The sequence below is a fragment of the Nitrospira sp. genome (assembly GCA_030692565.1).
Classification (GTDB): domain Bacteria; phylum Nitrospirota; class Nitrospiria; order Nitrospirales; family Nitrospiraceae; genus Nitrospira_D.
Map to the genome: position 1 here is coordinate 1 of JAUYAO010000029.1, position 57,671 is coordinate 57,671.

The 57,671-nt window shown below is 57.5% G+C and carries 52 protein-coding genes, 1 tRNA gene and 1 pseudogene (1 of these 54 running past the window's edge); 20 read left to right on the top strand and 34 right to left on the bottom strand.

Features of this window, described 5'->3' with window-relative positions; all coding sequences use genetic code 11:
- Together Q8N04_06845 and Q8N04_06850 are read left to right on the top strand one after the other, a co-directional pair.
- Window positions 1–141, top strand: a pseudogene (locus tag Q8N04_06845) (IS630 family transposase).
- A gap of 627 nt (window positions 142–768) precedes the next feature.
- Entirely contained in the window at window positions 769–1,146 is a 378-nt protein-coding gene (locus tag Q8N04_06850; protein MDP3090378.1) for a hypothetical protein, read from the top strand.
- A gap of 824 nt (window positions 1,147–1,970) precedes the next feature.
- On the opposite strand, the gene Q8N04_06855 is transcribed toward Q8N04_06850, so the two are convergent.
- Together Q8N04_06855 and Q8N04_06860 are read right to left on the bottom strand one after the other, a co-directional pair.
- Window positions 1,971–2,057, bottom strand: a tRNA-Leu gene (locus tag Q8N04_06855).
- A 168-nt stretch (window positions 2,058–2,225) separates the two neighbouring features.
- On the bottom strand, window positions 2,226–2,486 hold the full coding sequence (locus tag Q8N04_06860) for a YtxH domain-containing protein (GenBank protein MDP3090379.1): 261 nt from the start codon (window positions 2,484–2,486) through the stop codon (window positions 2,226–2,228).
- A gap of 337 nt (window positions 2,487–2,823) precedes the next feature.
- Between Q8N04_06860 and lgt the strand changes: the two genes are divergently transcribed.
- Window positions 2,824–3,651 carry a prolipoprotein diacylglyceryl transferase gene (gene lgt / locus Q8N04_06865; GenBank protein ID MDP3090380.1) on the top strand — a complete coding sequence of 276 codons (828 nt, stop codon included), beginning with the start codon at window positions 2,824–2,826 and terminating at the stop codon, window positions 3,649–3,651.
- On the opposite strand, the gene Q8N04_06870 is transcribed toward lgt, so the two are convergent.
- The 6 genes from Q8N04_06870 to Q8N04_06895 all read right to left on the bottom strand — a co-directional run bounded on the left by Q8N04_06870 (window position 3,645) and on the right by Q8N04_06895 (window position 11,534).
- Window positions 3,645–4,016 carry a metallopeptidase family protein gene (locus Q8N04_06870; protein ID MDP3090381.1) on the bottom strand — a complete coding sequence of 124 codons (372 nt, stop codon included), beginning with the start codon at window positions 4,014–4,016 and terminating at the stop codon, window positions 3,645–3,647. The two genes, lgt and Q8N04_06870, sit on opposite strands and share 7 nt — an antisense overlap.
- Window positions 4,017–4,027: 11 nt before the next feature.
- Entirely contained in the window at window positions 4,028–4,441 is a 414-nt protein-coding gene (locus Q8N04_06875) for a tetratricopeptide repeat protein (protein ID MDP3090382.1), read from the bottom strand.
- A gap of 13 nt (window positions 4,442–4,454) precedes the next feature.
- A complete protein-coding gene (locus Q8N04_06880) occupies window positions 4,455–7,796 on the bottom strand; it encodes a UvrD-helicase domain-containing protein (protein MDP3090383.1) in 3,342 nt (1,113 codons plus the stop codon).
- Window positions 7,780–10,986, bottom strand: a complete 3,207-nt coding sequence (locus Q8N04_06885) for an exodeoxyribonuclease V subunit gamma (GenBank protein MDP3090384.1) — start codon at window positions 10,984–10,986, stop codon at window positions 7,780–7,782. Before Q8N04_06885 ends, Q8N04_06880 begins: the two co-directional genes overlap by 17 nt.
- 107 nt (window positions 10,987–11,093) lie before the next feature.
- Window positions 11,094–11,258: a hypothetical protein gene (locus Q8N04_06890; protein MDP3090385.1), complete on the bottom strand. Its 165-nt coding sequence runs from the start codon at window positions 11,256–11,258 to the stop codon at window positions 11,094–11,096.
- A gap of 24 nt (window positions 11,259–11,282) precedes the next feature.
- Window positions 11,283–11,534 carry a thioredoxin family protein gene (locus tag Q8N04_06895; protein ID MDP3090386.1) on the bottom strand — a complete coding sequence of 84 codons (252 nt, stop codon included), beginning with the start codon at window positions 11,532–11,534 and terminating at the stop codon, window positions 11,283–11,285.
- A 368-nt stretch (window positions 11,535–11,902) separates the two neighbouring features.
- Here Q8N04_06895 and Q8N04_06900 point away from each other — a divergent pair, with 368 nt between their 5' ends.
- Window positions 11,903–12,127: a hypothetical protein gene (locus tag Q8N04_06900; protein MDP3090387.1), complete on the top strand. Its 225-nt coding sequence runs from the start codon at window positions 11,903–11,905 to the stop codon at window positions 12,125–12,127.
- 72 nt (window positions 12,128–12,199) lie between these two features.
- Here the strand turns inward: Q8N04_06900 and Q8N04_06905 are convergent, their stop codons facing one another.
- The 4 genes from Q8N04_06905 to Q8N04_06920 all read right to left on the bottom strand — a co-directional run bounded on the left by Q8N04_06905 (window position 12,200) and on the right by Q8N04_06920 (window position 18,248).
- Complete coding sequence (locus Q8N04_06905; GenBank protein MDP3090388.1) at window positions 12,200–13,762, bottom strand: DEAD/DEAH box helicase family protein; 1,563 nt, start codon at window positions 13,760–13,762, stop codon at window positions 12,200–12,202.
- A 106-nt stretch (window positions 13,763–13,868) separates the two neighbouring features.
- Window positions 13,869–14,972 carry a DNA topoisomerase IV subunit A gene (locus Q8N04_06910; GenBank protein ID MDP3090389.1) on the bottom strand — a complete coding sequence of 368 codons (1,104 nt, stop codon included), beginning with the start codon at window positions 14,970–14,972 and terminating at the stop codon, window positions 13,869–13,871.
- A 4-nt stretch (window positions 14,973–14,976) separates the two neighbouring features.
- A complete protein-coding gene (locus tag Q8N04_06915) occupies window positions 14,977–17,007 on the bottom strand; it encodes a DNA topoisomerase VI subunit B (protein MDP3090390.1) in 2,031 nt (676 codons plus the stop codon).
- 1,064 nt (window positions 17,008–18,071) lie between these two features.
- Window positions 18,072–18,248 (bottom strand): hypothetical protein, encoded by a 177-nt coding sequence (locus Q8N04_06920; protein MDP3090391.1) that lies wholly within the window; start codon window positions 18,246–18,248, stop codon window positions 18,072–18,074.
- Between the two features lie 163 nt (window positions 18,249–18,411).
- On the opposite strand from Q8N04_06920, the gene Q8N04_06925 reads away from it, so the two are divergent.
- Window positions 18,412–18,918, top strand: a complete 507-nt coding sequence (locus Q8N04_06925; GenBank protein ID MDP3090392.1) for a pyridoxamine 5'-phosphate oxidase family protein — start codon at window positions 18,412–18,414, stop codon at window positions 18,916–18,918.
- A gap of 146 nt (window positions 18,919–19,064) precedes the next feature.
- Here the strand turns inward: Q8N04_06925 and Q8N04_06930 are convergent, their stop codons facing one another.
- Together Q8N04_06930 and Q8N04_06935 are read right to left on the bottom strand one after the other, a co-directional pair.
- Window positions 19,065–19,313 (bottom strand): hypothetical protein, encoded by a 249-nt coding sequence (locus Q8N04_06930; protein MDP3090393.1) that lies wholly within the window; start codon window positions 19,311–19,313, stop codon window positions 19,065–19,067.
- A 26-nt stretch (window positions 19,314–19,339) separates the two neighbouring features.
- On the bottom strand, window positions 19,340–19,828 hold the full coding sequence (locus Q8N04_06935; GenBank protein ID MDP3090394.1) for an exosortase system-associated protein, TIGR04073 family: 489 nt from the start codon (window positions 19,826–19,828) through the stop codon (window positions 19,340–19,342).
- Between Q8N04_06935 and lnt the strand changes: the two genes are divergently transcribed.
- The 7 genes from lnt (at window position 19,797) to Q8N04_06970 (ending at window position 27,897) form a co-directional block, all read left to right on the top strand.
- A complete protein-coding gene (gene lnt, locus Q8N04_06940; GenBank protein ID MDP3090395.1) occupies window positions 19,797–21,416 on the top strand; it encodes an apolipoprotein N-acyltransferase in 1,620 nt (539 codons plus the stop codon). The genes Q8N04_06935 and lnt overlap by 32 nt on opposite strands.
- Window positions 21,417–21,433: 17 nt before the next feature.
- A protein-coding gene (prfB, locus tag Q8N04_06945; GenBank protein MDP3090396.1) for a peptide chain release factor 2 occupies window positions 21,434–22,574 on the top strand; the annotation gives its coding sequence in 2 pieces (ribosomal slippage) (window positions 21,434–21,502 and window positions 21,504–22,574; 1,140 coding nt in all).
- A gap of 17 nt (window positions 22,575–22,591) precedes the next feature.
- Entirely contained in the window at window positions 22,592–24,073 is a 1,482-nt protein-coding gene (gene lysS, locus Q8N04_06950) for a lysine--tRNA ligase (GenBank protein MDP3090397.1), read from the top strand.
- A gap of 6 nt (window positions 24,074–24,079) precedes the next feature.
- Window positions 24,080–25,357 carry a lipoprotein-releasing ABC transporter permease subunit gene (locus Q8N04_06955; protein ID MDP3090398.1) on the top strand — a complete coding sequence of 426 codons (1,278 nt, stop codon included), beginning with the start codon at window positions 24,080–24,082 and terminating at the stop codon, window positions 25,355–25,357.
- A gap of 38 nt (window positions 25,358–25,395) precedes the next feature.
- The gene (locus Q8N04_06960; protein ID MDP3090399.1) at window positions 25,396–26,058 is read left to right on the top strand and encodes an ABC transporter ATP-binding protein; all 663 of its coding nucleotides are present in this window, start codon (window positions 25,396–25,398) and stop codon (window positions 26,056–26,058) included.
- Window positions 26,059–26,135: 77 nt separating this feature from the next.
- Window positions 26,136–27,260: a conjugal transfer protein TraF gene (gene traF, locus Q8N04_06965; protein MDP3090400.1), complete on the top strand. Its 1,125-nt coding sequence runs from the start codon at window positions 26,136–26,138 to the stop codon at window positions 27,258–27,260.
- A 16-nt stretch (window positions 27,261–27,276) separates the two neighbouring features.
- Window positions 27,277–27,897, top strand: coding sequence for a hypothetical protein (locus tag Q8N04_06970; GenBank protein MDP3090401.1), 621 nt, complete (start codon window positions 27,277–27,279; stop codon window positions 27,895–27,897).
- 44 nt (window positions 27,898–27,941) lie between these two features.
- Here Q8N04_06970 and trpA read toward each other — a convergent pair whose 3' ends face one another.
- From trpA to Q8N04_07010, 8 genes are all read right to left on the bottom strand, one after another.
- On the bottom strand, window positions 27,942–28,748 hold the full coding sequence (trpA, locus tag Q8N04_06975) for a tryptophan synthase subunit alpha (protein MDP3090402.1): 807 nt from the start codon (window positions 28,746–28,748) through the stop codon (window positions 27,942–27,944).
- Window positions 28,745–29,938, bottom strand: coding sequence for a tryptophan synthase subunit beta (gene trpB, locus Q8N04_06980; GenBank protein MDP3090403.1), 1,194 nt, complete (start codon window positions 29,936–29,938; stop codon window positions 28,745–28,747). Before trpB ends, trpA begins: the two co-directional genes overlap by 4 nt.
- Window positions 29,939–29,985: 47 nt before the next feature.
- Window positions 29,986–30,612: a phosphoribosylanthranilate isomerase gene (locus Q8N04_06985; protein ID MDP3090404.1), complete on the bottom strand. Its 627-nt coding sequence runs from the start codon at window positions 30,610–30,612 to the stop codon at window positions 29,986–29,988.
- A 16-nt stretch (window positions 30,613–30,628) separates the two neighbouring features.
- On the bottom strand, window positions 30,629–31,453 hold the full coding sequence (gene trpC, locus Q8N04_06990) for an indole-3-glycerol phosphate synthase TrpC (protein ID MDP3090405.1): 825 nt from the start codon (window positions 31,451–31,453) through the stop codon (window positions 30,629–30,631).
- Between the two features lie 3 nt (window positions 31,454–31,456).
- A complete protein-coding gene (gene trpD, locus Q8N04_06995) occupies window positions 31,457–32,473 on the bottom strand; it encodes an anthranilate phosphoribosyltransferase (protein MDP3090406.1) in 1,017 nt (338 codons plus the stop codon).
- 23 nt (window positions 32,474–32,496) lie between these two features.
- Window positions 32,497–33,060, bottom strand: coding sequence for an aminodeoxychorismate/anthranilate synthase component II (locus Q8N04_07000; GenBank protein MDP3090407.1), 564 nt, complete (start codon window positions 33,058–33,060; stop codon window positions 32,497–32,499).
- 94 nt (window positions 33,061–33,154) lie between these two features.
- Entirely contained in the window at window positions 33,155–34,651 is a 1,497-nt protein-coding gene (gene trpE / locus Q8N04_07005; GenBank protein ID MDP3090408.1) for an anthranilate synthase component I, read from the bottom strand.
- A gap of 10 nt (window positions 34,652–34,661) precedes the next feature.
- Window positions 34,662–35,297 (bottom strand): LysM peptidoglycan-binding domain-containing protein, encoded by a 636-nt coding sequence (locus Q8N04_07010; GenBank protein ID MDP3090409.1) that lies wholly within the window; start codon window positions 35,295–35,297, stop codon window positions 34,662–34,664.
- A 236-nt stretch (window positions 35,298–35,533) separates the two neighbouring features.
- On the opposite strand from Q8N04_07010, the gene Q8N04_07015 reads away from it, so the two are divergent.
- The 3 genes from Q8N04_07015 to ligA are packed head-to-tail and all read left to right on the top strand — an operon-like array spanning window position 35,534 to window position 40,448.
- A complete protein-coding gene (locus Q8N04_07015; GenBank protein MDP3090410.1) occupies window positions 35,534–36,487 on the top strand; it encodes an AAA family ATPase in 954 nt (317 codons plus the stop codon).
- Window positions 36,488–38,404, top strand: coding sequence for a hypothetical protein (locus tag Q8N04_07020; protein MDP3090411.1), 1,917 nt, complete (start codon window positions 36,488–36,490; stop codon window positions 38,402–38,404). It begins immediately after the preceding gene.
- Window positions 38,382–40,448, top strand: coding sequence for an NAD-dependent DNA ligase LigA (gene ligA, locus Q8N04_07025; GenBank protein ID MDP3090412.1), 2,067 nt, complete (start codon window positions 38,382–38,384; stop codon window positions 40,446–40,448). The genes Q8N04_07020 and ligA overlap by 23 nt, the downstream gene beginning before the upstream one ends.
- Here ligA and Q8N04_07030 read toward each other — a convergent pair.
- From Q8N04_07030 to Q8N04_07055, 6 genes are all read right to left on the bottom strand, one after another.
- Window positions 40,441–41,721, bottom strand: a complete 1,281-nt coding sequence (locus tag Q8N04_07030) for a hemolysin family protein (GenBank protein ID MDP3090413.1) — start codon at window positions 41,719–41,721, stop codon at window positions 40,441–40,443. The two genes, ligA and Q8N04_07030, sit on opposite strands and share 8 nt — an antisense overlap.
- Before the next feature lie 279 nt (window positions 41,722–42,000).
- Window positions 42,001–42,681 (bottom strand): septal ring lytic transglycosylase RlpA family protein, encoded by a 681-nt coding sequence (locus Q8N04_07035; GenBank protein ID MDP3090414.1) that lies wholly within the window; start codon window positions 42,679–42,681, stop codon window positions 42,001–42,003.
- A gap of 3 nt (window positions 42,682–42,684) precedes the next feature.
- Complete coding sequence (locus Q8N04_07040) at window positions 42,685–43,095, bottom strand: hypothetical protein (GenBank protein ID MDP3090415.1); 411 nt, start codon at window positions 43,093–43,095, stop codon at window positions 42,685–42,687.
- A 434-nt stretch (window positions 43,096–43,529) separates the two neighbouring features.
- The gene (locus Q8N04_07045; GenBank protein MDP3090416.1) at window positions 43,530–43,937 is read right to left on the bottom strand and encodes a hypothetical protein; all 408 of its coding nucleotides are present in this window, start codon (window positions 43,935–43,937) and stop codon (window positions 43,530–43,532) included.
- 22 nt (window positions 43,938–43,959) lie between these two features.
- On the bottom strand, window positions 43,960–47,487 hold the full coding sequence (locus tag Q8N04_07050; GenBank protein MDP3090417.1) for a vitamin B12-dependent ribonucleotide reductase: 3,528 nt from the start codon (window positions 47,485–47,487) through the stop codon (window positions 43,960–43,962).
- A gap of 289 nt (window positions 47,488–47,776) precedes the next feature.
- On the bottom strand, window positions 47,777–48,148 hold the full coding sequence (locus Q8N04_07055) for a DUF4359 domain-containing protein (protein MDP3090418.1): 372 nt from the start codon (window positions 48,146–48,148) through the stop codon (window positions 47,777–47,779).
- A gap of 138 nt (window positions 48,149–48,286) precedes the next feature.
- On the opposite strand from Q8N04_07055, the gene Q8N04_07060 reads away from it, so the two are divergent.
- Window positions 48,287–48,580 carry a hypothetical protein gene (locus Q8N04_07060; GenBank protein MDP3090419.1) on the top strand — a complete coding sequence of 98 codons (294 nt, stop codon included), beginning with the start codon at window positions 48,287–48,289 and terminating at the stop codon, window positions 48,578–48,580.
- Here Q8N04_07060 and Q8N04_07065 read toward each other — a convergent pair.
- Window positions 48,577–49,869, bottom strand: coding sequence for an MFS transporter (locus Q8N04_07065; GenBank protein ID MDP3090420.1), 1,293 nt, complete (start codon window positions 49,867–49,869; stop codon window positions 48,577–48,579). The two genes, Q8N04_07060 and Q8N04_07065, sit on opposite strands and share 4 nt — an antisense overlap.
- Before the next feature lie 172 nt (window positions 49,870–50,041).
- Window positions 50,042–50,449, bottom strand: coding sequence for a hypothetical protein (locus Q8N04_07070; protein MDP3090421.1), 408 nt, complete (start codon window positions 50,447–50,449; stop codon window positions 50,042–50,044).
- Window positions 50,450–50,566: 117 nt separating this feature from the next.
- On the opposite strand from Q8N04_07070, the gene mtaB reads away from it, so the two are divergent.
- The 3 genes from mtaB to Q8N04_07085 all read left to right on the top strand — a co-directional run bounded on the left by mtaB (window position 50,567) and on the right by Q8N04_07085 (window position 54,875).
- On the top strand, window positions 50,567–51,916 hold the full coding sequence (gene mtaB / locus Q8N04_07075) for a tRNA (N(6)-L-threonylcarbamoyladenosine(37)-C(2))-methylthiotransferase MtaB (protein MDP3090422.1): 1,350 nt from the start codon (window positions 50,567–50,569) through the stop codon (window positions 51,914–51,916).
- Window positions 51,913–53,247 carry a tRNA (N6-isopentenyl adenosine(37)-C2)-methylthiotransferase MiaB gene (gene miaB / locus Q8N04_07080; GenBank protein MDP3090423.1) on the top strand — a complete coding sequence of 445 codons (1,335 nt, stop codon included), beginning with the start codon at window positions 51,913–51,915 and terminating at the stop codon, window positions 53,245–53,247. Before mtaB ends, miaB begins: the two co-directional genes overlap by 4 nt.
- Window positions 53,248–53,891: 644 nt before the next feature.
- Complete coding sequence (locus tag Q8N04_07085; protein MDP3090424.1) at window positions 53,892–54,875, top strand: hypothetical protein; 984 nt, start codon at window positions 53,892–53,894, stop codon at window positions 54,873–54,875.
- A gap of 13 nt (window positions 54,876–54,888) precedes the next feature.
- On the opposite strand, the gene Q8N04_07090 is transcribed toward Q8N04_07085, so the two are convergent.
- The 3 genes from Q8N04_07090 to Q8N04_07100 are packed head-to-tail and all read right to left on the bottom strand — an operon-like array spanning window position 54,889 to window position 56,738.
- Complete coding sequence (locus Q8N04_07090; protein ID MDP3090425.1) at window positions 54,889–55,605, bottom strand: ribonuclease H-like domain-containing protein; 717 nt, start codon at window positions 55,603–55,605, stop codon at window positions 54,889–54,891.
- Complete coding sequence (locus Q8N04_07095; protein ID MDP3090426.1) at window positions 55,602–56,006, bottom strand: (deoxy)nucleoside triphosphate pyrophosphohydrolase; 405 nt, start codon at window positions 56,004–56,006, stop codon at window positions 55,602–55,604. Before Q8N04_07095 ends, Q8N04_07090 begins: the two co-directional genes overlap by 4 nt.
- A gap of 6 nt (window positions 56,007–56,012) precedes the next feature.
- Window positions 56,013–56,738: an A/G-specific adenine glycosylase gene (locus tag Q8N04_07100; GenBank protein MDP3090427.1), complete on the bottom strand. Its 726-nt coding sequence runs from the start codon at window positions 56,736–56,738 to the stop codon at window positions 56,013–56,015.
- A 204-nt stretch (window positions 56,739–56,942) separates the two neighbouring features.
- Here Q8N04_07100 and Q8N04_07105 point away from each other — a divergent pair, with 204 nt between their 5' ends.
- Entirely contained in the window at window positions 56,943–57,437 is a 495-nt protein-coding gene (locus Q8N04_07105) for a hypothetical protein (GenBank protein ID MDP3090428.1), read from the top strand.
- Window positions 57,438–57,459: 22 nt separating this feature from the next.
- On the opposite strand, the gene Q8N04_07110 is transcribed toward Q8N04_07105, so the two are convergent.
- A protein-coding gene (locus tag Q8N04_07110; GenBank protein MDP3090429.1) for a hypothetical protein crosses the window boundary here: on the bottom strand, window positions 57,460–57,671 show its 3' portion. Its footprint extends 4 nt past the window's final position; 212 of the gene's 216 nt are visible here — the last part of the coding sequence; its start codon lies off the right edge, out of view; its stop codon occupies window positions 57,460–57,462.

Consider the following 57,671-nt stretch of genomic DNA (forward strand, 5'->3'; position numbering starts at 1 on the left):
AGCCCTCAAGGCCGCCATCCGGCACTACATCACGGTCACCAATACACCCCCCCCAAACCCTTCACATGGACGAAGACCGCCGACGAAATCCTGGCCAGCGTGGCCCGATTTTGTCAGCGAACTTCGGAGACAGGACACTAGCTCTTCTTGCAGACTCAACATCACGCAGGTTTTTCCTGAACCCGGAAGCCCTGTAAGCAAGACGGCACGTTTCCTAGCATCGATGGCAGCCAGAAGATCATTCACAACCGGGCTCGAAATGCGCTGTCCAGCAATGTCCCGATGCCACGACCTGCCGATAGCTGAGGTACTGGCAAATGATGTACGTACCTGTGCAATGGACATCGCTGGAACCAGCATCGCTCCCGCGTGATGGAGAATGTCTTTGAGGTCGTCTTTGGTTAGGCGATGCTGGGTGGAAGCGGACAGGTTACCGCTTTCCATGCGTCCACCAAGCTTATCGATGTGTGTCCAAAGGGCGTTGTATGCAGCATTTGAGTTGCTCACCATTTGGCGCAAACGTTCACGCAGTAAAATCTCCATGCGATCAAAATCTGGGCTGATCTCGAAGGAGGTGCGACGCAGGAATTCGTAGGTCGAGAGGTCACAAGTCTTAGCAGCAATGCGAGCAGTCAAATTGCTATCAGTTTCTATATGCTCTTTGGTCAAATTCGCATTATAGTCGGCCTCATTGTCATAGAGGGTGCTGTATTCACGTAGTTTAGCGAGTGCGCAAAAATTGCTGCGCGAATAGAAGCGAACTCGGGCTTGTTGATTTCTAGCCAGTACCAGAGAAGCCTTGTCCAGCTCGCCCGAAAGATCGGCTATCGACCATGCGCTGAAATCGACCTGGTTCTTTTTGCACTGGCAACAAAGCAGGGAGCCGTCAGATTTGCCAATTACGACATCATCTACCAGATAGGTTGTCGAATCTATTTCAAGCCATTGAAATTCGGGATCGGACAGGACTGTCAATGCCCAGTCGAAGGCGATCAGCGTCTGATAGATATCGCCACGGTTGGAGCGTATTCCCGCGATGCTCATTTAGTCGCCCACCTGCGTTTCGCACTCAAAGAGAAAAGGCTATTTTCCCCTGCCTCCAGCCGCTCTTCGATCATGCACTCACCGCCCAGCGCACCTGCATGAATCAGCAACAACCTTTCGGGACAGCCAACTGGCAAGCCACCATCGCGGCCACGTTGGGCTTGGACTCCACGCTGCGCCCGCGCGGGCGACCCGGTAAATCTCCAGAAAAGTAGCCTGAGCTGGCCCGAAATGCGCTAGTGGGGTCAGTTCTTGAGTTTGCACCCTCTCCCTCTCCATCGATTGGCGGGAGAGCAAGGTCCTAAACTGCCCGTCATATTTTCTCAACTTCATCCAAGGGCTGGTGTATCTCGCGATCGGCATCCCGGCCTACCTCGCCGGATCGCGGCACTGGTTAGGAAAGTGGTATCGACTCTGCACCGGATTCCCGTCTTGCGCCTATCCCCGTCTATTAAAACTTATAACAACAGTCTAGTCACAGACACCATCAATCATAGGGTCGCATACGAGTGCCCCGATGACAGACGGACGCATGTAGGCCGACGAAGGATCTTGTGAACCGAGCGCCCCTTTGATGGGTGGGCCTCCCGGCATTCCGGGTAATCCCCTCCCCGCAGAGCCCAATGAACCGGGTTTCGTGGAACTAGGTATGGTTCCAATCCCTTGCACCACGGATGGCGAGGACAGAGGCGCCGCGGGAGATCCGCCTGATCCACCGGATGGGTCGAGTCCATTTTGCAAGCTGAGGGAGGACGGATTCTGCGGATTCGCTGAGGAGGCACTGCTTTGCGCGCTCACTGAAGGAGCGTTATGACAAAGGCAGAGCAAGAAGAGAAGTGCATACCGGATGACTCGCGTCATGGAACCAACGCTTGCTTGGGGATGGGGCCTTAAGAGGTGGCGCATACGCAACCAACAGAAACTCGTGGTGCGCGAGGCGGGAATTGAACCCGCACGCCATTGCTGACCCAGGATTTTAAGTCCTGTGCGTCTGCCGATTCCGCCACTCGCGCATGCCGCGCAGTGTAGCGGGAAAGTCGCCTGAGCCGCAACACCTTGCTCAGGCCCGCACTGGAATGCGTGTGACCTATTGAAACGCGAAGAAGCTGAAGCCTAGGTTGAGCGGGAGTCCGGACCTCTCGCTCAACCGTAGCTTCGACTGTGTGCTTCACCTAACAGGTTTACGCTGCCTCAATCACAGGCCGCGCCTCGCGACGCTGCACCAACTGCTTGCTCCGATTCATCACGTCCTGCACGCCCGATTGAACGGTGCGGCCCCAGCGGGTGGCCTGTACTTGGGCCTTCTTCGCATAGCGTCCGATGTCCCGGCGTGTTTCCGCTCCGGCTTTAGGCGCAAACAGGATTCCTAATCCGGCTCCGATCACAGCTCCACCGGCGATCATCGCGGCGACCTTGGCTGCCTGCTTTCCCTGTTCTGACATCGCATGCCTCCTGGTGATTGATGAAGGTTTGTGGAGGGTCTTGTTCTCGCCCTCTTGTCTAGTCAGTACAGCAGATACCGTGCCAGGTCATATGCTGCGCAATTTCACCGGGATTTCCTCGATCACCCCTGCCAGGGTTAGGACCGTCTCATGAAGGGTGCCGTTTTCTCTACAGTCGGCAACACACCCGTTACAGAAATCTTACACTCCTGAGCCTATCACGACAAACCGGCCACAGCATCCACCTTCCGGCTATCGTCGCCCTGCGTGTGAAGCGCGCCTTGCTTTGAAACGTGGTCTTCCCTATGATCCCGACCAGTCATTCGTTGGAGGTCTCATGGGTTCGTTCGCCGCACTCCCCTATCCGCATATCAATCCGGTCTTCCTCGATCTCGGTCCGCTCCAGTTCCGCTGGTATGGGTTGATGTATCTAATCGGGCTGACCGCCGCCTATTTCTTGATTCGCCACCGAGTCCGCGCGCAGCACATTCCTCTCACGCCGGATCAGATCTACGACATGGTCGTGTTCGCCGCCTTCGGGGTTTTTATCGGCGGGCGCATCGGGTACACGTTGTTTTATAATTTTTCTTACTACGCCCAGAATCCGTTGAAAGTCTTCGCCGTGTGGGAAGGCGGGATGTCCTTCCATGGCGGCCTCATCGGGACGATTGTCGCCTTGATCTGGTTCAGTAAGCGACAGGGCTTGCCCGTCTACACCATTGCGGACCTGGCTGCCGCTGTGACCCCGATTGGACTGGGATTTGGCCGACTCGGAAACTTTATCAATGGAGAACTCTTTGGACGGGCGACCGATGTGGAGTGGTGCATGGTCTTCCCATCGGGAGGACCGGTGTGTCGCCACCCTTCACAACTCTATGAAGCAGGACTGGAAGGTATTCTCTTGTTCACGATCCTCTGGTTGCTTGCGCGCACGTCACCGCCACCAGGGTCGTTGTGCTGGACGTTCATCGCCGGCTACGGCGTCAGTCGGATGATCGTCGAGCTCGTCCGCGAGCCCGACCAGCATATCGGCTTTGTCCTTGGACCGATCACCATGGGCCAGTTGCTGTCGGCTCCCATGGTCATGTTGGGTCTGTTCATGCTGATATGGGGATATCACAAACGGTCACTGGAACGATCACGTTCAATGCCGCCCCCTCAATAGGGCATCTCGTCGTCATCCAGACCGACATGGTGCCCCAGTTCGTGCACGAGCGTATCGCCGATTTCCTGAATCATCTCCCTCTCTGTGTCGCATTGCCGGAGAATCGGTCCGCGATAGAGTGAGATCTGTGCAGGCGCCTGGCCTCCAGCGCGAAAAAATGAGTCGTCGTGCAGTGAGAGACCATGGTACAGACCGAGTAGCTCCTCTCCGTCCTCCATCTCCAGATCTCTCAGCACACTCGGAGGGGGCTCGTCTTCCACGACAACCGCCACGGCATCGAGCAACCGGGCATATTCGTCAGGCAAGTCCGCGATGGCCGCTTCAACGAGATGGGCAAAGGACTCGGCCGAGATTCGCTGAGACACTTCCGACCTCGCTAGAATCGTTGCCCAGGGGTAGGATCCAGATAGGATTTTTTCCGCAAGTTGTGATTCAGTCCCGTCTCGCGAAGCGGCGGTGAATCCCAAATCACTTTGTTTCCCGGTGCCAGGTTGGCGGCCTCGAGATAGTGCTTCTTCGCGTCCGCCTTGCTCCCCATACGATCCAACGACACCGCCAAATTGTAGTGCGCCTCAGCCAATGTCGGTTGCAGGGTGGCTGCGGTTTGATAGGCCTGAGCGGCACCGGCCCAATCGCCCGACCGGAACAGGCGATCCCCTTCAGTCATTGCGGCCGCCGCCTTCACCGAGGTGTCGGCCGGACTCGCCAGAATGGTAGTCGGCACTTTCGCCGGGCCAGCACAACCGCCGGCCAACCCGCAGAACAACACCAGCATGAGATAGGATCGCATGGTCCGTCTCCTGTTACAGTTCGTAGCCAACACCGCAGCGAAGAAACAAAAGCTGCGCGGATATCGCTGAAACCCCTAAACTTTTCTGAGCCGCGGCCTTATAGAGCGTCATCTGAGATCGATACCGCTCCGCCCGCTCGGGCATATTTTGCGCCGTCACCTGATCGGTCTTATAGTCCCCAATCCAGATTCGGTCGTCAAGACGGTAGATGACATCCATCATGCCATGGACGATCTGGCCCTCTTCCCAGGACATGGCGAACGGCACCTCACGACCCAGAATGGTGGCCAGGGCCAGCCGCTGATACAGGTCAGACCGCGCAAAGTTACCGAGGACATCTCTCAATGAATCAGCCACTGCCGGCATCAGCTCGGCTTGTTCAGCAGTGAGGATCTGCTGTGTGACTGGCTCGATTCGATCAAGGAGCCTGTGAGAAGGCGAGTGAAAATCCCACTGTTCAAGGATGTGGTGGGCCAATATCCCGACCAGCCTCCCTACTTCTTGGTCCGCTCCATCTTTTGAGGGTCGGAAACGGCCGGGCAGCACTTCTTTTCCAATCGTGCTCGGAGTGAGATGACGAGGCGTCCGGCAGGCCTTCTTCCAGCGATCCTCCCGATCTCCCCATAATTTTGCGATGGCCGCAGAATCGAGAGCTCCGGTGACCGGCCCCACCGCACCAGGTCGGCTTGAACGTTTGCGGGACGGCGCCGGCGTAGTCCGGTGCGGTATGACAGACGCACCGATCGTCAGCGTCTCTGTTTCCGAGGCACCCACCACACCCTCCCCGATCTCTTGCAACATCCCCAAGACGGTTTCCCCGGCTGCACGACCGGTCATCCCGCCGGACAGGATTAACATATCCTTGGCTCTTGTCATGCCGACATAGAGCACCCGCCGCCGCTCGGCGTCCTCCCTGATTTTCTGCTTCTCATGCACCAATACCGCACCGAAATTGTGCACCCCACCAAGCGAGAGGCCATACGATCCGCTGGACCAATCAAACGTCACGACTGGCAATCCTCGCTCCCTCCCGCTCCCCTGATGCAGGCCGGGCAACACGACAATGGGAAACTCCAGGCCCTTGGCTTTGTGAATCGTCAAGACCTGGATGGCGTTGGACGATTCCTCAGACAATGGACTCTCGGCCTCATCCGGCTGCTCCTCGAGCCTGGCCACCATCAGATCCACAAAACCGCTCAACGTCAGATGCGGCCGATCAGACAAGGCGGCGGCGGTGTGTTTCACCTTGAGAAGATTGGCCACAGCCTGCTCCCCATGCACAGACGCCGCGGCAATTTCGAGAAGCGGAAGACGGTCGAAGATCAGTTCCAGCACCTCGGCCAGCGGCAATGCTCCGACCTGTCGATGCAACCAGGCCAAGTGGCCATACAGAAGACGGACAGAGGATGCCTCCGGATGCGTCCACGCCGAGAGTGACTCGATTCGAAGATAGTCAAAGCCCTTAACCTGGCGAAGGTCATAGAGGGCGCGGTCTGACAAGCCGCCTAAAGGGCTGCGCAGCACACCGGCCAGCGCCACATTGTCATGGGGATGGTCGAGCACCCGCAGGACATTCATCAGGTCGATGACTTCCTGACGTCGATAAAAATGTTTTTCGCCTTCGATGACATAGGGAAGGCCGTACCGTCGCAAAGCATCCACATAGGTGTCGGCCTGCGTCAGCTTCCGGAATAGCAGCGCGATATGCCCGGGCTTGACCTGCGGACGGCTCAGCACCTCTTCGGCGAGCCAACGCGCCAGCGTCTCCCCTTCCGCCCTTGTCGCACCGGCGGCGTCGAACGCCCGCTCGTCCGGAACCGGAAGCGTCACGTGCACACGCACACCGGCCTCAAAGGCTGAGGGGCGTCGTTGCGGTTGCACTTCCAGCCTGACATTGGCCGGTTGGACGAGGGCGCGCCGTTCGAACAGTCGATCGAACACATCGTTGACCGGGCCGAGAACCGCCGCATCGCTTCGAAAATTTGTGGTGAGCGTTTGAATCACTCCCCCGTCCTCTTCAATCTTCTGAACGACGCGATCGAAGGCTTCGATATCCGCCCGCCGAAAGGCATAGATCGATTGCTTGGGATCTCCCACGATAAAGAGCTTGCCCGGCTCTAAGGCCATCTCCTGCCATGTCGAGGCCTGAGCCCCTACACATTCTGAAATCGCGAGCATGAGTTCATACTGAACAGGATCGGTGTCTTGAAATTCATCCACCAGCACCGCACGATAGTCCTGTTTAATACGCTCGCGGATGGCCAGATGATCCCGTAACAACGTGCGAGCCCTGGCGAGCAGCCCATCGAATGAGACCCACCCTTTCAGCCTGAACGAGAGGCGAATTTCAGAGACCAGCGGCCCAAGAAGAATCAACGTATACTTAAATAACTTGCTGTTAACTAACTGATATTGCTGAGCAGTGTTAATGATTGATTCGGCTTCTCCAAATTCATCTTTTTCCCATCCTGCTACGGGATTGCCCAGATCCTTCCCCAGCGATTCGAGATCGGCAGCGGATAGGGCCTGAATACCGGCTGCCCCCTGATCCAGGATTGCCTTCATTACGTTCACCGCGGCCGCCAACATCTGCTCGATCTTCCGCCGCTTTGGTCGATCATGCGCATCGAGGAGCACTTGCCCGCGTTGATGCATTTGGCGCACCCACTCGACGAGCACAGGACTCAGCTTCTCGTCATTGATCTGAGCATGCAACACGTCCAAATCAACCAACTCGCTGCAGAGCGCGCGAGCCAGTGCGCGCACATCGTCCAGGGTGGCGAGACCCAATACCCTGCGCCACAATTGATGATGAGAACCCTGCCGGCTCAACTCCCGATCGACCCATATCTCCCATGCCGCCGAAAAATGCTCTTCGAAGCGGAGCCCGTCATCTTCCTGAAAGGTCGGATCCACGCCGCCTTCAAGCGGGTAGAGCCGCAACAGATGGGCCGCAAAACTATGGAGCGTGCCGATCTGCCCCTTCTCAAGATCATGGAGGGCCGCCGCAGCTCTGCCGGCGACTTCGTCGGTGGAGAGACCGTAACGTGCACGTAAGTCAGCAACCGACACCGCCCCGCCATCCACAACCCGAGCGGCTTCAGTTTCCGGATTGGCCAAGACCAGCAGCCGTTCACGCAGCCGGACCTTCATCTCCGTGGCCGCCTTGTTCGTAAAGGTCAATGCCACGATCTGGGTGATGGTCACCGGGCGGGGCTCCTTGATCAGGAGGTGCACCAATCGATTGACGAGCAACGTCGTCTTGCCGGTGCCGGCACCGGCTACGACCACGACATTCCGGTCAAATGTCGTCTCCGCCAGATTGCGGGCCTGGCGATCAGGAATCAGTTCCACGCGGCTCCTCCGACAGACGTTGCAGACGAAGGCTCTTGAGGGCTTTCACCTCGTCCGATCGATACGACCGCCACCACGACGGCTGGTGTTCACGGCGGCAGATGACACGAAATTCACATTGTTCACAGTATGTGTCGGGCAGAATAAAAAACCGTCCGGCCTGAAGTCCGGTGATAAGCATACGCAGCGTCTGCTGGATCTGCCGCCCGGACTCACCTGAAAGCGCGCCGACATCGAACGTCGAACGTGCAATAGGCGGATCCCACAGCGGCGCCAGAAACATGAACTGCACCTGGCTTGGCGCAGGCTTGCCGGGCATGAGCAGGCGAGCATAGAGCGGAGGCTGGAGGCGATACCCCCGCATGGCGGATTGCAGCAGGTTGCGATCCTCCGCCTTCATCGACCCCCCGGTCTTGAATTTGTAGTCGATGATGCGAATGGCTCCGGTATCCCGATGCCGGTCGATCCGATCGACGCGTCCTCGAATCTTCAGCGTCACAGACGGATCGGGCAGCACCTCGGCAATCGTGCCCTCGGCATCCAGCTCGAATGCGACGGGCATAAACGGCGTCTCAATATACGCGGCCGTATCCGCATCGACCGCGGCTGTGATCAGCGTGACGACATGCTCCTTCGCCAACTCCCACAACAGATAATGACCGGTCCGATGGCGCGCCTCGCAATCCTGCGCCGCTAGATCCACGGCCGAGCGAATACACCACTCCATCGTGTCATCGGTCACCGGCTCGGCCGGCCATCCGGTCGGCAGAAGCTGCTCGTAACAGCGTTTCAAGGCCGCATGACAGAGGGTGCCCAACAATGCGGCATCCGGCTCCTGCGCGAGGGTCCATCGCACCGGCTCCAGCCGCAACACATCGGCGGCAAAATACTGGAAGGGGCAGCGCGCATACTGCTCCAGGGGCGTCGGGGCCAACCCGCGTTCGGACAGCCGTGACCAGTAGGCGTCAAGCGGGCCGGTCAAGCCGTCATACCCATTCAGCACGGGCGCGTCGTCCTCCATCCCGACTAAGGCGCCGGCCGCATGCCGAAAGCCCTCGGCTTCGCGGCCGACCGCCTTCAGAAGGTCTGTCGGGTCCTGCCCGGTCAGCGCCATCCATTGGGCGAGTTCGGACGGCGGAATCAATCGTTGAATGGTGGAACGTTGCGCGACTCGATCCGTCAGCCGTCGCGGCACCGCTTCCGCCGATCGTCCGTCAAGGCCGGACCGCTCGAGCAATTCGTCCAGAAACGGAGAGACCGCCAAGACACGACCGGCCTCATCAGCCCGCTGATAGGAGAGCACTAAGCGGCGGCTCGCCCCTTGCGTGAGCAGTTCAAACAGCAATGTTTCCTCTTCATACCCGCCGAGCTTCTCATCGATCTTGAATCCGAGCGTCGCGTCGAGCACCCGCCGATGCCGATCACGCAGAAACGCGTCCTCGCGGATATACCGTGGAAACAGCTTCTCGTTCAGGCCCAACACACAGATCGCTTTGAAACTCAGCCCGCGAGCGGCCATCGCGTCGACAACGGTGACCCCTCGATGAGCGGTCGCATCCAACGGAATCAGCGTGCGTTCACATGTATGGGTCAGGAGTTCCACAAAATCCGCCCAGGACATGTCTTCCCCAAGAAGATCCAATTCCTCCAGCCTGGTCCACACTCCATCGATGGCGCTCCATGTCGCCATCAACCGCGCCGTGAGCGGATCTCCTTCGGTCTCGCCGACGCCGACCGGGTCCACCAGATGCCGGCGGGCCAGTTGGCGAGAGGCCGTGATCAACTGCCCGATCGTCCCCCGTTGAGGGAGCGCCAAACAATCAGTCACCAGCTCCGACACCACGCGCCACAGAAGCGTGATCACATCGGAGGCAATGTCCACCCCATCAACCGCTCGCCCCTGCTCTTCACCTTCCACTAATTCCAGCGCCGCTTGGGAAGCCGACTCCACTCGCTTCCACTCTTCGACTCCACGAGTGATCTGCAAGCCCGCCACCGCCATCCTCCATTGTTCAGGACGATAGCCGGCGGCATTACGGTCGAGCAGATCCGAGGCACAGAGCGGCGAGGTCACCACATCCAGCATTGTCGTGCGATAGAAATCGTTGAGCGGCAATGTCAGTACCTGCAACAAGACCTTGCAGAGAGGTTCTTGCATCAGCGGTCGACCGGCGGTCGTGACAAACGGGATGCGATATCGATCAAACATGCCCGCCAAGAGAGCCCGATAGGGATCCAAGGTGCGAGCCACCACGCCAATGTCGTCAAACCGATACCCGTTCGTCTCGACCAAATCCAGAATCTTCCGGCAAATCGCCGCCAGCTCCTCTTCCGCCCCGATGACGTTCTGCACGGAAATCGTCATCGGCTCATCGGAGCAGGGCTTATCCGGATCCGCCAGTTTCGTGATCATGTCGGAAGTTGTCGCACGGGGCTGAATACAGCGATCGAAGAAGCGCCGGGCAAATCCCCACCGCGGTCCCTGTTCAACGGGAAACAGCAGCGTCGTCGGAACGGCAGTGCTGACAGCCTCAAACAAGGACAACTGCACCTGCGTGAGATCGTAGAAGCCGTGATAGAATGCGTGCCGGAGGGAGGCCAGGAACGGTGAATGAGGAACCTCCGGAATGAGCGACTCGGCCAGGTCGTCCGGAGTGCCGACTCCCAAGGTCTTCCCCACGTCGCGAACGGCGGCGTGCAATGAAAACAGCGCCGTCAGCCAGGCGTGATCCTCCTGATCGAAGCAGCCCTCTTCGAGGCCGCGCAAGGCGATGGCAGGATCGACTCCGGCATCTTTCAAGTCACGTACGGTCGACCACAGAGCGCCCCACATGCCGGAGGACTGCCCAAGCTGTTGCAGCGGCGTCAAACTGGGAAGCCGGACCTGCACGATCTGCCGGACCAACTGTTCGAAAAAGATATCGTCGACGACATGCAAGGGAGATTGCGCAAGGCGGCTACGCCGCTCATCCGCCAGACGGAGCACCAGCTGATGGAAGGTCATGAAGTGGATATTGAGCGTGGCCTGCCGCTCAGCGGCCAGCACCTGACGCACGCGGGCAAGGAGCGGCGCAGAAGGAACGAAAATCGCGAGCGGAGCGAACGGATCCGTCGCCTTCGCCTGACTCACTTGAGCAACCAGCGCGGATTCGAGCGACGGATGAAAACGGCCGGCAATGACGTGAAGCATCAGAAATCGTGGCGTATGAACCGTGGTGTGTGACGAGCGGACACCGGACGGAGGAGCAGGCGGCTCACATCAACTCTCGATCGCGCGCCCATCACCATTCACGTCGACTAGCCCGTCTCGGGCCCCAGCAGTTCGCCGTTGCAGTCGACACAGGCCCAATCGCCATCGATAAACTTCATCGGGTCGCCGCAAATCGGGCAATCCGGTGGCGGCCCCTTATCGTAGATGGGCAAATCAGGCAATTCAAAGTTGTCATCGTCGTCATCAACCATCAGCTATCTATCCTTCTACCCCGCTTATTCGCGCGGCTTCATTTTCAAGAGCAACGCCTTTTCGGCGCTTTCCCGACTCGGCACACCGACAAAGGTCAGTCGTCCATCGATAATCGTGGCAGGCACCGCCCGCACCGAATGGCGATTGGCCAACTCAGCGCCATCGGGAGTGGTGATGTCGACTTCCCGGTAGGAAAAACTATATTTCACCCGCAGCTGCTTCCAGAGGCTTTTGGCCGAGGGACACGCTCCACAGCTGGGAGAAACCAATAACATGATGCTTGGCATAGTGTGTCTCCAGAAAGGTCGGTGGCGGATCTTAACACCCAGCTGAATGAGGGGGCAAGCCGCGTTCGGCCCAGGCTCGGCAGGGTCAACCCGCAGGGTCAACCCCATGGGCAGAGAGGAACCGGCCGCTCTGGTTTGACTTCCCAAACCGGAAAGCGCAGCATGGGAGCAACTCCAGACGATGAGGTGTTCTGTGCATCCTTGCTAATATCAGTCAGTCTTTTCATAGAATACGGCTTACGCCCTTCGCTACGCCCTCGTGGTTTCCGTTGCCATGAGGGCGTTGTTGTCTCCGCATCCGCGCCTCTCCCCCATCCATTCCCTCTACCTTCACCATCCTCTGAAAGGAGTTTTCAATGAAACGACTAGCGACTCTCTCTGCCGCCGCAATTCTGGCATCACCAAGCTTGGCGCTGGCGGTCGAACACAATGCGAGCTACCAGGGTATCGCCCAGATCTATTTCGTGTTTATCGCCGCCATCCTGATTTACGGCGTGTACGATTCTTTCGGAAAGACCGCGATGTATGTGGCGACGCCCGTGATTCTCGGCTGGTGCTACTGGATGCTTCCGCCCGCCTAGTTCTCGCGCACAGACCGCTGCTGGCGGCATCGGAACCGTGCTGTTCGGGTGCCGTCAGCGGCTCTTCATCCGTTATCGTTTGCCGTCATACCCCTTTTCCTGCCACCGCTCCAACAGTTGAATGCGCTTTTGCAGCTGCTCGGTCGTCGCCTGATCGACGCGACCGCCGGTTCGCGCGATCAATTCCGCATTGAGCCGACGGTGATCCACGCCGGTTTTTCTCGCCACCGACGCTACCAGGAGTCGATGCGTTTCGCGCAGATCGAGCTTCTGTTCGTGCAATGAGACGGCAATATCCCCCGCGACGGCGCCACCACCCTCCCCTCGCGGGTCTTCTTCCCCGATGAGCGAGTCGAGCTTCGCCACCGCATTCAACGGCATGTATTCTTTGGTGCTGGACACAGTGATCCGGCCGAACAAATCCCGTTGTCCGGCGGGCATGATGTCTTCCAGAACATGGTCGCGCTCCGCTCTGATTTGCCGGGCGTAGTGAACCAGGATCGGATCTTTGGGCAAATAGAGCCACGCTCGTTGCGGTGAGGGCATGCCGTCCTGCATGCGGACGAATCGGCCGACCACCTGCCGGAAGTACATCTCCGTCAACACGTTGGTCCCGTACACGCCCACCCGTAACCGGGGGATGTCCACCCCTTCGCTCACCATGTTCACCGCGACCAGCCAGGCTTGGGTCTTATGATCGGAAAAGGACGCGATGGTCCGTGATGCCCCCGGATCGTCCGACACCGCCACGACCGCCTTCGTTCCGGTGATTTTCCCGATCAACTCGGAGACCCAACGGGCGTGATCCTGGTCCATGGCGACGATCAATCCGCCGGCATCGGCCTGCTCTTCCTTGCGGAGTCTGGTCAATTGCTTGTGCGCGTCGGTAATGACCGGACCCAGCCAGGACTCTTGCAAGAGCGCCGTCTTCAACCGTTCGCGTTGGAGATCGAACTTCAGTCCATCCTCGAAGGTGGCCGTGTGCTCACGACCGTCGGAGAGCCAGGTCAATTCGCCTTCATAGCTGGGGAAGACGATCGGACGGCACACGCTGTCCTTAATCGCCTCGGTATAGCCGTACGCAAAGTCCGCATGGCTCTCGCCCTGCTCGTAACGGATAAACGGAATCGGGTTATTGTCGGAGCGAAACGGCGTGCCGGAAAGAATCACCCGAAATACCGCCGGATCGAAGGCCATGCGCAGCGCCTTCCCCCAGTGCTTCCCGTCTCCTGCATGGTGCAACTCATCTAAAATGAGGAGCGTCGCTTGGCTTTTGCACGCGCGTTGAAAGATCGCCGGGGCAAGGCTGACCTGCTGATAGGTCACCACGGCCCCGTGATAATCGGGGGCTTCGCTGGCTTGATCGTTCGTCAATGCCGGATCGAGCTGGAGGCCTATTTTTCCGGCGGCTTCCGACCACTGGGTACGCAGATGGTTAGTCGGACAGACGACCAGGACACGACGAACGGCTCCCTTGGCGAGAAACTCGTGCGCGACGCGCAGCGCAAAGCGGGTTTTCCCGGCGGCCGGCGTCGCCATGGCGAGAAAATCCGCCGTCTGATGGGTCTGGACGGCGACGAGCGCACGGCGCTGCCAATCGCGTAACGGAGCCGTCCAGGGAGGTAGGGTCTTCATGGTGTCTCTGAATCCGGGGCGGCACGAAGGCCGGCAGCCGCGGCGCAAGCGCGGGCTCCCTGATCTGCTGGCTCCTGATTGTCGTACGGTGGACCGGGGGCGATGACTAATCGATCCAATCTTTTTCCTTGAGCTTTCTCGGCAGATACTTTTTGGTCAGGTATTGAAAATCTTTATTGGCGAGCGAGTCCAGCTCGTACTTGAGCCCGCTGGTCAGCATGCGCTTGATCTCCGCTTGCCAGGCCGGCTTCTGGAACCATTGGTAGTTCATCAGCTCTTTCGCCCGCGCGATGTCCTTCTCGTTCAGCTTGATGCCCACATTCCGGGGCAGCTCGTACCGTTCCGGGTCGGCGCTCGACAGCCCGATGAACTTGGCTTTGGGGATGGCCATGCGCTGGCTTTCGAAGGCCAGATTGATCGAACCCTGCTTGATCACGGAATAGATGTAGTACCCCCAGGGATCGTTATCGACCAGTACGTACACCGGCAACTTATGCTCTTCGTGAAGCCGGCGCGCCAGCCGGCGGACTCCGCGCGGCGGCTGGCCGTTGCCGGTCAGCAGGACGCAATTATACCGGCGCCAGAACTTATCTTCCGAGAGGCGATTCCACTGCGTTCCCTTTTCCACGAGCAGTAGAAAATCGGCTGTGCAGCGGCGGATCTCCAGATATTCCGGTTCGACGATCGACGGGACCGAATACCCGCCTTTCCCGAGCTTGGCACAGTCCACTCGATCGCCGTCATCGCCAAACACGACCGGCCCGACGATGCTCCCGCTGTTCTCCGCCCGCACATGCAGCTCTTCGCGTAACGCCGCAAGCGACACTTCAAGATCTTCGATGACCGGGTCCGATTCATCCTGGGTATCGAAGGTGTTCTCATGGGAATCTTGAATCGTATGTTTTGTCCGGTAGTAGATTTCTCGAAGCGACGTGGTGAGGTCCGCCCGCTGGAGTTCAGAAAGGGCATCGGCAACGAGCACCGTCTGCATAAACTTCTTGGCCATCCCGACGTTGAAGAACGACCGGGCCTGCTTCTTACTCCCCATCTCAATGAGACCCTTGCGCTCATTGAAGGACACGTTGGACAGCGCCCGAATGGGAATCGCAAACGTCGGATCTTTCGACCGGTCAGCCGCCGCGATGACAATATCCGCCAGGCTGATGAGCTTCTTCTCAACGGCGGTCGTTTGTTTCTGTTTGGTCGCCATGTGGTTACTTCTTCCCTCGAGGCGCGGAATGCTTTCCAGGCTTCGCCGATGCGCCCGTCGATTTCTTATTCATGGACCCCGTATCGGCACGCACGGCCGTCTGTGCCCCCTTACCCTTCTTGTGTGTCTTTGGCAACGGCCCGGCCGCATTCGGAACCGTGGTCGCTGCCGGTGCCGCTGGCGCAACAGACGCCTGCACCTGCGTAGCCAACTCGACCTCGCCTTCCACGCCTTCGGCAGTCACGATGATTGAATGGGGCAAGCCTTCCGGCCCGGCACCGGTTTTCCCCAATGCTTCATCCGTCTTGAGTCCGCCCGTGCGTGATGTGGCGATTTTCTGGAGCTGGGCTTTCAACTTCTCTTTGGCAAGCGTGCCGCCTTTGAGGCGATTGCAGGCTTCCACGACTTCTTCAATATAGAGTTCGAAAATATTGCGTCGCCGATACTCGCTGGCCGCGCGCTCACGCCGCCGCAAGAACAACCCCAACCGCCGACCGCACTCACGCAAGGCCAGCGTGATTTCCTTTTGTATCTCATCGTAGTCGGCGATGGCTTCTTTGGATTCGCTCGTGAACGGCACCCACACCGAGGCCATATGCACAAAAATCACCATCGGCCCGCCCGGCAATGCGCCGCGTGACTGCGTCACACCATAATTCTTCCAGGACGTGCTGAGGACGGCCTTGAACGTCGAGCAGGCGGACTGCTGATAGAGGAGCGGCACCCGGTTGGCGTACCGAATGACGCGCGCAAGCTCCGAATCCCTCTCGTCGTCCTCCCCTTCCGCTTTCGGCATGGCGGGTTGTTTCGGCTTGACCTGATCGTCCGGTCGATGACCATAGGCTAGTCCGGCCTCAATGATGAAGGGGTTGCCCCGATACACAGCCGGAGGCCGACTGACGGCCGTATAAAACTCTCCTTTGATCTGCTTATAGAGGCCTGAGAGAATGGCCCGCTCGCCGATCGGAGAAAGACAGTTCGTCGGAGGCGCCATGATCTTGGTGCTCTGAATGGTCCGGTAAAGAACCTCCGCTGCCGGCCCCTTCAGGTCCCGAGGCCGCATGGTGGGAGAGACCTTCGCGGCCTTGCAGATCTCATCCGCGAGTTGAGGCGACACTCGGCAAAAATCGCCGGCAAGGAAGCCGGAGACCGTCTGGCTCTTGGTGTCCTGCAGCATCTTCAGCAACATGCCGAATTCGATGCCGTACGGATGCGGCTTGATCTCCCGCGGAGACGGCGGCAATTCGTGATACGTACGGGGATAGTCTCTCGTCTCGCCTTCCGGCGGAGAGTAGATCAGCCGCACATGGGGATTGGCGATGGAGGTCTGCTCCAGCCATTCGTCGACAGAGGCCCGGCCCTTTTGATATTTCCCCTCGACCTCGATCGCGACTTGTGTGCCTTGCGGCTGGCTCCATTCGATCTGCTTGTTCTCATGAACGAGCGGCTCGTTTTTCTTCGTGTCGATTTGCACTTCAAAATAATGCGCGACGGCTTTCGGCCCGGTGCGGGAAATGATCTTCACCGGCTTGCCGGTCGTCAATTGTCCGTACATGCCCGCCGCCGAAATCCCGATGCCTTGCTGTCCCCGGCTCATCCGCATGCGATGAAACTTCGAGCCGTAGAGCAATTTCGCGAAGATCCGCGGGATATGCTGGCGAACGATGCCGGGCCCGTTGTCCGTCACCGTAATGCGAAATCTGGACGCCTGACTGGGAGCGACCGGCTCCCCGTTCGATACCACTTCCAGCCGAACGGTCACTTCCGGGAGAATCCCCGCTTCTTCACAGGCATCGAGCGCGTTATCGACCGCTTCCTTCACACAGGTCAATAACGCCTTACGCGGGTTATCGAACCCGAGCAGGTGCCGGTTCTTCGTAAAAAATTCGGAAACGGAAATTTCCCGCTGACGCGCCCCCATCTCAGCTGCGGTGACCTGTTGGACCGGCTTGGCGGCAGCCTTCTTCGGGCCGGCTGATTCAGAAACGGGTTGAGCAGCAGAAACGGACTTCGAAACGGAACGCGCGATGGCCATTCACCCTCTCACAGCATCATATTGGAAAAGTGGGCGGCATTGTACACAGATTGCCCCGCCGAGAAAACCCTCGTGCAGGGTCGAGCACGACCTGATGGCAAGGAGGAGATTCGCAGGAGGGCAACCATCCGCCAAAACAGTTTAGGGTGGGAGGAGCACGCACCTACCGAGGAGTTAGTAGGTACGGCGGAGATCTCGGGAGAGCATTAGGCTTCCCAGTACAAGCTGGTCCTGCACACCGCTCTCACACTCGACCCCCTTATGAACCATATTCCCCCGGGGCGTTAACTCCCCCCACGCGGTTAGAGTAGGCCCCCAGTATGAGCGAGTCAAGGGTTCTCTCGCGCCACGTAAAAAACATTGTGCCGAGGAATTCTGCCGAAACGAGACCGTCAGTCTATTTCGAAGCATGAGAAATCTCTGGTCGCACGAACGATCCACCGTGAGCACGACAGAGATACCACCCAGAATCACATTTCATAAATAGCAAGAGCCGACAGAGGCACGGGTGATAAATTCTTTCGAGCGTGGAAAATATTTTTCACTCCGAAAGAAAAAATATTTCACACGTTGCTGCTCTTCTTCTTGCGTGAGCATGAATCTGCCAGACCCCTCAAAAACCAAGCACTTCCACTACCGAAACCGTGATTCAGGCCGATGCTCTGCCGGGACTCCCCAGCTTCTGTGGATAACTCTGTGTATGAGTGAGATCCTGTCGTTGAAATGCCTGATCTCAACAGTCCTGCGAGCAGATTGCCTAATAAATAGGCATAGTGCTTCCTCGAAGAGAGCCACTATATTTAGCGGCTTGACGGATGATTCTTTTTCTTTTCCACAATCCCTGGGCAGATCCTGATCCGGGAGTGACCCGCTGACCAAAACGATTTTGTCTAGAGCCGAATAGGCCCAACCAATACCGACTTATGCACAGCACAGCAGTCTCACTGTGGAGAAACCGGTCGTATTTCATGAATATTTGCGTGATTTTGGCAGAACTCGTCGCCGATCAACGAGACGATTCATCCTCCCCTTCGTTCATCGTTCAGCTCGGACACAAACAACCGCTATTTCTTGCGATAGACGTTCAATCCGACTTTTTCTTCACGACCCGGGATCGTCACGTTGCCCTCCGTAGAGGCAATGATCGTGGTCTTCCCTGATGCCGACGGACCAAACTCCTTCGACATGTCCACCTTGATAGTCAGGATCGTTCCTTCCATCGCCATCTCAACATTCTTCATGATCAACTCCTCTGGTCAATAATCGGCCTACGGATCATCACGGCTCCCACATCCGCAAACACAATAAGCCGTGACTCCTAGGCCCTTCATCAAGACATGACGGCCTGATACCGATAGGGTTATTATTGCGCGAACGACCTTTGAGTGCGAGAGGATATAGCTGATGGCTGAGTCAATGACGAATGAAGCGGTACGGGAAGCCTGGACGACGCTGGCACAAGAGGTGCGAACAGGTGTACTCCTCACCATGAGACAGGGAAAGCCATTTGGCTCGCATGTGCCCTATGTGCTCGGCGAGAATTGGACGAGAGCGTATTTACACTTGAGCCAGCTTGCCCTGCACACCCAGCATCTGCGTCAGGACCCGCAGGTGTCGCTCTTCCTCTCCGAACCTGATCACCCTGAAAAAACCCCGTTGGCCTTGCGCAGAATCAATCTACAGGGATCGGCCGCGATCCTAGCACCGAACGCGGCCACGTATGGACAGATGAAAGAACGCTATCTCGCCCGATTTCCAAAATCCGCCATGACCTTTGGATTTGCAGATTTTTCGCTATGGGAGCTGCAGCTTCAGGACGCCCATCTGGTCCTGGGGTTCGGCCAGGCCTACCAGGCAACAGCCCACTCCCCCGAACTCTGGATTCACCAACAACCTGAGCGGAATAAATAGCAGGCTGCTGAAAAACTCTGCCAGCGGCGTTCTCGCTTCGTTCAGAGGCTCAACGTACCACAAGGGTACGCCTTCGCCTCTTTATTCGCTACGGCCTTGTTGAACAGCCTTTTTGAGCAGCCTGATAAAGAGGAAGCGGGCTCGGACTATGGCCGCGTCTTGCGCAGGAGTCTGGACGTGACGGTCCCCAAGGCCAGGCCACCCAAGAAGGTGAGGCCGAGAATCGTGAGGGCGAGGCCCGGTGTATTCCGTTCAGTCTGGCGGACATGCCGTCTGGCCTGAGTGCCCACTGAGGCTTCTCCGCCCATCCAAATCGCTGAGTCCTCCGGTGGCTCGGCAGCCGGTTTTGTGAATGGTGTGATACGTATCCTGCGGGTGTGTTTCAACTCGTCCATAGATTCCCTTCGAATATGTTCTGTGTCTACTTGCGGCCAGCCGCCGTCACGTCGGATGGATCCTCTGGATCCCACGCATAGGCCGGCATCAACAAGGGCTTATAGGTCGGCAGCGGAACTGCGAAGGTCGCCGTTTCAACAACACCGGCGACCGTGCGTGCGAAAAACATTCCGATTCCGTCGAACGGACCGCGCAGCATACCACGCACCCAGCCCTCATGAGTCCAGACTTCATAAATCTGACGCGGAACCTCTATCCATCCGGTCGAAAGATTCACCATACCTCGAATGAGCTTTCCGGAGATCCGGTCACTAAGAGCTGGCGACTCATCAGCCTGTGCCGGAGCCTGCGCCACCAGGCCGACGATCAGTACCGCCAGCAAGACTCCCATCTTCATACCCATCCGATTCAGCAATTTGCTCCTTCTATCCATTCCTTGCAAGTCGAAATCGCTTTCGTTATGGTACCGCACGATGGATCGAATGCGTGCGCGCCAGCTCATTCTTGCCTGCATAAGTGGCCTCCTGCTCCCTCTGTGCTTTCCGAAATTTGATCTGGGGCTCCTCGCTTGGATCGCCATGATTCCCCTCCATGTCGCCCTCGACTCGTCTACGAGACGGCGGGCTTTTTGGATTGGATGCCTGACGGGGACCATTGGATTCACCGGAATCATGGCCTGGGTGGTCACCGCGATGACCACCTATGGGAAAGTTCCCCTTCCCGTCAGCTACGCCATTTTGCTCCTGCTCACTGCCTATCTTGGACTTTACATCGGAATCTATAGTTGGAGCGTCGTCTGGTTACGCGAATTCTTACCACGGTATGGAATTATGTTTTCGCCTTGCGTGTGGGTCTCGCTCGAACTGCTGAGAACCTACGCGTTTTCAGGATTTCCCTGGAGCTTGCTGGGCTACTCACAGTATCGCGAACTGGAACTCATCCAGGTCGCCGACCATCTCGGTGTGTATGGCGTCTCCTTCCTGATCATCCTCGTGAACCTGACGCTCGCCGAACTGCTCCTGTGGCTCATGCCCTTCTTCCGCGGATTCCGTCCGAAGAAGCTGCCGTGGGAACTCGTCACCGTCACCAGCCTGCTCATGTTCTTGACCTACGGATATGGCACATCACTCCTAGCCGGAGCCACGCTGGCACCGCCGAAAGGGGTCGTGACCGTCGGCTTGGTTCAACCCAATATCGATCAGGCGGTGAAGTGGGAGAGCGCCTATCGCGACGACACGATGCAACGATTCGCTCGCCTGACACACCAATTTGGCGATACCACCGACTTGATCGTCTGGCCCGAAGCCGCCACGCCATTCATATTCGAGCGGGAGAGAGACTATCAGCTTCAACTCATGGCCCTGGCCGACCGGGCCAAAGCCCCGATCCTATTCGGCAGCCCGGCGCTCCGCTTTTATCCGGACCGTCGTCCCTACTTATTGAACAGCGCCTATCTCTTGTCGGCAGACGGGACGATTCTTGGGCGGTATGACAAGCATCACTTAGTCCCGTTCGGAGAATACATTCCACTGAAGTCGTCGTTGCTGTTTTTCCTCGATAAGCTGGTTGAAGGTATCGGCGACTTTGAGGCTGGTCCAGGCGGAACAACGTTGTCGCTGACTCCCAAAGCAACGATCCGTGAAGACGGGACGTCCGTTCCCTCCCGCCCCCTGAAGTTCGGCGTGGCCATCTGCTATGAGGTGATTTTTCCGGATCTGGTCCGGCAGCTCGCGGTCAACGGCGCTGAATTTCTGGTGACCATTACGAACGACGGATGGTTCGGAAACTCCTCGGCACCCGCGCAGCATTTTTCCATGGTCGTCTTCCGCTCGGTAGAAAACCATCTCGCCTTTGCCCGCTCCGCCAATACCGGGATCACCGGCGCCATCGATCCCTACGGGCGGATCCTGCACGCGACCGGACTCTTTTCAGCGGAATCGGTTCGGGCGACGATTCCGGTCTGGCAACCGCGGACATTCTACAGCCGGCACGGGGATGTGTTTGCCTACGGCTGTGTGGTAATCTGCGCGCTGTTGTGCCTGATCAGTCTTCTCCGGCCGAAAGAGCCGGTTCACGGCACGACCGCTATCACTCCAGTGTAATTCGAAAGGATACTTGCATGTTAGAAGAGGTACGGAGTCGCGTGCAGACGGTCGGAGCCCAGGTCTCGGAACTACGGGGGCATCTTTGACCTCGCTCGCATGACCGCCGAGCTCGAAGAGCTCGAAGCCAAGATGGGCGTCCCGACATTCTGGAACGACACCAAATCAGCCGCAGCGACCAGCCGGAAAAAAGTCACGCTTGAGCGCGAACTCATCCAATGGCGTGAGATCGAGACGAAACTTGGCGACCTTCAGGCTCTGCTCGAACTGGCGGAAGAAGGCCAGGATCCCTCCCTTGAACAGGAGCTGACGACGGAGCTTCACCGGCTTGAAACCACGCTGGCCACGCTTCGCGTCGAAATGCTCCTCTCGGGAGAACTGGATTCGAACAATGCGATCATGGCCATTCATCCCGGTGCCGGGGGCACGGAGTCGCAGGACTGGGCGCAGATGCTCCTGCGCATGTATGTCCGATGGGCTGAGACCAAAAAGTTCAAGGTGGAAACATTGGACCTGCTCCACGGCGACGAAGCCGGAATCAAGAGCGTGACCATCTCGGTGACGGGCCCCTATGCGTACGGGTACTTGAAGGCTGAAGCCGGCGTGCATCGCCTGGTCCGAATCTCCCCCTTTGACGCGAACAAGCGACGCCATACTTCCTTTGCCTCGGTCTTCGTCTATCCGGAACTCAACGAGGACATCGATGTCGTCATCGACGACAAAGATCTCAGAATCGATACCTTTCGAGCCGGCGGCGCCGGCGGCCAGAATGTGAACAAGGTTGAAACGGCGATCCGGATTACGCACATCCCCACCAACATCGTCGTGCAATGCCAGAACGAGCGATCGCAACTCCAGAACCGCAATGGCGCGATGAAGATTCTGAAAGCCCGTCTGTTCGAAGTGGAACAGAAAAAGAAAGAGGCGGAATTCAACGCCATCGTCGGCGAGAAGAAAGAGATCGGCTGGGGCAGTCAGATCCGGTCCTATGTGTTCCAGCCCTACCAAATGGTCAAAGACCACCGGACGGCCCATGAAACCGGGAACGTCGCGGCGGTCATGGACGGCGATCTGGACACGTTTATTGAAGCGTATCTGAAGAAGAAGATGGCCGGAGCGCTCCTCGCCCCGACCACAGCCGGCACGGATGAGGATTAACAGGACACGGAACGACCATGGATGAATTGAACGAACAACGACAGCAACGCATCAAGAAGCTCGACCAGCTGCGCGCAGGCGGCGTGGCTCCCTACGGCACTCGATTCGAAGTCAAAGACCGCGCGGGACAGCTCATCAAGCTGCATTCCGAAAAGTCCAAGGAAGTCCTGGAAGAGGAGAAAATCGGCTGCACCTTCGCCGGCCGCGTAGTCGCCTTGCGCCGGTTTGGCAAAGCCGGCTTTGCAGTCATACAGGACGGCGCAGACCGCTTACAGGTCTATCTCAAGAAAGATCTCCTCACCGAACAATCTTATATGGTGACGGAACAGCTCGACCTGGGCGATTGGATCGGAGTCAGCGGCACACTCTTCCGCACCAAGACCAATGAATTCACCGTGGAAGTCCGTGAGCTGACCTTCTTGAGCAAGGCCCTGCGCCCGTTGCCGGAAAAGTGGCACGGACTCACCGACGTCGAAACACGCTACCGGCAACGCTACGTCGATCTGATCGCGAATCCCGACGTCCACGACATTTTCGCCATCCGAAGCCGGATCATTGCGGGCATCAGGTCATACCTGATCGAACGCGGATTCCTGGAAGTCGAAACCCCGATGATGCACCCGATCCCCGGCGGCGCGGCCGCGAAGCCTTTTGTGACCCATCACAACGCCCTCGGTATCGACCTCTATTTGCGCATCGCACCGGAGTTGTACCTCAAGCGGCTCATCGTGGGGGGCTTTCCCCGCGTCTTTGAAATCAATCGCAATTTCCGCAACGAAGGCATTTCCACGATTCACAACCCCGAATTCACGATGCTGGAGTTTTACGTCTCGTATGCCGATTATCAGGACCTGATCATCCTGACCGAGGACATGGTGTCCAGCCTGGCCCAGCAGATGCTCGGAAAAACCGTGATCGACTATCAAGGCAAAGAGATCACCCTCACTCCACCCTGGCGGCGCTGGTCCTACCACCAGTCCATTCTGGAAGTGAACAATCTGGATGCATCCGTCCTGCAAGATCGCGACAAGGCCGCTGCCGCCGCGAAATCACTCGGCATCCAGGTCGATCCCAAGGCCACGCTCTTTAATATTGTGAACGAGATTTTCGAAGAAACGGTCGAGCCGAACCTGATTCAACCGACGTTCATCACCGACTACCCGATCGAAATTTCCCCCCTCGCGCGGCGGAAGGATTCCAATCCCGCGCTCACCGACCGCTTTGAGCTCTATATCGCCGGACGAGAAATCGCGAATGCCTTTTCCGAGTTGAACGATCCGCTCGATCAGCGGGAACGATTCGAAGGCCAGGCGGCCCAGCGCGAAGCCGGCGATGAAGAAGCGCATCTTGTCGATGAGGATTTCTTGCGCGCATTGGAATACGGCATGCCGCCGACCGCCGGCGAAGGCATCGGCATCGACCGCTTGATTATGCTGTTCACGAATCAGGGTTCGATCCGTGATGTCGTCCTGTTTCCTCAACTCCGGCCGGAGAAATAATCGCCCATGTCGATGCCGTATGAAATCTTTGTCGGCCTTCGATATCTGCGCGCTAAGCGGCGGAACCGTACGATCTCACTCAACACGTTCGTGTCGATCGCCGGGATTACGCTCGGCGTGGCCGCCCTGATCGGGACCGTCGGCATCATGACCGGCTTCAAAGAGGACATTCAGGCCAAGATTCTCGGGACCACGGCCCATATCATCGTGCAGGACCGTATGAAAGACGGCATGTCCGACTACGAACCGACCACGAAACAGATTGAAGCCGTCCAGGATGTCGTCGCCGCCACACCGTTTGTCCTGAAGCAGGTCCTGCTCACCACGCCGAACGGCGTCCAGGGCATCGTGCTTCGCGGGATCGACCCTCAGCGGGAAGGGCATGTCACCGAGCTCGCCAAGAATCTCGGAACCGGCGAACTGTCCGACTTGAGCAAACCCGTGAAGATCAAGCAACCGCCGGCCGACGACCCCACCGGTCCGGCCGTCGAAACGGAGAAACCGGGCATCATCCTCGGCAAAGAGCTGGCTATGCGCCTCGGAGCTTTCGTGGGCGACACGGTCAACGTGGTCTCGCCCGTCGGCCCGATCAGCGCCATGGGCATGGTCCCGAAGATTCGCACCTTTGCCGTCGTCGGCCTCTTTCATTCCGGCATGTACGAATACGATTCCTCGCTGGCCTATATCGACCTTGCCGAGGCCCAAAAGTTCTTCAATATGGGCTCGACCGTCTCCGGCATCGAAGTGAAAGTCACCGACGTCTTTCGCGCGAACGACATCGCTCACAACATCGAAGGCTCATTGGGATTTGTCTACGGCGCGAGAGATTGGATGCAGATGAACCGCAATCTCTTTTCAGCGCTGAAGCTGGAGAAGACGATGATGTTTCTCCTCCTGGTCCTGATCACCATCGTCGCCTCGTTCAATATCGTCAGTACCCTCACGATGATCGTGACGGAAAAGCAAAAAGAGATCGCAATTCTGAAAGCCATGGGGGCGACCAGGAAGAGCATCCGGCGCATCTTTATGCTGAACGGTCTCATCATCGGCTTCAGCGGCACGGCCATCGGCATTCCCCTGGGCTACGCCTTCCTCTGGCTGATCCAGACCTTTTGGGCGTTCGACCCGACCGTCTATTACATTTCCAGAATTCCCGTCCACGTCCAGGCGCTCGATGTGCTCCTTGTGGCTGGTTCCGCCATCCTCATCAGCTTTGCCGCGACCGTCTACCCGTCTCTCCAGGCGGCCAAGCTTGAACCAGTCGCGGCCCTGCGATACGAATGAGTACGACTCCTATACCACTGACCGGTGAGAACTATCCGATGATCCGAATAACGGACCTCCACAAATCCTTCACCATGGGTTCACAAGAACTCACCGTGCTCAAGGGGATCGATCTGGAAATTCCACGCGGGCAAATGGTGGCGATCGTCGGGGCGTCAGGCGCCGGGAAGAGCACCATGCTCCATATCATGGGGATGCTCGACCGGCCGACAAAGGGGACCGTCTACTTCGACAATCAGGATCTCTTCCAGATGTCCGAGGCGCAGCAGGCCGAATTCCGCAACCGCCGCATCGGCTTTGTCTTTCAGTTTCACCATCTATTGCCGGAATTCACCGCGCTGGAAAATGCCTGCATGCCGGCGCTCATCCAGCGGCGGCCGATCGAGGAAGTCGAGCAGGAAGCTACGACCCTGCTTCAAGAAGTCGGACTGGGACAGCGGCTTCACCATAAACCGGGAGAACTCTCCGGGGGCGAACAACAACGTGTCGCGGTTGCCCGGGCACTGCTGCAGAAACCCGATCTCGTCCTGGCCGATGAACCGACCGGAAACCTTGACACCCATACAGGCGAAGCCCTGTTTGGCCTGCTTCGTGATCTGAACCGAACCCGCAAGACCACCTTCGTGATTGTGACCCATAACGACAAGCTCTCCGCCCAGTCCGACCGCATCATTTACATGCAAGACGGGATGATCGTCTAAGTCTTGACGGATGTGGTCGAGATCCCTAGACTGCAAAATATTACGGAGTCCTTTCGAGCTTCATGCGAGGTAAGGCTATGAAACATTTATTTATTCGCGCTCTTGGGTTGACTGCCCTCATGCTGATTCCGAATCAGGTCCTGGCCGTGGAATTTGTCACCGTCGGCCCCCGGGCCGCCGGCATGGGTGGCGCTGGAGTGGCGATTACGACAGATGCCCTGGCCACCTATTGGAACCCGGCCGGCCTGGCCATGACACAGACTGTGGATATCCGAATACAGGCTACTGCGCAGGGGGTGGATCGCCACGGAGTCCGCCAATCATTGCAGGACATTGAAGATTTGGATAAGAGCAATACCCCTGCTAATCTCAGCCGTGCACAAGACTTGGCAAACCGGTTAAACCGGCCCGGCGCGTCCCTGTCGGCAAGTGGTGCCACGGGACTCTATTTCAAAGGACATTTTGGCGAGCATGCGTTTGGATTTAACCTGTCAGACGTGGCAACCGCCGGAAGCTTCTTGTCCCGACCAGTGACGGCCACCGGTGGAGGGGCGCTCACAATTGACGGGCAAATGGCGCTGCGCGGTCTTGAAGCCAGACAAGCGGCGTTTTCCTATGCCTACGCTTTCGCTGAAAAGACATTTGCCGTTGGAATTACAGCAAAAGCCATTCAAGGTGCCGCCTATTCTGGTTCAGCCACGATTAACGGTCAGGATCTCACGCTATCCGAGAGCTTCGGCAAGTCGAAGCTCTCAACTGCCTTTGCCGTCGATGTCGGCGCCATCTATCGTCCCGCATCCTGGCTGCGGCTTGGAGTGGTCGCCAAAGATCTTACCCAGCCACAATTCGATGCGCCCGATGGCACCAAGCTCAAAATGCTGCCGCAAGTGCGAGGCGGCGTTGCCGTGAACCCCTACTCGTCGCTCACGTTGACGGCCGATATGGATGTCACCTCAAACAAGACCTTTGTCCCGGGGATAAAGAGCCAAGTACTGAGCGTCGGTGTAGAACAAACGATTTTGAACGAGTTTCTTTCTCTTCGAGCCGGTGCCTATAAGAATGTCCAGGACGCCGCCTCGACGATTACGCCCACTGCAGGGTTTGGACTACGGATATTTGCTCTCCGTATGGACTTCGGCGGAGGCTATGATTTCCGTGAACGCGGCATATTGGCTTCGGGCTCTGTCTCTTTGACGTTCTAATGGTATACTGAGAATTATGATATTGCAGACCAAGTCCTTTCGACATGCCTTCCTTGCCGGATTATTTGCGCTGACCATTGCCGGTTGCGGTGGCCTTCAGGAAATGTGGGAAGGTCCAGGCGCGAAGGTATTTCGTCCCCAGTCAGTCGCGGTGTTGCCACCGATGGCCAGCCAATATGACAGTGCGCGTGAGGATATTCAGGAAGTCCTTGCGGGGTCGCTCAGCAAGACCGGGCGAATCGAGCGCGTCGTCCCGGCGGAGCAAGTCACCGATATCTTTCAGGGGTCGAAGGAAGCGTTTGACTCGCTGGTGTTCTATTTCTCCAGGCTTGAAATGACGGGCCAATCAGACAAAGACTCGGCGATCAAACTGGGCAAGTCACTCAATGTCGAGTCCTTTCTCGTGATCCGGATCAATGCCTGGGAGTATTCGAGAAAAGAAGGCGACAATGTCGGCCGTGTCGGGTTGAGCATGCGTCTCATCGACGCCACGACCGGAACGACTGTCTGGAAGGCCAGGCATGAGAAGGCCAGCAGCTACATGTTCTTTAAGCCGAATTTGAAGGATGTGGCGGCCGACTTGACCGATGAGATGATCAAATATATGCCGCCGTCGACAAGTTCCGGCAAGCGGTAGTGCCTGCCCCATCCGCCTGATCCATCCAAGACACTGCCCCGCATCTAGGCGCTCTGGTTCATCGCCGCTTTCAGAGAAGCGACGAACCGGCCGACTGTGACCGGCATATCTGACGATTGCTGGTGCGCCGCAATCTGCTTCACAATCGCACTCCCGACAATGACCCCATCCGCCATAGCCGAGACCTGCGCCGCGTCTGCCGGCGTGGACACGCCGAATCCGACCGCCACCGGCGTCTTCGTCACCTTCTTGATCTTTCCGACGTTCTTGCCGACTTCCGCCATATTTTGAATCTTGGCTCCGGTAATCCCCGTGAGCGAAACATAGTAGAGAAACCCCTGCGACTCCTTTGCCACGTAGGTCCGTCGATCGGACGTGCTGGTGGGTGCCAGGAGGAAAATAAGCCGTAACCCGGCTGCCGCAGCCGGACCTTTCAACGGACCCGCTTCGTCAGGGGGCATATCGGGGACGATCAGTCCATCGACTCCTGCCGCCCCCGCTTCACGGCAGAACGTTTCCAACCCCATGGCATGGATCGAATTGTAATACACCATGAGCACGATCGGGACCTGCGTGCGCGGCCGTAGCGTCTTCATCATCGCCAGGATCTTCCTGAGCGACGTGCCGCTTCGCAGACCTCGCTCAGCCGCCAACTGGATGACCGGACCGTCGGCGATCGGATCCGAGAAAGGCACGCCAAGCTCAATGATGTCAGCGCCGGCCTGCTCGATCTCCACAACCAGCCGCTCGGTGTCCGCCAGACTGGGATCCCCGGCCATCAGATAGGCGATCAACGCCTTTTTGTTCCCCTGGCGCAATCGCTGAAAGGTCGATTCAATCCGTCCGGTCATAGCGTCACCCCCCGCATCCGCGCCACTTGCTGAACATCTTTGTCTCCACGGCCTGAAAGATTGGCAATGATGACGTTGGACTTTTTGAGTTTCGGAGCCAGTTTCACGACTTCGGCGATGGCATGCGCACTTTCCAGCGCCGGCACAATCCCCTCCACTGTCGCAAGCAGATCGAAGGCCGCGAGCGCTTCATCGTCTGTCGCATAGGTGTATTGAATACGTTTCAAGTCGTGATAGAGGCTGTGTTCCGGCCCCACGGCCGCATAGTCCAGCCCCGCCGATACCGAGTGGGTCAAATTAATCTGACCGTCCTCGTCCTGCAGGAGATACGTCATCGTGCCTTGAAGCACGCCGGGCTTCCCCCCGAAGAATCGCGCGGCATGTTTTCCGCTTTCGATGCCGGTGCCTCCCGCTTCGACGCCGATCATCTTGACCTTCTTATCGCCGAGAAAGGCATGAAACAATCCGATGGAGTTGCTTCCCCCGCCGACACAGGCCACCAGATAGTCGGGCAGCTTTCCTTCCGCAGCCAGAATTTGCTTGCGGGCCTCCTGGCCGATGATCGCTTGAAAATCGCGGATCATCATCGGATAGGGATGCGCGCCCAGCACCGACCCGAGAATGTAATGGGTCGTGCGCACGTTCGTCGTCCAGTCGCGCATGGCCTCGCTGATGGCGTCCTTGAGCGTCCGGCTCCCGGCATCGACTCCGGTGACTTTGGCGCCGAGCAAACGCATCCGGAACACATTCAGCGCCTGCCGCTGCATGTCTTCGGTGCCCATATAGATTTCGCATTCCAAGCCGAACATCGCTGCCGCCGTGGCCGTCGCGACGCCATGTTGTCCGGCGCCGGTCTCGGCGATAATCCGGGGTTTCTTCATCCGCATGGCCAGAAGCACCTGGCCGATGGCATTGTTAATTTTGTGCGCGCCGGTATGGCAGAGATCTTCGCGCTTCAGATAGATTTTGGCCCCACCGAGCTTCTTGGTCAGCCGCGAGGCAAGATACAGCGAGGTCGGCCGCCCGACGTATTGCTTGAGATAGTAGGCCAGTTCCTGACGGAACCCGCGATCTTTCCGAGCCGCGGCGTACTCTTGCTCTAGTTCGAGCAACGCCGGCATCAGTGTTTCCGGCACATAGCGGCCTCCGTAGGGGCCGAATCGTCCATGGCTGTCAGGCACCTTCTTCATCGTGCACTTCAATCCTTTCAGATGGTGACGGAGTATAATCGGGCCTCTCAGGCCGAGACAAGCCTGGCGGCTTCAATGAATGTCCGCACCTTGACGTGATCTTTCTGTCCTGGACGCACTTCGACACCGCTGCTGACATCGACTCCATAGGGCCGCACCTGTCGAATCGCCTCGGCCACATTATCCGGCGTCAGGCCACCGGCAAGAAGCACACGTGAGGCACGAGCCGCTTCGGCCGCCAAGGTCCAATCGACCGTCTGGCCTGTGCCACCGTAGGCCTGATCGGAAAAGGCATCCAACACGAACGCACGGACGTTCGCGCGTCCCTGAAATTCGGCCAGCGCCAAAAACGTTCCGCGGTTCTTGAGCCGCAGCGCCTTCATAGACGGACGCCCGAGCCCCTCGCAGTAGGCCGCAGACTCGTCACCATGCAACTGAGCCAGAGCAAGTCCGCACTCGTCCATGAGCCGTCGCACAGCAGCGGCTTCTTCGTTGACGAACACACCGACCGCCGCCACAAACGGCGGTAAGTCATTGATGATCCGCTTGACCACCGCCGCTTCGACGAAACGCGGGCTCTTACGATACATGATAAAACCGAGGGCATCGGCCCCCGCCTCAACGGCGACCCGCGCATCGTCTTCGTTGGTGATACCGCAGATTTTGACTTTCACGCGAAATACATTGCTCTCACGCGTTGTGGACCGACTTCGTTGTTCCACGCAATTCCGCGATTTTCTTCTCGATGCTCTCGGACTTGATCAGCGACTCCCCGACCAGCATGGCATGCACGCCGGCTTCGACCAGCTTCAGCACATCCTCGCGCGTATGAATGCCGCTCTCGCTGATAATGATCTTGTCTGATGGAATGCGTTTGGCCAGTCGGAACGTCACGCCAAGATCCGTCGTAAACGTCCTGAGATCACGATTGTTGATGCCGATCATGCGGGCCGTCGGGATCCATTCCAGCACGGTATCCAACTCCCGTTCATGATGCGTTTCAAACAGGGTGTCCATCTTCAATTCAGTCGCAAGCGCGTGAAAGTCGATCAGCTGGCGCTTTTCCAACGCGGCCACGATCAGCAGCACCGCATCGGCCCCATGAGCGCGGGCTTCATAAAACTGGATATCGCCCACCATAAATTCTTTGTCCAGCGCCGGCATGGGAAGCGCCTTCTTGATCTCGGCCAGATATCGCAGGTCGCCCTGGAAGAAGTCTTTATCGGTCAAGACGGACAGGGCGGAGGCCCCATGTTCATGGTACGAGCGCGCAATTTTGAGATAGTCGAAATCCTGGGAAAACTCGGTGCGCAGCAGACCGAGGCTCGGCGAGGCTTTTTTCACCTCGGCAATCAGGGCCGGACTCGTCGCCGTCCTGGTCGCATCGAGCGTCACGGCAAAGCCGAGCGGCGGCGACGAGTCTCGAATGGCGGACTTGAGATCAGCCAGGTAGCCACGGCTCTGCTTGTGCCGAAGCTCGGCTTTCTTATGCTCAAGAATCTGATCCAGAATCATGCGTCAGGATACCTTCTTCGTCCAAGCCACCAACCGATCGAGTTTTTCTGCCGCGGCACCTGTATCGAGCGCCTGTCTGGCGATTCGCAGTCCGTCTTTTAGCGTCTTCGCCTGCTGACCCGCGACAATCGCAGCCGCGGCATTCAGACACACAATGTCGCGTTTCGGCCCCTTCTTCCCTTGGAGAATTTCCCTCGCGATCCGGGCATTCTCTTCCGGTGTGCCGCCGGCGATTTCCTTCTTGTGGACGCGGGGCAGATCAAATTCTTCAGGCGCCACAAAATAGTTGGACACGACACCGGCTTTCCCTTCGGAGACTTTCGTGCGGTCGCAGATGGTGAGCTCATCGAGCCCGTCCATCCCATGCAAGACAAAACAATGCTGCGACCCCAATTGCACCAGCACTTTGGCCATGACCTCGGTCAGCTTGGCGTCATAGACACCGAGCACCTGGTGCGTGGCCCCGGCAGGGTTGGTCAACGGACCGAGGACATTGAAGAGCGTTCGGATTCCCATCTCCTGTCGAGGCCCTGCGCAATGTTTCATGGCGCCATGAAAGAGCGGCGCAAAGAGGAACCCGATACCCACCTCATTGATACAATCCGCCACGCGCTCCGGCGGCAGGTCGATCTGGACGCCGAGGGCGCTCAGTACGTCCGCGCTGCCCGACTTGGACGATACCGACCGGTTCCCGTGTTTCGCCACTGTGAGTCCGGCTCCGGCCACCACGAATGCCGCCGTCGTCGAAATATTGAACGTATGCCCGCCGTCTCCGCCCGTTCCGCAGGTGTCGATGACGATCGAGCTGCCCACTTGGATTCGCGTGGCCCGGGCGCGCATCGCGCGCGCCGAACCGGCGATCTCATCCACCGTTTCGCCTTTCTGGCGAAGGCCCATCAGATAGGCGGCGATTTGCGCCGGAGTCGCCGCGCCGTCCATGATTTCCGACAGCACGTCTTCCGCTTCTTTTTCAGAAAGGTTGGTGCGTTCGGCTAATTTGGCAATGGCGTCTTTGATCATGGAAGACGGGCAATCCGATGAGACTAGAGCTTTAAGAAGTTTCGGAGGAGGTCTTTTCCCGCCTTGGTCAAAATCGATTCCGGATGAAACTGCACACCTTCGACCGCGAGCGTCCGGTGGCGCAATCCCATAATTTCACCTTCGGCCGTCTTCGCTGAAACCTCCAGGCAATCGGGCAGATTCTTCGGATTGACCAGCAATGAGTGATAGCGGGTCGCCTCGAAGGGATTCGGCAATCCGTGAAAAATCGTTTTTCCGTCGTGTGAAATCATCGACGTCTTCCCGTGCATCAACCGTTGGGCGCGGATCACTTCTCCGCCGAATGCCACACCCAGCGATTGGTGGCCTAAACACACGCCGAGGATCGGCATACGGCCGGCAAACTGGCGGATCGTTTCCACGGACACGCCGGCTTCTTTCGGCGTACAGGGGCCAGGAGAAATCACAATACGACTGGGCCCAAGCTCTTCGATCTGCCGCAAGGTGATCTTGTCGTTGCGATAGACGCGGACATCTTCGCCCAACTCACCGAGATACTGCACCAAGTTGTAGGTGAAGGAGTCGTAATTGTCGATCATCAAGAGCATAGTCAACCATGATTAGGTGATGCGTGACGAGTGACGAGCGAAATCTCTGCTTCTCCGCTACCTGTCACTTGTTACGTGTTACGTGTCACTTTCCTTATTCCAGACCCTGCTCGGCCAACTCGATGGCTTTCATCATGGCACGGGCTTTATTGCAGGTTTCTTCGTATTCGTATTCCGGATTTGAGTCCGCCACGATGCCGGCCCCGGCCTGAATGAAGGCTCGCCGCTTGGATACCACGACCGTGCGGATATTGATGCACATGTCCATGTTACCGGAAAAGCTGAAATAGCCCACGGCGCCGGCATAGGGACCGCGCCTGGTCGGCTCCAGCTCTTCGATGATTTCCATCGCGCGAATCTTCGGAGCGCCTGACACTGTCCCTGCCGGAAAGCAGGCCTGCAGCACATCGTACACGGTCTTCTCCGGAGCCAACCGGCCGCTCACATTGGACACAATGTGCATGACGTGCGAATAGCGCTCGACGTTCATCAGCGATTCGACTTTGACGGAGCCGCTCTCGGCCACCCGCCCGACGTCGTTTCGGCCGAGGTCCACCAGCATAATATGCTCGGCCCGTTCCTTCTGATCGGCCAGCAGGCGGCGCTCCAGTTGCTCATCCTCTTCGACGGTGGCGCCGCGACGACGGGTGCCGGCGATCGGACGAACGGATACCAACCCATCTTCGCACCGCACGAGGATCTCCGGCGACGACCCCACCAACTCGACGCCCGCTATCCTGAGGTAGTACATGTACGGCGACGGATTGACGACTCGAAGCGCGCGATACAGCTGGAACGGTGTCGCATGCAGCTTCGTTTCCCATCGCTGAGACAACACACACTGAAAGATATCGCCGGCCTTGATGTATTCCTGCGTCTGACTGACCATCTTTTCGAAGTCAGCCTTGCTCATATTCGGGGTGAACGTAATCGGCGTCCGTCGACGCTTGGGCGCGGTCCGGCGGAGCGGCCGGCGCAAACGGGCAATCATACGTTCGATGCGAGCAGTGGCCTGACGATAGGCCTGGCGGATGGCCCGCTCCGATTGGGACGCGACATGCGCATTCGCGACGACCTTAATCTTCTGTGCCACGTTATCGAAAATAAGGAGCGTGTCGGTCAGCAGAAAGGCAAACTCCGGCAGGTTCAGACTCTCTTTCCGGCGAACCGAAATATTCTCGAACGTGCTCACCATGTCATAACCGAGATAGCCGACGGCACCGCCGACAAACCGGGGCAGCCCCGGAACGGTGACCGGACGATAGGTCTCCATAAATTCCCGCAGACGATCCAGCGGTGCGCCGTGACAGGCGATACGACGAGTCCGTTTGCCCTGCTTGATCAGAAGGTCGCCGCGATCTTCCACCATGAGGATCGGTGACCCGCTTCCGAGAAACGAGTAGCGGGCCCACTTCTCCCCTCCCTGCACGCTTTCCAATAAATACGCCGACGGACCATGATCGATCTTTGCGAACGCAGAAACCGGCGTCTCATAGTCCGCCAGAATTTCCCGGTACAAAGGAATGAGATTGCCCGACTGTGCGTACCGCCGGAATTCGTCCAAGCTGAGAGAATACGTTGGCGTTGCCATGCCTGCGGAATTACTCCATTCCAACGATGAGTTTCTGCCCCAATTCAATAATATCGTCTGAAAGTTTATTCCACTTTTTCAGCTTGTCGATGGGGACGCCGTACAGGCGGCTCACGCGAAACAACGTCTCCCCGGGCTTCACCACGTGAATGGTGGTTCCTGATTTGGCGCCGGGCTTGGCCGTTTCCGCAGGGGCGGCCAGGCCTGCCATCTCTTTCGTCGAATCCTGCAAGAGGGCATCGGTTTCACGCGTAAGCGCCGCCAGTTCATCGACCTTCTTGGGTTTGGCGGATGCGGACGGGGCCATTTTCCGCATGTCCTGCATGGCCTTCCGCTCCAGCATAGCCGACTCTTTAACCGCCTCAGACTCTTCCTGGAGCCGTCCCATTTGCTCTCGGGCCGACTGAACTTGCGCGGCTAATTCGCGGTTCCGCGCCTCGAATTCAGCCAGTTCTTTTTTCGTTCGCTTCGCTTCGCTGTCGAGCTCAGCCGTGCGCTTTTCTTCCTGAGCCAGCAACCGCTGGAAGTTCAGACTTCGCGCCTTCTCCGCATTGTATTTTTCCTCGAGCACCACACAGCCGCTGAGCAACATAGTGCCGCACAACACCAACACGCCGGACCCGACCACCTTACAAGTCTGATTCATCACTCGACGATCCTCCATCTTCATTGTCCACCTCCGCCGCCGGATCATGACTGCATCCCAAATCGGCCATCCCGCCTCTCACAACGTCCGGTCATTCATCAGCTCACGGGTCACTAAGAATACGGTCCAACGCTGTGAAAGTCAAAGCGAATTGGGGCAAGACAGGGGTTTGACCCACTCCTGGTGCTGTGTTACCGTCCCCTTCATGAAAATTGTCGATTCGGACATCTGCAGCCATGGATAATCACGCACACCCGTCATCTGCCAGAACCATTTCCGTACAGGGCATTACGCTGCATCTGGCGCAACCGATTACCACGCTACAGGAATGGATCGGGAGTCGAGAGCCGCTGCAACAACTCCTCGCCTGCTGGCTCAAGGTCGATCCCCGAGATCTCCCGCTGTCGCCGAGAATTACCGGTCCTCCTGGCATCGGAAAAACGACGTTGGCGATGTCGGGCGCCAAGGAACGCAAACAGAATCTGTACGTCTTTCAATGCACTGCCGATACCCGCCCGGAAGACCTGCTGATTACACCGGTCCTGGCTGAATCGGGCTCCATCGCCTACCACGCGTCGCCACTGGTGACCGCGGTGCTCACCGGAAGTATCTGCGTGCTGGATGAAGGCAACCGGATGAACGAGAAAAGCTGGGCCTCCCTGGCCTCCTTGCTCGATCATCGGCGCTGCGTCGAATCGATCATCGCAGGTATTCTGATCGAAGCGCACGAAGACTTTCGCTGCTGCGTCACCATGAACGAAGATGCCTCCACGTATGAAGTGCCGGACTACATGCTCTCCCGACTGCAACCGACCCTCGGCCTTGGATTTCCGTCGCGGCAGGATGAAATGGCGATTCTCCGCTACCATCTTCCCTTTGCGAAGGACGAGATCCTGAACATTGCCGTCGGTTTTCTGCAGGACGCCCACCAGCTGAATCTGGAATACTCGATCCGCGACGGCCTCCATCTCATCCAATACGCTGTCAAACGGCTGGCCCAGGACTCATCCCATCCGGTTGCACTCGACCGCATGTGGCAGGAATCGCTCTTGAAAGTCCTCGGCCCCGACTCGCTGGATTTGGAAGAGCAGTCGAAACGGAGAACACGCGCGATGGGCGATCAAGCGCTCCCCAAAGGCTTTGGCGATTTCTTTTTTGAGGAAGACGACCCTCTACACCCGGGACGCTGAATGTCTCGCTATACGCCGACCGACGCACAAATACTCCGCCTGTCACCGCGTATCGATCTCCTTCCTATCCTCCACGGCAGCGGAGACATCGCACAGGAAGTCCGCGAAACCCTCATCGGAAAAGGGTACGACTGCCTGGCCGTCCCCCTCCCGCCTTCCGTAGAAGCCTGCATTGAGCAGGCCGTAGATCGCCTCCCGGACATCAGCCTGATCGTCTTGCCGGAACCGGCGCACGAGGAAAAGGCCCGCGTCAGCATGATTCCCGTTGACCCCTGTCAGGCCGTCATCATGGGCATCCGCGTGGCAATGGGCGAATCCATCCCTCGCGCTTACATTGACCGAGAGGTCGCCCGATTTGAACCGAGTCCTTTTGTCGGACCCGATCCCTACGCCGTCAAATCCGTCTCGCTTCCCATGCTGGCAGCTGCGACCTTGCCCGCTCTCACCATGCCGCCACCCGGATCCCAGCAGGACCAACGGATCAGATGGATGGCCTTTCGGCTACATGAACTGGAACTGGACCATGCCTCCATCTTGTGCCTCTGTCATATGACGGATTGGCCCTGGCTCCGTGCCGCCTATCAAACCAATGCCCCCTATGACCGGCCCGAGTCGACGGCCGGACAGCCGGTCCGGTGCAGCGTCAACCGCGACTCCCTCTACTTCGCCCTGGGGGAGCTTCCCTTTCTTACCGAACTCTACGAACAGCGCCGTGAAACGCTGTACTCCGATTGGAATCTCGCCCTCGATGGCGTCAAGGAACTCCTCATTGAAACACGAGCCAGGTGGATCGAGCATCACCGGTCAGAAGGCGCCTCCATCCCCGACTGGGTGACCCCGCAGATCCTCCAAGTCATCTTACAGTACGTACGGAATCTCACGCTCCTTGAGCGCCGCCTCACCCCGTCACTCTACACACTCGTCCTCGCCGCCAAGCAAACGGCCGGAGACGACTTTGCCGTCACGCTGCTCAAAACGGCCAAGAGCTATGGCTATCAGGAGGATCTGACTCCGTCGAGGTCCGACGCGATCACCCTGGGACTCCATGAAGTGGAGCTGCCTGACGGAACCATCGCCGCCGCCACCAATCGCCTGCAGGGTCCGCCGCTTGTCTGGCGGGAGCTGGCGCTGAAACCGAAACCTGACCGGAACACCAGCCGCCGCTGGTCCCATCTCTGGAACCCGCAACGGCAATGTTCCTGGCCTCCGGAAGATCAGCGAATTGAAAGTTTCAATACTCATGTGCGGGCTCAGGCATCCGCGCTCATCGGCGCGGATTTGGCCAAGACCGAAAAATTCACGACGTCGATGAAAGACGGGCTCGATCTCCGGGAAAGTCTTCGCCGGTGGCTGGGCGGAAAGCGATCGCGCGGCTCATCGTCCGGCAGCACACTGCCGCGCATGGATCTCTATGTGCGAGAGATCCCGCCCGCTCGAGGCAATGTAGAAGTCGTGATCTTCCTGTTTGATACTCCCGCCGACCCCCTGACCTATTCCTGGCAAGCCACCTGGTTTGCTGAACATCAAGAAGAATCCACCCTCTGTTTTTACGCCACCCCGTTCGCCGAAGACATGGTAGGGCCCGGCATCGCACAGTCGCGTTACGGCGGCGCGTTCTTCCTGTTTCCTCCCCGTCCGATTCCGGATATCTGGAGCGATCCCCTCCTTGCCTTTACGACCACGCTAGAAGAACGGCTGATCGCCGCCGCCGCCGTACACACCCGCGAGACCCATATCGCGCTCGTGACGCCGATTCCGCCGCGCGCCAGCTGGCGAAGGATCGCCAAACAATTCGGACGGACCCTTGTGCCCATTCCACTGTCCAGATTCTCGAGCCAGACCCTTGATCGGCTCCGTCGCTTTCACGTGCTCAATGGCCATGAGATCAGAAGTTATGCCACCAGATTTATTCGATAACCTCTCGCCCTCCCGGCGACCTGATTCCTCTGCGCCGGCTTCGGAACAGCTCGCCTGGCTTCGCCAGGAGATCCGAAGACATGACTACTTGTACTACGTCAAAGACCGCCCCGAGATTTCCGACGGTGAATACGATCGGCTGTTCAAAGACCTGAGCGATCTCGAAGCCGCTCATCCGGAATTGGTGACGGATGATTCTCCGACTCAACGAGTCGGGGCCCCGCCTCTGGCGGAATTGGGCAAGGTCAAGCATGAACGGCCGATGCTTAGCCTCGATTCGATCGTCGATGTGGCCGACGTCCTGGCATTCGATCAACGGATGAAGCGGGAATTGGAGACAGAACAGATGGAGTACACCGTCGAGCCGAAGTTCGACGGCCTCTCCATTGAGCTGGTCTATGAGCAGGGCCGATTGGTGCGCGGTTCCACCAGAGGCGACGGAACAACCGGCGAGGATGTGACCGTCAACCTCCGGACGATCCGCTCCCTTCCCCTTCATCTGCGCACCGAGTCCTCTCCACCCGACCATCTGGCCGTGCGCGGCGAAGTGTATATGAAGCTCGACGATTTCCATGGATTGAACCGAACGATCACGGAACGGGGAGACGAAGCGTTTGCCAATCCCCGCAACGCCGCCGCCGGCTCTCTTCGGCAGCTCGACTCGAACATCACCGCAGCTCGCCCTTTGGTGGTGACCTGCTACGAAGCCATGGCGCTATCTACGACACCGCCGAATTCTCACTCGGAGGAACTGGACGCCTTAGCTGAGTGGGGACTTCCCGTTCCGAGCCATCGACGCCGGTGTCACACCATTGAGGAGGTCATCGCATTCCACCGCGAGACCGAACAGATTCGCGACAACCTCCCCTATGAAATCGATGGCCTGGTGGTGAAAGTGAACCGCCGGGCCTGGCAGGAACAGTTGGGATTCAAATCCCGCAGCCCCCGCTGGGCGATCGCCTTCAAATTCGCTCCGCGCAAGGAAATCACGATCGTGCAGGATATCGTCGTCTCGGTCGGACGTACCGGCACACTCACTCCCGTCGCACTCCTACGGCCGGTTGAAGTCGGTGGTGTGACGATCAGTCGGGCGACGCTGCACAATGCCGATGAGGTGGCGCGAAAAGATATCCGTGTGGGCGATACGGTCAAGGTTGAACGGGCCGGCGACGTGATCCCGGCCATTGCCGAACGCATCCTGATTCCCGGGGAATCCCGGTCCGAACCGTTTACGATGCCGGGACACTGTCCGGTATGCGGATCGGCGGTGGGACGTGAGGGAGCCTATTTTTACTGTACCGGCCATTCCGGGTGTGCTGCGCAATTGAAAGGCGCCATCGAACACTTCGCCTCCAAGCAAGCGCTCAATATCGAGGGGCTTGGGAAAAAGACCGTCGCGCAACTTGTGGATCACAAGCTGGTCGGAAGTTTGGCCGATCTCTATCGTTTGACCCGCGATCAACTGCTACCGCTCGAGGGGTTTGCGGAGAAGTCGACGGCACTTCTCCTCGAAGCCATCGAACAGAGCAAGACCGTGTCGTTGGCCCGCTTCCTGATGGGGCTTGGCATCCGCCAGGTCGGCGCGCATATCGCCAAGGTACTCGCTAAGGAACTTGGAACCTTGGACGCCATCATGGATACGGATGAAGCTCGCTTCTTAGCAGTCAAAGAAATCGGCCCTGAGATCTCCTCCAGCCTGGCGTCCTATTTCCGCGAAGAATCCAATCGTCGGGTCATTGCCCAGCTACGCGAGCTTGGTGTGATGATTACAGAGCAGGCTCGGTCGGCTTCGCCCCACTCGCTCCCGTTTTCCGGGAAGACGTTTGTCTTCACCGGCGGGCTTGACCGCTTCAGCCGCGATGAGGCTAAAGCTCTGGTCGAGCGATTGGGAGGGACCGTCTCTTCGAGCGTGAGCAAACGCACGTCGTTTGTCGTCGCGGGCCATGAGCCCGGTTCGAAGCTTGACCAAGCACAGAAACTGGGAGTAGCAGTGCTAGACGAACAGCGCTTCGCCGATCTGCTGAAAGAAGACTCAGCTAGCTGACGGGATTCAGTGAAGGCGTTTCCACAGGGGCGGGAGTCTTTTCTTCTTTATAAATGTTCACACTGCGGATCGATCGGGGATCTGCTTCGTGCACCACTAAACGGCAATGGGCGATGTGGAGTTCTTCCCCTGCTTTGGGGATACGGCCGAGTTCTCCCTGAATGAGTCCGCCGATGGTTAGGGCCTCGTCGCCGAGGTCGACCTTCAAGAAATCGTTGACCTTCCGCACTTCGGTCCTGCCGTGGACGAGAATCTGGTTCTTCCCGATTCGCTTGATCAACTCCTCGGTGATATCGGTCTCATCGACGATCTCACCGACCACTTCCTCCAGAAGGTCTTCGAGGGTAACCAGACCCATCACGCCGCCATACTCGTTGACGACGATCCCCATGTGACGCTTTTCCTGTTGGAATTGCTTCATCAAATCATCAGCCGTTTTCCCTGCCGGCACAAACAGAGCCGGATGGGCGATATCCCTGAGTCGGACATCTGATCGGCCCTTCGCCAGTTCGGTCAATGCTTTGGTCTTATAGAGCACCCCGGTAATGTTATCCAGCGTCCCGTCATAGACCGGGATACGGGAATACTTCGAGTTATACAGCAGCTCCTGCGCTTCCTTGAGACGCAAATTCCCATCCAGCGAGAAGACGTAGATGCGCGGAGTCATGGCATCTTCCGCGGTAATATCTTTCAACTGAAAGACATTCTTGATCATTTTTACTTCTTCCGACTCCAACTCGCCGGCCTTCCCTCCCTCATCCAGCATGATCTTGAGTTCTTCCTCAGTGACTAAGGGGAGAGTGAGGCCCTTGCCGCCGGTCAGCTTTTGAATGAGCGGCACCATGAGAAACAGGAGCGGCTTAAGGAAAATCTGGACGCCGTAGACGGGATAGGCCATGTTCAGGGTGACCGGCACGGCAAATTTGGCAGCCAACGTCTTTGGAATAACGTCCACCGACACCAGCAGGACGAACGTCAGGACGCCCACCATCACGGCGATGGCCTCCTCAAATACGGTTTTCCCGCCGTAGGCATTCAGGGTAATGAAGGTGGCATACATTGGGATGGCGGTTCCTACCAGCCGGTCTCCGACAAGAATGGTCGAAAGAAGCCTTTGTGGGTCACTTCGGAGCGTCAGCGCCATGGATGCCCGTTTGTTACCATTCTTGGCAAGGGCGCGAAGACGGGTCTCATTGACCGAAAAGAATCCGATCTCAGCCGTCGAAATGACGGCAGATAACCCTATCAATGCTAGTAGGATCAGAATATCCATGAGGGCTCTTGATTAGGGACGACTAGCCACGAAGGCTAGCCTGAAAGGGCGAACAGCGTGGATTCTACAGCAGAAAGAGAGCAGCGCTTCCCCTGACTGACCAGATTCAACAGACCATGTGGGAGTTATGATGATCATCGGATGATAGATCTATCACACCAACCGGGAAGGGGCAAGAGATTCAAAGAAACTGACAGGAATATCAATCAGTTCGAATATGCAAGATCGAAGATGGACTCGCCGACTGTTGAAAGGGATCTACGCTTCACTACGTATGATCTACCCGTCGTCCCGCACCACAAAGGATTGAAGATGATACTGAGCGTCCAGCCTTGTTGAGGCGATCTGAGCCTCAGCTTCGGTCAAGAACTGCCCCACCTGCACCCGATACCTTCTGCCCTCAAATAACTCCACCTGCACGATGCGACCACCCGGGTACTGGGCCCCGACCTGCTCGAACAACCCTCGAGCGTTCAGAGGATCTGCGAAAGCCCCCACCTGAACCCGCAAAACCCCCATCCCTTCCCGTCTGGCCTGATATCCAACCACCTGAAGTTCAATCTGATCGGTTCCATTTCCGGTCATTCCTATCGCTTCAGCCCCGGCCAGCGACAGATCAAGTACCCGCCCCTTGGCAAATGGACCACGATCGTTGATACGTACTGTGACCTGCCTTCCCGTGGAAACCGATCGCACAACGGCGATAGAGCCAAGCGGCAACGTCCGGTGCGCTGCCGTCAGTTTGTGCATATCGTACCGTTCTCCGTTCGCGGTCTTGTTTCCGTGGAATCCAGGACCATACCAGGACGCAACCCCTCGCTCATTAAACCCGACAGGATATCCAGGGAATCGGTGAATGGGAGGCGGTTGGGATTGGCAAGCGGTGAAAACCGTGCAGACCAAGAGTGCGGCGGCGAAAGTAAGAGAAGGACGGACTGAAACGGGCCTTGAGCCCTTCATGCTCTAGAACTCATCTAGCGATTGGTCTTGGAGCAGCGCCAACGCCTTGTTCGTATTCGAGACGGTCAGTACGACAATCGCACGCTTCCCCTCCCGCGAGGGTGTGCAATAACCGCATTTGATATTGATGCGATTTTGCGTCAGCAGGTCGGCCACATCCATGAGCGCACCCGGTTGGTTTTTCAAGCTCAACAGAAGTGCCGTTTCTTCCTTGAACTTAATCTTCGCAGTCTTCAACGCCACTCGAGCCCCGTCAAGATCCGCGACAAGTAAGCGCAGCTTTCCGGTCCCCGTTACCTCGGGCGCCGAGAACGCCTTGATATTGACCCCCGCCTCTCCTAAAACAGCCGCCACCTGGGCCATCACGCCTGGCTTGCTCTGTCCGCTAATGACTAACTGTGTTGTTGTCGGCATTGGGGATACTCCTCGTTGCGGTCGAAATCAAAGATAGAGGCGATTCAGTGGCACCTGGGATCTCGGGAGAGTTCAACTTTCGTGCTCATCCAACCCGGAGTCTTTCAAGGGAGACCAAGACTTGTAGAGATGCTTGGTGCGCAAGCAGAGGGTAGCCTTACCCTGAGTCCTTCTCCCACAGCCGTACCGTACTGAGCGCCGGAGGCTCCTCATCGATTGCCTCAACGCCCCTCGCATTCCAGGACAGCAGACACGCCATGGCTTCCAACTGTTCATCATCAGCCAGCTCCTTTTGCCTCTCCTCAATCCGCGCGTTCAACTGGCCCACAGAGCACTAGGCCGACCTGGAATCATCTTTCCCGATAAGACTCATCGATGAAATGCTGACGTACAGCATCAGAATCGAGGCATCTCATGGAAGCACAAAGAAGCCGTTAGAGAATTTGCACCACACCATTCACAAAGCCGTACTCATAGATACTACTGAACCGGAGATCCACGGACGCAGCGATCTTTTCCGCCTGCGCCCGATTTCCTCGCGGGATCAGCAGATACATCGGCACGCCGGCGACGGCGGAGCGCTTCCACTTATACTGGGTATCGGGATTCTGGAGCGAATCCTCGGTTTCGACTTCGGCCATCCACTGCATACTATTGCCGCGCGGGCTAAATGACCATCCGGCAATGTCCGATTGCTGGCCAGGATCCGCCCAAGGATTATGATCCGACGTTGTCCTAATTGTGACCTTGCAGTGAAACGCCCGTGCCCATCGCTGGGCCGCCTCACTAACGACCTGGTCGTGAATCGTCTCGATCCCTTTTTCACGTAAGATCGTACTCATGGATGACCCCCTTACATAAGACCTATGAACATCCATTCGTTGCGCCGCAGCTCACGCACTTCAGACAGGTGCCGTTTCGTACCATCGTAAATTGTTTGCACTCCGGACAGGGATCCCCTTCATAACCCTTGACCTTGGCACTCTGCACCTCAGTCAGGGTCAGAGTCTCGCGGATAAGCTCGACTTTACGCGCCGCCAGAGTATGACCGTTTCCATTCTCTTTTGTTCCATTCCGGCGAATCGGCAGATGCTCCATGTTCACCGATGATTTCGCCAGCGCAGCAAGGTCCGCTTCTTCGTCCACACATTCCGGATCTTGCTCATCCATCTTCATCGAATCCATCCGAAGATCGTCCTCTTTGACCTGCGCCAAATCGTACCGATCCAGGTAGGTCACGGCCAGCTCACGGAAGATGTAGTCGATGATCGATGTCGACATCTTAATGCGATCATTCAGCTTGACCGGCCCATTCGGCTCGAACCGGGTAAACACAAAGGCCTCGACAAATTCTTCCAACGGGACTCCATGCTGCAAGCCCAAAGAAATTGCGATGGCAAAACAGTTCATCAGACTTCGGAACGCGGCGCCTTCCTTGTGCATATCCAGAAAAATCTCGCCGACCGTGCCGTCTTCATACTCACCGGTTCGCAAATACAGCTTATGCCCGCCGACAACGGCTTTTTGGGTATAGCCGTTTCGCCGTCCCGGCAACGGTCGCCGCTTGGCCAGATAGCGGACCAGCACACGCTCGGTGATCTTCTCTGCGGCAACCGAAATCGTATCGACAGACGCCTCGACGGTCTTCTCCCCATCGCTCGATGAACTCAGCGGCTGGCTCAACTTCGAGCCGTCCCGATAGAGTGCGACGGCCTTCACCATGCTCTTCCACGCGAACTGATAGGCTGACTTGACCTCGTCAAGCGTGGCCTCTGCCGGCATATTGATGGTCTTGCTGATGGCGCCGCTGATAAACGGTTGTGCTGCGGCCATCATCCGGATATGCGCATCGACGTGAATGAAACGCTGACCGATCCGGCCGCAGCGATTGGCGCAATCGAAGACCGGCAGATGCTCGGCTTTCAAATGCGGCGCCCCTTCGACCGTCATCGTGCCGCAACAGTATTCATTGGCCGCGGCAATTTCTTCCTGGGTGAATCCCAGCGCCTTGAGCATATTGAAGTTCGTTTCGGCCAACTGTGCATCAGTCAAGCCGAGCTTCTCGATGCAAAACGTTTCACCCAAGGTAAACTTGTTAAACATAAACGCGATTTCAAACGCCTGGACCAGGTTGCTTTCAAGCCGTTCCAGCGCGGCATCGTCAAACCCTTTATTGCGCAGGGTCTCATGATTGATGAACGGTGCACCCTTGAGTGTCTGCGCACCGACGCAATAACGGATGACGTCCTGAATCTGGCTCTCGGAATACCCCATGGTCGTGAGGGCCTGGGGAATACTCTGGTTGATGATCTTGAAGTACCCGCCACCGGCCAGCTTCTTGAACTTCACCAAAGCAAAGTCCGGCTCGATCCCGGTGGTATCGCAATCCATCACCAGCCCGATGGTGCCGGTTGGCGCAATCACCGTCACCTGTGCATTGCGATACCCATAGGCCGTTCCGAGTTCCAAGGCCCGATCCCAGGCCCGGCGGGCAGCGATGAGCAGATCCGGCGGACAATGCTCCGGCTGAATGCTCAACGGAACGATCGACAGCCCCTCATATTCATCCGCCGCGGTGTTATAGGCCGCTCGACGGTGGTTGCGGATAACGCGCAACATCTGGTCGCGATTTTTCGTATATCCGGGAAATGGCCAGAGCTCCGCGGCCATTTCCGCCGAGGTGCTATACGACTCTCCAGTCATGATCGACGTAATCGCTCCGCAGATTGCCATGGCCTTGGGAGAGTCATATGGAATCCCCTGCCGCATTAATACCGTCCCGAGATTGGCATAGCCCAACCCCAGCGTACGGAACTGATAGCTTCGCTCCGCAATCGATTTACTCGGGAACGAGGCCATCAATACACTGATCTCCAGCACGATCGTCCAGAGGCGCACGGCATGGCGAAAATTCTCGAGTTCAAACTGTCCGTCCGCCGTATAAAACAACGCCAGATTGAGCGACGCCAGGTTGCAAGCCGTATCGTCCAGAAACATGTATTCGGAACAGGGATTGGAGGCGTTGATCCGACCGTCCTCCGGGCAGGTATGCCATTCATTGATCGTCGTGTCGTACTGCGTACCGGGATCGGCACAGATCCACGCCGCCCAGGCAATCCGGTCCCAAAGATCGCTGGCCTTAATAGTCTTGCAGACCTTGCCGTCGATCCGACGTTTCAACTGCCAATCGCTGTCGTTCTCAAGCGCTTTGAAAAACTCATTCGGGATTCTGACGCTGTTATTGGAGTTCTGCCCGGAGACCGTCTGATAGGCTCTCCCATCCCAGTTCGTGTCGTACTCATGAAACACAAAATGGGTAAATCCCTGTTGGGCATAGGCATACATGCGATGCACATAGGCTTCCGGCACCATATCCCGGCGAGCCGCGGCCAGCGCTTCCCGCAAGACAGGATTTTTCTTTGGATCGATCTCTGCCTTCGGCTGGCCCATGCTGTCGACGACATGGCAGGCCTTCAACACCGCATTCAACCGCTGCGCGCAGATCTTTGATCCTGTGACCATCGCGGCCACTTTTTGCTCTTCGATGACTTTCCAATCAATGAATTCTTCGATGTCGGGATGATCGAGGTCCAGACACACCATCTTGGCAGCACGCCTGGTGGTGCCGCCGGACTTGATGGCACCGGCTGCACGGTCTCCGATCTTGAGGAAGGACATCAGGCCGGACGACCGACCGCCGCCGGATAAGCCTTCACCGTCTCCCCGCAAACGGGAAAAATTGGTTCCGGTTCCCGACCCATACTTAAACAGCCGGGCTTCCCGCACCCACAAATCCATGATCCCGTTTTCGTTGACGAGGTCATCATCGACAGACTGGATAAAACAGGCATGAGGCTGGGGATGCTCAAAGGCGTTGGTCGACTTCACCACCTCACGGCTCTTGGGATCGACGTAATAGTGTCCCTGCGCCGGACCTGAAAGCCCATAGGCGTAATGCAACCCGGTATTGAACCATTGCGGTGAATTGGGCGCGGCCATCTGTCTGGCCAACATATAGCCGACCTCGTCCTGAAAGGCCTCGCTATCCTCCGGCGTCTTAAAGTAGCCGTACTCTTTGCCCCAATGCGTCCAACAACCAGCAAGCCGCTCGAAAACCTGGCGGGCATCACGCTCACTACCCAATACCGGCTTCCCATCGGCACCCACCAGAGGATTGCCCGCTGCATCCTTCTGAGGCACACCCGCTTTCCGAAAATACTTCTGGGCGAGAATATCAATGGCCAATTGAGACCACTGTTCCGGTACATCAATGTTCTCAAGTTTGAACACCGTGGATCCGTCTGGATTACGAATCTCCGACGACCGCTTGACGAACGTGAGACCCTCGTAGGGGCCCTGGCCGCGACGGGTAAATCTCCGCTCAATTCTCACAATAGTCCTCCTTCAAGAGGGTTCTGTAGCTGTGTACGAATGGGGTCATAATTGAGGATCTTTTCTCTGATACGGGACGACCGTGATGTGAGGTACCCATCGCGGATGGACTACATATAGCTATTCAGAGTTTTTGTCAACACCAAGTATAGTGGTCATGGTGGGATATGGGTGGAAAACCTGGGGACAGTCAATGTGCGTGTCTGATCGCTAGCTTGCGGAGAATTTGAGACACTTATCCACAGAAACAGGGTTCCAAAATGGCAGGAAATTGATCGCCAGGGACCGCCTAAAAAGCCAATCGTCCAATTTTAATGGTGGCCTCCTCAACTCCTTCGAGAGGAATGAAGTGACCAGCCACACCGATCACAACAATCTTCGTACTTACCGCCTGTGTGACATACCGACTTGCGATCCCCCAATTCTGCCGCTTCGTATGGGGGCGAACCACCTCTTGGAGAATCTTCTTGCTCTGACTTTGGAAGACCTGCCGGATAAATTGCTGCTCACGGCTGGGAGCACTCCGATCCATTCGATCAATCGCCTTACCTAATTCCCTTTCCACAAACTGCAGATAGTCGTCCATCGTTGGATTGGAGAAGGCCAGTCCCACCGCCACACCCAATACCAACACGATGATCACGAGACGAAGAAGACTCATACCACCCCCAATGCGATCAGCTAGTCGTCCACAGCACCGGAATCCGGAAGTTTGACAAACCGAAACCGGCTGATTAGCCTAGCCCCGCACCACCGCTCCCTATCGCGATAGAGCGGCCACATCTCACAGGAGGATCTCATGTTTGTTTGGAGTAAACGCCTGATTGCCGCGCTGCTGGGAAGCTTCATGCTCTTGCTCATGGTCTTCCTCCTTCAAGGATCACCGGATAGCGGAAGCGGCCTGAAGATACACACCACCCGATGGATGGCCCTCAATTACGCCGGCCTCATGATCTGGGTCTTCGTCTGGATGATCGACCAGGCCCGCGTCCGCGGAAAGAATGTCTGGCTCTGGCTCGTGCCGTTTCTCTTTGCCCCGCTCGCAACCCTCATGCTGTTCGTGCTGTTTCTCCAGCGCAAGTTGTCATCTTAGCGGGTGCCCGCCGGCTGAACCGGCACAACGGCTGGGACAACCGGCGCAACATGACTGGATGGGCCAAAAGAAATCATTTCACGTACCCGCCAGACCGCCCAGAGACCAGGCAGCGCCACAACAAACGTCAGCAGAAAAAATTGGCCCCACCCGACCGCCGCGACGACATCGGCGGAAGGGCGACCGGCAAAGACGCGGCCGAGGGCTTCGAGCGAGGACAGCAACGCAAACTGCGTGGCCGTATACCGCGGATCGCAGAGCGACATTACCAGCGCCACGAACGCTGCCGTGCCCATCCCCCCGGTGATGTTTTCAACCATGACTACGGCGGCTAGCAGCGCCGCGCTCTTCCCCGCCCAGGCCAGCACGACAAATCCAAGATTCGACACAGCCTGCAACAGACCGAATAGCAAGAGCGACTGTACGAGCCCCATCCTTGCCATTAAGAGCCCGCCGAATAAAGCGCCCAGCAGCGTCGCTAGAATCCCGATGCCCTTCACGTACCCGACTTCCCCGGCGGTGAACCCAACTCCACCGATGAGAAACGCGGTTTGAAGCGAGGAGGCAAAGGCATCGCCAAGCTTGTAGAGCACAATCACCGCCAGAAATCCGACCGCATGGGAACGCGTAAAGAACTCGGCGAGCGGCGCACCGATCGCTTCACCCATCGTCTTCGGAGCATCGGCCACGCGGCCAGGCTCGGGACTTAAGAAGATAATGCCCGTCCCGATCACCATGAGCGCGGCCAGCAGGAGATAGGTCGTTTGCCACCCCACGAAATCTGCGATGACCAACGCCCCGGCCCCGGCCACTAGCAATGCGATCCGGTAGCCGTTCACCCACACGGCTGCGCCGAATCCCCGCTCCTGGGATTCCAACGTCTCGGTCCGATAGGCGTCGAAGACAATGTCGAGTGAGGCCGCGAGAAAGGCCACGAGCAGGGCAAAGACCGCAAGCAGCTCCGGATGATGCCGCGGACTCGTCACCGCCATCAGGACCACGCCGAGGGCGACACAGAGCTGCGTCAGCACCATCCAGCCGCGCCGGCGCCCCAGCCAGGGAGGAACCAACCGATCGATCACCGGCGCCCAGAGAAACTTGAGCGTATAGGGCAATCCCACCAGCGTGAAAATGCCGATGGTTTTCAGATCCACCCCTTCGACCGTGAGCCAGGCTTGCAGCGTCCCTGCCGTGAGTGCTAGCGGAAGCCCTGACAGAAACCCAAGGGGGAACATGACCGCCAAACGGCGGTTCAACAAGGCCAAGGGGATGAACTTAGAAAAATTCATTCGATTCGTCATTCATTGACTATGCCCAAGACGCAAATTGCGCCTGCACATCATTTTGAAGGCAGAATAACACTCAACGAGAACACTTCTGCAGCAGAATCTCAAATCACGCGCAGACCGGCGCCAAGATTTAGGCCGACACCGTTCGAACGCCAGGATGATGTGACGGAAACTAACAGGGTTGGCCGTTAAACGCACAGGGTTTGTACCGCAAGATATCGAAGTCAATGTGCTCCTGATACACGCGCTCGTTCCCGTTCACTCCGTCTTGCTCGGGATCATTCCACATCGTGTGATCCCACCAATAGAAGAGCGGGTACTCATCCGTCTTATAGATAGGATTGCCGTAGTTGCTCCGGGCATACTCCTGCACGGACCTGCCCGTCACATAATCCACCTGACCGTCCCCTTTTAAGGAATACAGCATCAGAAAAAGACGGGCTTCATGGTCGTAGAGCTCGTCGAGCCGCGTAGTCAGCTCCGGTTCAACCGGCAAGACTCCGTGGGAGGCAGTGCGGGCAGGCACCAGCAAGAAGGAGGCAATCAGCAGTGTGAGCATCCAGGTCGCTCGTGAGACCATCTCGACACCTCCCGGCAAGTCCGCACACTGTATCGATCTAAAAAATCCGTGTCAATTCGACGCCGTACAGCATCCCACCTTGCCCCTCTCGCGACCCCTCCCCTATAATGCCGCGGGATGACCACGAACACTGCACAACCACGCGCCTCGCTGCATACGCTGGGCTGTCGGCTCAACCAGGCGGAAACAGCCGTACTTGGCGAACGATTGCGGCAGGACGGCTATCGCCTGGTCGCGTTCGGTGAGCCAACCGATCTTCTCGTCCTCAATACCTGCTCTGTCACGGAAGACGCTGAACGGACTTCCCGCTATCTCATTCGCAAGACGCTCAAGCATTCCCCCAAGGCTTTCATCGCGGTCACAGGCTGCTACGCGCAGACGGGACCGGAAGGGTTGAAGAAGCAGTCCGGCATCGACCTGATCGTCGGCAATCAATATAAGCTCGATCTCCCGACCTTTCTTCCGCCAAGCCATCGGCTGCAGAAGCACGCGGCGCCGGTCGTGCATCGCACCAAGACCATCGCCCCGGAAGACTTTGAACTTCCCGAGTATGGCGCACCGGATTCCACCCGTGCGCCGCTCAAGATTCAAGACGGCTGCAATACCATGTGCAGTTTCTGCCTGATCCCCTTTGCACGAGGCCGGGAACGAAGCCGCCTGCTCGACGATTTGTTGCGCGAGGCCGAACTCCTGGCCGACCAGGGTGTTCGGGAAATCGTGTTGACCGGCGTGAACATAGGACAATACCACCAGGCCGGTGCGGATCTCTGTACCGTGATCCCTCGGCTGGAGACTATCCCCGGTCTGGAGCGCATCCGGATTTCTTCCATCGAGCCGACCACGGTCACCGATCAGTTGCTGGAACTGATGGCCTCGTCAGCCAAACTCTGTCCCTATCTCCACATCCCTCTCCAAAGCGGAGATGACAAGATCTTGGCCGCGATGAACCGCTCGTACTCGGCGCAGGATTATGTGCAGCTGATTACGCGCGCCTTACGCAAGATTCCCAACTTAGGACTCGGCACCGATATCATGGTGGGTTTCCCCGGTGAGGACGAGACAGCGTTTACCAATACGCTGAAGCTGGCCACCGAACTTCCCTTCGCCTATTTCCACGTATTTCCATTTTCGCCAAGACCGGGGACCGCGGCGGTGAAGCTGGCCAATCCTGTCAACGCCGCGCAGATGAAAAAACGGACCGCGATTTTAATGGGTCTCTCGCAAGCCAAGCGCCTCGCCGTCCATGATAGGCATATTGGAACGACGATCCCCGTCTTGTTCGAAGCCGGTTACCATGACGGTTTCGCGGTTGGCACGACATCCACGTTCCTGAAAGTTGCGGTCCCTTCGCCTTCTGAACTTACGAACCAGATGCATTCCGTCACCATCACTGCCGCCAGCGAGCGTTGGGCGATCGGCCACCTGGCAGCTCAGCCGACCGCCACGACAATGTTGCCGATGCTATGACGAACAAGACCACACCGCATCTTGTCCATATTGAAACGTTCGGCTGTCAGATGAATGAATCTGACAGTGAGCTCGTCCGCTCATTACTCAAACAGGACGGGTTCGCCTTCACCGAAGACCGTGAGCGGGCCGATGTGATGCTGATAAATACCTGTGCCATCCGGGAAAACGCGCACAATAAGGTCTACGGCCACCTCGGAGAATTGCAGGCGGTCAAGAAAGAACGCCCGCTCGTTGTTGGCGTGTTGGGTTGCATGGCGCAAAGCCTCAAAGATGAGTTGACGAAAAAAGTGCCGCTGATCGACGTACTCGCCGGTCCCGACGCTTATCGCCAGCTCCCCATGTTGATTACGAATGCGTTGCAGACGCAGGAACAGGGTTTTGCGAAGAAAGCTTTTGCTCTGGACCTCTCCGAGTATGAAACCTATGAAGGTGTGCTGCCGGATCGCGAAGGCGGGGTCAATGCCTGGATCACCGTCATGCGCGGCTGCGACAATTTCTGCAGTTTTTGCGTCGTCCCGTACACCCGCGGACGTGAGCGTTCACGCAATCCCCAGAGCGTCCTGGCCGAAGCGCAGCAAGCCGCGTCCCTCGGATACAAACAAATTACGCTGCTCGGGCAGAATGTGAACTCCTATCGTTCCGGCGATTGGGACTTTGCCAAACTCATCTCAGCCGTAGCCGACACCGCCGGGATCGAACGGGTCCGCTTTACCTCGCCGCACCCCAAGGACTACCCGCGTTCGCTGCTCGACGCCATCGCTTCACACCCAAAGATCTGCAAGCACATTCATCTGCCGCTCCAATCCGGAAGCGATCGCATTCTCGACCTGATGGGACGCGAGTACACCGCCGCCGAATACTCCGGGCTGGTTAACCAGATCAAGGGAATGATACCGGACATCGTCCTGACCACCGACATCATCTGTGGGTTTAGTACAGAAACCGAGCAAGACTTCGAGAGCACATGTCGTCTCGTCGAGCAAACCCGGTTCCATTCAGCCTTCGTCTTTGCCTACTCCGAACGGAAGAACACCATCGCCGCCAGAAAATTTCAGGACGACATACCGGAAGCGGTGAAGGGCGACCGCGTGAAGCGGCTTGTGGAGCTTCAGCGCGAGATCGGCGGGGCAAGAAATCGTGAATATGTTGGCCAAACTCTCTCAGTGCTCGTCGAACGGGAAGCCACCCGTTCGCCGGACCGCTGGATGGGCAAAACCGACGGAAACATCGCGGTCATCTGGGATAAAGCCCGTGAACCGCTGCAGCCTGGCAGATTAACGCATCGTCGGATCACCGACTCATCGGTGGCCGCGCTGTTCGCCGAGTAACCTCGTGGGAAGCACCCTACTCGTAATCACGGTTGCCGAAATATTCACCATTTTCTTTGTCAGTAAACCCTAGTCAGCTCAGGAACATTCTTGCACGCCTACTCCAGACACTGAACATTTTCTGACACGCTTCCGTCAAGAAACACCCATTTAATCCAGAAGCTTCCTTTAGCGTTCGCCTCTCTTCCCCTTCATTTTAATATCCAAAGACTCCGCCCATCCACCCACAACATCTCTCTATAATCATCTACGTAACCAGCTGATTTATCTAACTGGTTGACTCATTACATCATCTCTCTATCTGGTTATTTAATACGAAGAGAAGACTCCCATCGCCCCAAGAGACATCCTTTTCTTACTCAATCCTTTGATACTTTTCTCCTTACTTCTCAATGGCATGTCACTTGCTTACCAAAAGGAACGAAAGCGACCAAAAAGAGTCAACCAAAACATTCATCATTAAACCAAGCGGACTGGCGCATGACACTCGAGACAATTATTTCACTGGGCGTTTTTGGATGGATGGCTGTTGGCATGGTCCTCATGGGCCTCGGCATCTGGTAATCCCCCAAACGCCAGTTACGCATCTAGACAGTACCCTTACACAGGCCGATATTTTTCTATCCACAGGAGAAGGAGCAGCCATGCATTCAATTCGCAACAATCAGACTCGATACAGGACAACAGGATGGCTTCTGGCAGCCGTGCTCTTTAGCGGCTGTTCCATGGTCTCAGGATCCCAGTCCATGCATCAGAGCGCCAAAGGCTCCGTCTACCTCGAGGAAGTGACTGAATGGTCTTTCGAGGCCAATCACCCGACGATCATTGATCAGAATACGATGCTGAAAATTGTGAAAGGTGTCATGACCGAGGAGGCCGCCTCGGCCTCCAGCAGAATGCCCGCGAGTGGCAGTAAGCCGATGAGAGTATTCAGCGATGGAGATGCCGAGTTTCTCGCTCCCCTGCTAGCCCAAGGATTGTCGCGAGCGAAACCGGAGCAGATTGTCGGTTTCCGTGTATCTTCATCGGCAGGGTCAGGCGCTGCACCCACCGCGGGCACCCTTTACGTGCAACATGGAGCGGCTTATTTCACCATCTCCTCCCCCAAGGGAATGAAAGCCGCCGGGTTCATGCCGAAATCGGCTGCCCACATCGAGTCGGCCCCCTCGTTTGCGGCCAACGGTGCCGCCGGGGCCATGTCGATGGTGATCGACTATACCGCGCTGGCCAGAGCGTCTATGCCCGCTGCCATGCCCGTAGCGGCGATGGCAACTCCGGCACCCGTCGCACAGCCTGCATTGTCGGCTCCTGTGAAAGTCGCCGCCAGACAAGAGTCTTCAGCACCGGTCCAAGCTGTCGCGATCAGCGGCATGTCCGCATCCGCGGACAAACCAACGAGCGACCTGACGACTGAAGACATCCTCAATAAGAAGCTGGACGAACTGCGCCAAGCGAGAGAAGCCAACGCCCTCAAGGAATCGGAAATCAAAATCCTTCGCAAGGAAACAGAGTGGATGAAGAAGGAGCTGAAGGAACGCACCGCCGAACGCGATGCGATGAAAGCCAAGAATGTCTCATCGAAGCCGGCACCCAAGAAGAAGCCCGCCGAACTTCAGCCGACTCGATAGGGCGAAACCATAGCTACAAAAGCTCCAGCAACTCCGGCTGGAGCAAGACAACGTCACTGGACAGGGGCTGCCGGAAATTCATTCGGCAAAAACAGGCATACGTAACATACGTATCTTGTAGGCAATACCGAGCCAGCTCCTGTCCCTGGCCCTTCTCCCACATCTCTGCCACCTGCGATCCGCTCCCCGACTTGGTTTCCACATTGAGCGCGCGTGCCAGCACATCCAGCTTGACCCACCCCCGCGTATCCCAATTGCTCCAGATCGCCATCGTGTCATAAACCGGTTCGGCTCGAAACTTCGCCAGATTGATGTCGTAACTCGGTTTGACCTGGTGGATAATCGATCGTTTTCTAATAAACGGGAGATCGAATCCCAGGCCGTTATGCGTAATGAACAAGGTGGGCCGGTCTTGCGCAATCCTGGCCCAGAACTGACGGAGTAGTTCCTTCTCATTGCTCCCATACCAGGCCACCGCGCTACGGGCTTCCATCTGATCGGAGAATTCGAGCAGGCCGATGCAGACAATCTTGCTGAACGTCCCATCGAACGCCGATTTGGCGTACTGCTCATCTTCAGCATGGCGCGCTTCCTCAGCGGCACCGGCTTCAAAGAGGTCCAGTCCTCCGGGCCTGGCCAAAGCGTCCTCCGGCGGGTGCTCTTTTCCGACAAGGTGTGCCCATTCCGCACGCGGCGCTTGAACCGTCTCAATATCCAATACGACTTTCATTGCGACTCCATGACCCTATCACGCTGCAGAGACTCGAGAATCACTCCGTCAGCAGGTGGAAAAGTGAACTGATTGAATTCTTCCGGCAACACCCACCGCAGCTCTGCGCAATCCAACGCCTCAGCTTCGCCGCTTTCAATGGCGCAACGAAAGAAATGTAGCTCCACGATCTTCTCCGGATACTCATGCCGCACTATTCGATACGGCAGAGGAATGCCGACCAGCACGTTTAACTCTTCGCGCAGTTCTCGCCGTAGGCATTCCTCCAGCGATTCTCCATCCTCACGCTTTCCCCCGGGGAATTCCCAATAGCCGGCGAGATGCACTCCGGCCTTTCGCCGGGCAATCAGGTACCGCCCGTCGCGCTGAATCAAACCGGCGGCAACTTCGATGATTGTCATACTCCCCTATTTCCTGGTCGACGAACCATCGAACGGATACGTCTTGCAGATCGACTTCATCGGGCAAAGCAGACAATAGGGATCGCGCGCGGTGCAGACCATCGCGCCAAAATCCATGATCGCTTGATTGAAGTCATAACCCTTGCCGCGCGGGATCAAGGCCTCGGACAACTCCCACAGCTGCGCCTTTTGCGTTTTGGGATCGCCCTCGGCAATGAATACGCGATGCAGCACGCGAATCACGTTCGTATCGAGAATGGGGGCATCTTCGTTGAAGGCAAAGGAACGAATCGCCCCGGCCGTATACCGCCCGATCCCTTTAAAGGACAGCAATTCCTCCGCATCATTGGGCAACTGCCCGCCGTATCGCTCCACCGTTTCACACGCGATGCTGTGGAGCCGCTCCGGGCGGATGTTATAGCCGAGCGGATACCAGGTCTTCTTCACATCGGCAACGGGCGCCTCCGCCAAATGCTCAAAACTCGGATAGCGATCCAGAAACTCATGGTATTTGGGAATTACCCGGTCGACCTGCGTCTGCTGCAGCATCACTTCCGACACGAGGATATGGTACGGATCGGATGTCTTGCGCCAGGGCAGATCGCGCCCGTGTTCGCCGTACCACTTAAGCAAACGCTGCTGGAACCGGCGCTTCAGGGATGGCGTGAGCGCGGGATTCTTAGGATTGGACCTGGTCTTCCGCCGCGGCGGGTTGGATGAGGGAGATCGCATGCGCTTCTCGTGTGAATGATGGCGCATTCTAGGGGGGCCGCTCCCTCAAAATCAAACCACCATCCGCGCCTGCACACAGCGGAAAGGATCCCTGTTCGTCAACCGTGAAAGCGCTCGTGCGTTGAGTGAAACATGCAGGGCTATTCAAACCTGATCTCACATGGTAGCGTGTACACAGATGCACGTCACACGAGGAGGAACACTATGGCCCGTCAGGCAACCGTGATGGCGCCCTCCCACACTCAGCACTTTGCGCAATCCATCCTCATCGTCGGAGCCGCAGCGGCAGCCATACTCTTGGCAACCGGGTTGGCGCATGCTCAGAATCAACCAGTACCCTGGGAATGTTCGACGTACGAAGGTGAGGCGCAGACCCGCTGTCTCAATACCTTTATCGAATTGCAGCGGGAAGAGATCGGAAAACTGAAAGGGCAGCTGCAGGCTCAACAAGGCGCCGTCGAACAGCTTAAACAGCAGAGCGACCGGCAGGCCGCCGCCACAGCAGACATGCAGAGGCAACTGGCAGCCCCGCCCACTATCGTTCCCTCTGTCCCCTACAGCGCCTACACCTATGTGTACCCGCCGGCCGTGGGACTGGGCCTCTATCTGGGGCGCGCGGGATTTTATGGGTACCCGTACTACTATGGCCCGCACATCTATTGGGGCCCGAGGCACTACCGGCATTGGGGCCGTCGCTGAGCAAAGTTGCGATGCTGATTCGTTACGGCTCGTTTTTCGCTGACACTGAGTACAGTCGCACCAGCACCAGGCCCGCGCCTACGGCAATGAGCAATCCCGCCCCCAGCCTGACCTCCATCGAAATCGGAGCGACCATCAGATGATAGAGCTGAGGAAGCGCTCCCGGACAAACCACCGCCAACCCCAGCGCCAGCACATGACGCCCTAAATAGATCGGCTCTCCCGATTTTCGCT

Bases quoted from the DNA above. Each gene is read 5' to 3' on its own strand.
- Q8N04_06860 (MDP3090379.1), bottom strand. From the start codon at position 2,486: ATGTCAGAACAGGGAAAGCAGGCAGCCAAGGTCGCCGCGATGATCGCC.
- lgt (MDP3090380.1), top strand. From the start codon at position 2,824: ATGGGTTCGTTCGCCGCACTCCCCTATCCGCATATCAATCCGGTCTTC.
- Q8N04_06875 (MDP3090382.1), bottom strand. From the start codon at position 4,441: ATGCGATCCTATCTCATGCTGGTGTTGTTCTGCGGGTTGGCCGGCGGT.
- Q8N04_06885 (MDP3090384.1), bottom strand. From the start codon at position 10,986: ATGCTTCACGTCATTGCCGGCCGTTTTCATCCGTCGCTCGAATCCGCG.
- Q8N04_06890 (MDP3090385.1), bottom strand. From the start codon at position 11,258: ATGGTTGATGACGACGATGACAACTTTGAATTGCCTGATTTGCCCATC.
- Q8N04_06895 (MDP3090386.1), bottom strand. From the start codon at position 11,534: ATGTTATTGGTTTCTCCCAGCTGTGGAGCGTGTCCCTCGGCCAAAAGC.
- Q8N04_06900 (MDP3090387.1), top strand. From the start codon at position 11,903: ATGAAACGACTAGCGACTCTCTCTGCCGCCGCAATTCTGGCATCACCA.
- Q8N04_06905 (MDP3090388.1), bottom strand. From the start codon at position 13,762: ATGAAGACCCTACCTCCCTGGACGGCTCCGTTACGCGATTGGCAGCGC.
- Q8N04_06910 (MDP3090389.1), bottom strand. From the start codon at position 14,972: ATGGCGACCAAACAGAAACAAACGACCGCCGTTGAGAAGAAGCTCATC.
- Q8N04_06915 (MDP3090390.1), bottom strand. From the start codon at position 17,007: ATGGCCATCGCGCGTTCCGTTTCGAAGTCCGTTTCTGCTGCTCAACCC.
- Q8N04_06920 (MDP3090391.1), bottom strand. From the start codon at position 18,248: ATGAAGAATGTTGAGATGGCGATGGAAGGAACGATCCTGACTATCAAG.
- Q8N04_06925 (MDP3090392.1), top strand. From the start codon at position 18,412: ATGGCTGAGTCAATGACGAATGAAGCGGTACGGGAAGCCTGGACGACG.
- Q8N04_06930 (MDP3090393.1), bottom strand. From the start codon at position 19,313: ATGGACGAGTTGAAACACACCCGCAGGATACGTATCACACCATTCACA.
- lnt (MDP3090395.1), top strand. From the start codon at position 19,797: ATGCGTGCGCGCCAGCTCATTCTTGCCTGCATAAGTGGCCTCCTGCTC.
- Q8N04_06935 (MDP3090394.1), bottom strand. From the start codon at position 19,828: ATGCAGGCAAGAATGAGCTGGCGCGCACGCATTCGATCCATCGTGCGG.
- lysS (MDP3090397.1), top strand. From the start codon at position 22,592: ATGGATGAATTGAACGAACAACGACAGCAACGCATCAAGAAGCTCGAC.
- Q8N04_06955 (MDP3090398.1), top strand. From the start codon at position 24,080: ATGTCGATGCCGTATGAAATCTTTGTCGGCCTTCGATATCTGCGCGCT.
- Q8N04_06960 (MDP3090399.1), top strand. From the start codon at position 25,396: ATGATCCGAATAACGGACCTCCACAAATCCTTCACCATGGGTTCACAA.
- traF (MDP3090400.1), top strand. From the start codon at position 26,136: ATGAAACATTTATTTATTCGCGCTCTTGGGTTGACTGCCCTCATGCTG.
- Q8N04_06970 (MDP3090401.1), top strand. From the start codon at position 27,277: ATGATATTGCAGACCAAGTCCTTTCGACATGCCTTCCTTGCCGGATTA.
- trpA (MDP3090402.1), bottom strand. From the start codon at position 28,748: ATGACCGGACGGATTGAATCGACCTTTCAGCGATTGCGCCAGGGGAAC.
- trpB (MDP3090403.1), bottom strand. From the start codon at position 29,938: ATGAAGAAGGTGCCTGACAGCCATGGACGATTCGGCCCCTACGGAGGC.
- trpC (MDP3090405.1), bottom strand. From the start codon at position 31,453: ATGATTCTGGATCAGATTCTTGAGCATAAGAAAGCCGAGCTTCGGCAC.
- trpD (MDP3090406.1), bottom strand. From the start codon at position 32,473: ATGATCAAAGACGCCATTGCCAAATTAGCCGAACGCACCAACCTTTCT.
- Q8N04_07000 (MDP3090407.1), bottom strand. From the start codon at position 33,060: ATGCTCTTGATGATCGACAATTACGACTCCTTCACCTACAACTTGGTG.
- trpE (MDP3090408.1), bottom strand. From the start codon at position 34,651: ATGGCAACGCCAACGTATTCTCTCAGCTTGGACGAATTCCGGCGGTAC.
- Q8N04_07010 (MDP3090409.1), bottom strand. From the start codon at position 35,297: ATGAATCAGACTTGTAAGGTGGTCGGGTCCGGCGTGTTGGTGTTGTGC.
- Q8N04_07015 (MDP3090410.1), top strand. From the start codon at position 35,534: ATGGATAATCACGCACACCCGTCATCTGCCAGAACCATTTCCGTACAG.
- Q8N04_07020 (MDP3090411.1), top strand. From the start codon at position 36,488: ATGTCTCGCTATACGCCGACCGACGCACAAATACTCCGCCTGTCACCG.
- ligA (MDP3090412.1), top strand. From the start codon at position 38,382: ATGCCACCAGATTTATTCGATAACCTCTCGCCCTCCCGGCGACCTGAT.
- Q8N04_07030 (MDP3090413.1), bottom strand. From the start codon at position 41,721: ATGGATATTCTGATCCTACTAGCATTGATAGGGTTATCTGCCGTCATT.
- Q8N04_07035 (MDP3090414.1), bottom strand. From the start codon at position 42,681: ATGAAGGGCTCAAGGCCCGTTTCAGTCCGTCCTTCTCTTACTTTCGCC.
- Q8N04_07040 (MDP3090415.1), bottom strand. From the start codon at position 43,095: ATGCCGACAACAACACAGTTAGTCATTAGCGGACAGAGCAAGCCAGGC.
- Q8N04_07045 (MDP3090416.1), bottom strand. From the start codon at position 43,937: ATGAGTACGATCTTACGTGAAAAAGGGATCGAGACGATTCACGACCAG.
- Q8N04_07055 (MDP3090418.1), bottom strand. From the start codon at position 48,148: ATGAGTCTTCTTCGTCTCGTGATCATCGTGTTGGTATTGGGTGTGGCG.
- Q8N04_07060 (MDP3090419.1), top strand. From the start codon at position 48,287: ATGTTTGTTTGGAGTAAACGCCTGATTGCCGCGCTGCTGGGAAGCTTC.
- Q8N04_07065 (MDP3090420.1), bottom strand. From the start codon at position 49,869: ATGAATTTTTCTAAGTTCATCCCCTTGGCCTTGTTGAACCGCCGTTTG.
- Q8N04_07070 (MDP3090421.1), bottom strand. From the start codon at position 50,449: ATGGTCTCACGAGCGACCTGGATGCTCACACTGCTGATTGCCTCCTTC.
- mtaB (MDP3090422.1), top strand. From the start codon at position 50,567: ATGACCACGAACACTGCACAACCACGCGCCTCGCTGCATACGCTGGGC.
- miaB (MDP3090423.1), top strand. From the start codon at position 51,913: ATGACGAACAAGACCACACCGCATCTTGTCCATATTGAAACGTTCGGC.
- Q8N04_07085 (MDP3090424.1), top strand. From the start codon at position 53,892: ATGCATTCAATTCGCAACAATCAGACTCGATACAGGACAACAGGATGG.
- Q8N04_07090 (MDP3090425.1), bottom strand. From the start codon at position 55,605: ATGAAAGTCGTATTGGATATTGAGACGGTTCAAGCGCCGCGTGCGGAA.
- Q8N04_07095 (MDP3090426.1), bottom strand. From the start codon at position 56,006: ATGACAATCATCGAAGTTGCCGCCGGTTTGATTCAGCGCGACGGGCGG.
- Q8N04_07100 (MDP3090427.1), bottom strand. From the start codon at position 56,738: ATGCGATCTCCCTCATCCAACCCGCCGCGGCGGAAGACCAGGTCCAAT.
- Q8N04_07105 (MDP3090428.1), top strand. From the start codon at position 56,943: ATGGCCCGTCAGGCAACCGTGATGGCGCCCTCCCACACTCAGCACTTT.